Source organism: Silvimonas sp. (assembly GCF_031291215.1).
Taxonomy (GTDB): Bacteria; Pseudomonadota; Gammaproteobacteria; order Burkholderiales; family Chitinibacteraceae; genus Silvimonas; species Silvimonas soli.
The window spans coordinates 169,802-222,500 of record NZ_JARLJK010000059.1; the positions used below are offsets into that span (position 1 = coordinate 169,802).

Sequence of the window (52,699 nt, forward strand, 5' to 3'; positions counted from 1 at the left end):
AGGGCGCCAAGATTGGCCCGAACGCAGTGGTGATCAAAGCGGTTCCGGCTGGCGCGACCATGGTGGCCAATCTGGCGCGCATGGTCGACAAAGAACGCGACAAAGCCCGTGCTGAACAAGCGCAGAAGATGGGTTTTTCTGCTTACGGCATTAGCGATGACATGAATGACCCCACCGCCAAGGCCATTCACGGTTTGCTGGATCATTCCGTCATCACCGACAAGCGCCTGGAAATGATTCTGGCCCGACTGGAACAGTTGGGTGTGGATTGCACCCAGGAACGGGCCGAGCAGGATTCGTTTGATCCCAATTACCTGAACCGGATTGTGGATTGAGTGCGCTGCTGCTGCCATTAGACCGCGAAAACCCGACTGAACTACCAGGGCTTTTACTTGACTAAAACTGTAGGGTATTTTACGATTCACCCTATTCGACCACCCAGGACAAAGCGATGCGACTGACGACCAAAGGCCGGTTTGCCGTTACGGCAATGCTCGACCTGTCCCTGCGCCAAGCCAAAGGGCCGGTGACCTTGGCTGGTATCAGCGAGCGCCAGCAGATTTCGCTTTCCTACCTGGAACAACTGTTTGGCAAGCTGCGCCGCCGTGAACTGGTGGAAAGCGTGCGTGGACCGGGCGGTGGTTACTGTCTGGCGCGTAGTGCGGACCAGATCACCGTGGCGGAGATCATCAAGGCCGTGGATGAACCCATTGACGCTACCCAATGTGGCGGCAAGGAAAACTGCCTGGAAGACCATCGCTGCATGACTCACGATTTGTGGGCCAGCCTGAACAAAACGATCTACGACTATTTGTCGTCAGTGACGCTGGCGCAACTGGTCGAACAACAGCACGAAAAGCTGCGTCGCAAAGAACAATGCCAATCCGCAGTGTTGCTGGATCAGCGTCATACCAAGCCGGTGGAAGCCGCCAGTTTGCTGCCGGGCGCATAAGCCAGGAACAAAGATATTTAACAGGTGTGATGCCATGAATCGGCGTCAACCTGGCAGTAGAGTCAGACAAGCCAAGAAGTAGAACCAGCCAGAAACTCTTACAAGCACAGATTGAGTACGGAGTACCCGCAATGGACCGCAAGTTGCCGATTTACCTTGATTACTCTGCTACCACCCCGGTTGATCCGCGCGTGGCGCAGAAAATGATTCCGTACCTGACCGAACATTTCGGCAACCCGGCATCGCGTTCGCACGCGTATGGCTGGGAAACGGAATCGGCCGTGGAAGAAGCGCGTGAGCAAGTTGCCGCGTTGCTGAACTGCGATGCCAAGGAAATCGTGTTTACGTCCGGCGCGACGGAGTCAGACAACTTGGCCATTAAAGGTGCGGCGCACTTCTACCAATCCAAAGGCAAGCACCTGATCACCGTGAAGACCGAGCACAAAGCCGTGCTCGATACCATGCGTGAACTGGAACGTGAAGGTTTCGAAGTTACCTATCTGGATGTGAAAGACGACGGTCTGCTGGATATGGACGTGCTTAAAGCCGCCATCCGCCCGGACACCATCCTGATCTCGGTAATGTACGTGAACAACGAAATCGGCGTGATTCAAGACGTCGATACCATTGGCGATCTGTGCCGCGAGAAAGGCATTATTTTCCATGTCGACGCTGCACAAGCCACCGGCAAAGTAGCGATCGATCTGCAAAAGAGCAAAATCGATCTGCTGGCCCTGTCGGCGCACAAGACTTACGGACCGAAAGGCATCGGCGCGCTGTTTATCCGCCGCAAGCCACGCGTTCGCCTGGAAGCACAAATGCACGGTGGCGGCCACGAACGTGGTTTCCGTTCCGGCACCCTGGCGACTCACCAGATCGTGGGCATGGGCGAAGCGTATCGTCTGGCACGCGAAGAAATGGGCACCGAACTGGAACGCACCCGCATGCTGCGTGATCGGCTGTGGGCGGGTTTGTCCGATATTGAAGAAACCCACTTGAACGGTGATCTGGAACAACGCGTTCCGCATAACCTGAACGTGAGCTTCAATTTTGTTGAAGGCGAGTCGCTGATCATGGCGCTGAAAGAACTGGCCGTGTCGTCCGGTTCTGCCTGCACCTCGGCCAGTCTGGAGCCTTCTTATGTGCTGCGCGCACTCGGTCGTTCCGATGAGCTGGCGCATTCGTCGATCCGCTTCACTATCGGCCGTTTTACTACGGTTGAAGATATCGACTTCGCCATCAAATTGATTCATGAAAAGATCGGCAAGCTGCGTGAACTCTCCCCGCTGTGGGAAATGTTCAAAGACGGCATCGATATCAGCCAGGTGCAGTGGGCTGCGCACTAATTGTGTTTGCGCAGTAAGGCGCGAAGATTGATAGCGCCAAACCTGCACTTCGACTTGAACGGTTAAACAGCAGAATATTTTATGGCGATGAGCGAACGGGTTTGAGGTTTACGCCTCACCTTTGCGGCTCATCCCTCTCAGGAGAATCTCATGGCATATAGCGAAAAACTGATCGACCATTACGAAAACCCGCGCAACGTTGGCTCGTTTGAAAAGGGCGACGAAACCGTAGGCACCGGCATGGTCGGCGCACCGGCCTGTGGTGACGTGATGAAGCTGCAGATCAAGGTGGGCGCGGACGGCGTAATTGAAGACGCCAAGTTCAAAACCTACGGCTGTGGTTCGGCGATTGCCTCGTCCTCGCTCGTGACCGAGTGGGTCAAGGGCAAAACCCTGGACGAAGCACTGTCGATCAAGAACACCCATATTGCTGAAGAACTGGCACTGCCGCCGGTGAAAATCCACTGCTCCATCCTGGCGGAAGACGCCATCAAGGCTGCAGTGCTCGACTACAAGCAAAAGCACGACGCGTAAATTGCGAGTGAGCGGTAGGGTTTGCACGCTTTTGCGTGCGAACGCGGTCAAGCTGACGGTGCGCATGAATGCGCACCCTCTACGGAGTTCGGTGAATGTCTTTGACTTTGAGTGAACGCGCGGCAACGCATATTGCCGGTTACCTCGCCCGCCGTGGCAAGGGTGTGGGCGTGCGCCTGGCAGTGAAAACATCCGGCTGTTCGGGCATGGCCTACAAGCTGGAATTCGTCGATGCGCAAAGCGAAACCGACGTGGTCTACGAAAGCTTTGGCGTGAAGATTTTCACGGATGCCAAAAGCCTGCCATATATCGATGGCACAGAACTGGACTACGCCAAAGAAGGCCTGAACGAAGGCTTCAAGTTCAATAATCCGAACGTGAAGAACGAGTGCGGCTGCGGCGAAAGCTTCCACGTTTGAGCGACGCGACCAGAGCCTGATGCCGGCAGTGCCGCATCGGCGCGCTGGAATAGTTCCGGTAGATAACTGCAACAAGAAACACGGTGTTGGGTTGTTTTCTTGTTAATCTTGGTACTTTCATAGCTTGCGGCCCGCGTCGTCCATGACTTTCGATTTCAATCAGACTCATTTCCAGCTATTCCAGTTGCCCGCGACCTTTGCTCTTGATGGCAAAGCGCTGGAGACGCAATATCGCGCCTTGCAAGCTACGTATCATCCTGACCGCTTTGCCAGTGCTGACGATGCGCAACGGCGTTTGTCGCTGCAGATCGCCACGCAAGTGAACGAAGCCTGGCAAACACTCAAGTCTCCCGTCGCCCGTGCCCGCTATTTGCTGCAATTGAATGGCGTAGATACCGAAGAAGAAACCAACACCGCCATGCCGATGGATTTTCTGATGAATCAGATGATCTGGCGTGAACATATTGCCGAAGGCAAAGCCTCGCAAAATGTGGAGCGGCTGGAAGAGCTGAACGGTGAATTGCGTCAGGAAATTCACGCGCTGGAAGATGAACTCGGCCGCCTGATCGATGACGAAGGTCGTTATGCGGATGCGGCGATGGCAGTGCGCAAACTGCGCTTTATGGAAAAGCTGGATCAGGAAATCGGTAACGCGATTGAGTCCGTGCTGTATTGATTTGGTCTGACTGGTTTTGGCCACGCCGCAGTGAATGATTAGCCAGCGAGACCATTTTTCTTTTCGGCCTGGAATTCGGGTGGATTGACCCGGCAGGCCCGAAACAAAAATGCACTCATTACCGGGTTTGTCGGCAACGATAACCCAACCGTTTACAGGCGCGCGAATCGCAAACGCGCGCCTTTTTGACTTTAGAGGACAGGACCAATGGCCCTGCTGCAAATCGCCGAACCTGGCATGTCTGCCGCCCCGCACCAGCATCGTCTGGCGGTCGGTATTGATCTGGGTACCACCAATTCGCTCGTCGCGACAGTTCGCAGCGGTAGTGCAGTCTGTTTGCCGGATGCTGAGGGCCGTGCCTTGCTGCCATCGGTGGTGAACTACGGCGCCGAAGGTGTCATCACGGTGGGTCATGCTGCGCAAGCGCGCCAGAACAAAGACCCATCCAACACCGTGGTTTCGGTCAAACGCTTTATGGGCCGCGGCTTGAAAGACATAGCCGATCTGGCTACGCCGTACCGTTTTGTCGACGAACCCGGCATGCTCAAGCTACAGACGATGGCTGGGGTGAAAAGCCCGGTTGAGGTCTCTGCGGACATCCTGCGTGCCTTGAAAAATCGTGCCGAAGAAAGTCTCGGTGGCGAACTGGTTGGCGCGGTAATCACCGTTCCGGCGTATTTTGACGACGCCCAACGCCAGGCGACCAAAGACGCGGCGCGACTGGCCGGTTTGAACGTGCTGCGTTTGCTGAACGAACCTACCGCTGCCGCGATCGCCTATGGTCTGGATAACGGCGCAGAAGGCACTTACGTGGTGTACGACCTGGGCGGTGGCACTTTTGATGTCTCCATCCTTGAGCTCACCCGTGGCGTGTTTGAAGTCAAAGCCACTTCGGGCGATTCGCAACTGGGTGGCGACGATTTTGACCATCGCATTCACTGCTGGGCCATGGAGCAAGCCGGTATCTCGCGCTTGAACGCACAGGACTCGCGCCTGCTGTTGACCCGTGCCCGCGAAGCCAAAGAGGCGTTGACTGACCATGACAGCACGCATCTCACCGCGTTGTTGTCTGATGGCGAAATGATCGACGTCGAGCTCACTGTGGCTCAACTGCATGAGATCACCGCGCATCTGGTGCAAAAGACACTTACGCCAGTCAAAAAAGCGTTGCGCGATGCCAAGCTCACCATTGCCGATATCAAAGGCGTAGTGCTGGTTGGAGGAGCCACCCGCATGCCGCAGGTACGCCGTGCCGTGGCCGATTTGTTTGGCAAAGCGCCGCTGACCAATCTGGACCCGGATAAAGTCGTGGCCTTGGGCGCAGCGATGCAGGCCGATGTGCTCGCTGGCAACAAGGGCGACGATGAATGGCTGCTGCTGGATGTGATTCCACTGTCGCTGGGTCTGGAAACCATGGGTGGTCTGACCGAGAAAGTCATTCCGCGTAACTCCACTATCCCGACTGCTCGCGCCCAGGAGTTCACCACGTTCAAAGACGGCCAGACCGCCATGGCGATCCATGTCTTGCAAGGCGAGCGTGAGTTGGTTGCGGATTGCCGCTCGCTGGCGCGCTTTGAACTGCGCGGCATTCCGCCGATGGTCGCTGGCGCAGCCCGCATTCGCGTGACCTTCCAGGTCGATGCAGACGGCTTGTTGTCCGTGTCGGCGCGTGAGTTGTCTACCGGGCTGGAGTCCAGCATTGCGGTGAAACCATCGTATGGCTTGAGTGACGATGAAATCGGCAAGATGCTGCTGGATTCGATGAAATTTGCAGCCGATGACATGACCGCCCGCAAACTGGCCGAAGCCAAGGTCGAAGCCACCAGCCTGCTGCAAGCTACCGAAGCCGCGCTGGCATCCGATGGCCATTTGCTCAATGCGCAAGAGCGCGTGGAAATCGACACCGTACTGGCTCGCCTGGTGCAGCAACTGCAAGGCGACAATGCCGATACCATTCGCACCACCGCTGAAGAGCTCAACCAGGTGACGGGTGAGTTCGCTGGCCGCCGTATGGATGCAGCGGTCAAGCGCGGCCTGGCGGGTCAAAAAATTGGCGAACTCTGAGATTTAAAAGGACTGCACTGTGACTCAAATCGTCGTACTGCCTCATCCCTCGCTGTGCCCGGATGGTGCGGTCATTGAAGCCGAACCGGGTGTGTCGATCTGTGATGCCCTGCTGCAAAATGATATTGAAATCGAACATGCTTGCGAGAAATCGTGTGCATGCACGACCTGTCACGTGATCGTGCGCGAAGGCTTCAATAGCCTGGAACCCAGTGATGAACTGGAAGACGACTTGCTGGACAAAGCCTGGGGCCTGACTGCGCAATCGCGTTTGTCTTGCCAGGCGCTGGTTGAAGACACCGATCTGGTAGTGGAAATTCCGAAATACACCATCAACCACGCGCGGGAAAATCACTGATGACTGACGCGATCTCTGCCAGCCAGCAACGGGTCGCCGATGTTCTCGCCCGGCATGATATTGCCGCGCGGATTGTGACCTTTGATGCATCAACCCGCACTGCTGCCGATGCTGCTCAGGCTATTGGCTGCGATGTCGCGCAAATTGCCAAATCCATCATTCTGAAAGCCAAACCCAGCCAGCGGCTGGTGTTGGTGGTCACCAGTGGCCGTAATCGCGTGTGCGAAAAAACCGTGGCGGAACTGGTGGGTGAAAAGGTTGGCCGCGCAGATGCCGATTTTGTGCGTGTGAAAACCGGTTTTGCCATTGGCGGTGTTGCGCCGGTAGCGCATATCGAAGAACCGATTACTTTGATCGACGAAGACCTGCTGACTTATGCAGAATTGTGGGCCGCCGCCGGTACGCCCAACAGCGTTTTCCGGCTCACCCCGACTGAACTTGTGGCACTCACCACCGGACGCGTTGCTCGCGTCAAAGAGGAGAACCCGGCATGAAATGGACAGATTCCCGCGATATCGCCATCGAACTGGCTGACCGCTTTCCCGAAATCGACCCGAAAACCATCCGCTTTACCGATCTGATGGAATGGGTGATGGCGCTCGACGACTTCAATGATGATCCCAAGCATTGTGGCGAGAAAATTCTTGAAGCCATTCAACTGGCCTGGATCGACGAAGTCTGACTCTGACTTGCTGGCGCGGATCGCTCCGGTTATGACCGGGCCACGCAGCCGACACATAAGCTAGAATCAGAGGCCACTTCGGCCCACTTACGGACCCATTCCCGACCATGCCTGCCGCGTCATCGATCCACGATACCAATTCCTCCCCAGCCAGCAGCGCGAGTTCGGTGGCCGGGTTGGTATTGCATGCGCGTTTTCAGTTGTTTGAAGCGCTGCAGGCCGAGCAACTGCAGGCGGACTTCTCGCAACGCATCGCGGATATCGCGCAATTGCTACAGCAAGCCTGTACGCAAAACGAGGATGTGGCGCTGGCCGTGATCCTGCATGCACAAGAGGGCGGTTATGGTATTCGTCATGCCGTAGACACGGCGCTGGTTGTGGAACTGGTGTGTCGGCGACTGGCCATGAACGTGCAGGATCGCCAGTCGGTGTTAAGCGCAACGCTGACCATGAATATTGGCATGATGGCGCTGCAGGAAACACTGTCCCGCCAGGCCGGACCGTTGACTCCGGAACAACGCACCTCAATGCATCAACATCCGCAGATAGGTCGCGATTTACTGCGCCGCTATGGTGTATCGGACCAACTGTGGCTCGACTGCGTGTTGCAGCATCACGAACTGCCCGATGGCAGTGGTTACCCGGTGCATTTACAGGGCGAGCAGATTTGCTTTGAAGCTCGCTTGATCGGGCTGGCCGATCGCTATTGCGCCATGTTGACGCAGGCAGCGTGGCGTAGCGGTAGCGTGGTAGACAGCGCGTTATTCCGCACCTTGCGCGGTCATGGTGGGGCCGATGCCAAGCTGGGCAGGTTGTTTGGCGACACGCTTGGTTTGTATCCGCCCGGTGCTGTTGTGCGTCTGGCCAATGGCGAGGTGGGCGTGGTGAAGCGTTCGTCTAACGAAGTGGCGCCCTTGATTGCGGCATTGTTTGACCCGGCGGATCAAGCCTTGCCCGAGCCCATTGAACGCGATAGTGGTGATGCGCAATATGCCGTCGCCGATATGCTCGAACCGGCCGTATTGATTGGCCGCACCCGCTTTGAACAGGTATGGGGTCCGGCCGCAGCGGGGCTTTGACGTCTTTTTTACTATTCAGGATCAATTCCAGAATCAACGATCAGGATTGGAAACATGCAATTTAGCGAAGTGCTGGCAACCTTGCCGAGCGTAGATCATTTGGGTGCATTGGAGTTGCTGGAGGGTGAGGCCGTTGCGGCCCGCCTGGAAAACCGGCCGGGTCAGGCTGGCAGCGTGCGCGTTTACCATGCGCTGTATCAGGAGTTTGGCGCGATTGATACGGTTGCGGCAGATAAAGGCCTGCGCTTGTATGCCGAGCACACTGAAGATGCGCTCAAGCATCCGGGCAAGCATCCGAACATTGATCGGCTATTGATGTTGGCCGAGGGTGGTCAGCCGCTCTCGGTGCGGCTTGTTGCCGCCGTCTGAGTTAATACACGGATTAAGATATCCGGGTAGCCAATAAAAAAGGCCAGCATTGCTGGCCTTTTTTATTGGTGAGTAATGCAGGCCTGCGCGGGCCGCTTACTCTTCTTCTTCACCTTCCGGCTCATTCATCAGTAGCGAGCCTTGCACCATTTCGCGGGTGAGATGCGGTGAGAACAGTTCAATGAACTCAAACGCATAACCACGTAGATACGCATCGCGGCGCACGCCAATTCGCGTGGTCGATGGCTCGAACAAATGACCGGCATCGATGGCGACCAGGCCGCGATCCCGTTCTGGCTCAAACGCCATGGTGGCCAGAATGCCGACACCCAGACCGAGGCTGACGTAGGTTTTGATTACGTCAGAGTCGATGGCAGTCAGCACCACGTTGGGAGTCAAGCCCCGGCTTTCAAAGGCGCGGTTGATCAATGAGCGGCCAGTAAAGGCAAAGTCATACGTCACCAGCGGGTAGGCGGCGACGTCTTCAAGCCCAATTTTGCGATCCAGCGCGGCGAGTGGGTGGCCTTCGGGTACCACGATGGAGCGATTCCATTCGTAGCATGGCAACATGGCCAGCTCCGGATAGTGATCGATGCCTTCGGTAGCAATGGCCAGATCGGCTTCACCCTCAACCACCATTTCACTAATCTGGGTCGGGCTGCCCTGTTTGATGGACAGCCGGACTTTGGGGTAGCGCGACAGAAACGCCTTGATGGTTTTGGGTAGCGCGTAACGGGCTTGCGTGTGCGTGGTGGCGATGGTGAGACTGCCGCCTTCGACATTCACAAACTCTTCGCCGATGCGCTTGAGGTTCTGCGCCTGCATCAAAATGCGTTCAGCAATATGCAGAATCTCGCGGCCAGGCGCGGTGACGTCGACGACGCGTTTACCGTTACGGATAAATATCTGTACGCCCAGTTCGTCTTCCAGCAAGCGGATCTGCTTGGAAATCCCCGGTTGCGATGTATGCAGCTTTTCTGCCGCTTCGGAGACGTTCAGCCCTTGCTTGGAGACTTCGACCAGGTACCGCAATTGCTGTAATTTCATGGCTTTCCCAATAAATAACCACGCATTCTAAAATCTTAACATAACAGTCTATAGCATTATAAACCGAATGATATCATCGCCAGTTCTGAGGGAACGGCCAGCCCGTGCACCCCTCTCTGACGAGGTTGCGTAATGGGTGTTGGGTTTGTTGTTTCTGGCTTGATTGTGGGATTTATCGTGGGTGTCACCGGGGTCGGTGGCGGTTCTCTAATGACGCCCATCCTGTTGTTTTTTGGTATCAGCCCGGCCACCGCGGTCGGCACTGACTTGCTGTACGCCTCTATCACCAAGGCTGGCGGCGTCTGGGTGCACCACAAGCATCGCAATATTGACTGGAAGGTCACGGGCTTGCTGGCGGCGGGTAGTGTGCCGGCATCGATGCTGACTTTATGGGCGCTGCATAGCCTGAAAGCAGATACGGCGGCCATCAATGGTCTGATCAAACATACGCTGGGCGTTGCGCTGTTACTGACCGCAGCGGCGATTCTGGCCAAACCGCTGATCCAGAAGTTGTCTGCCAACCCGGCTGGTTTTCTGAAAGCGGATTCGGGCCAGCATTTGGCCGCTACGGTGACCACCGGCGTGGTGTTGGGTGTAATCGTTACGTTGTCATCGATTGGCGCCGGTGCTTTGGGCACTGTGGCGCTGTTTTTACTCTATCCGTTGATTCCCACTTCCCGACTGGTCGGGACCGAAATCGCCCACGCGGTGCCGCTGACCATGATCGCCGGACTGGGGCATGCCGGCTTGGGTAATCTGGATTGGTCGGTATTGAGCTTTTTGCTGATGGGGTCATTGCCGGGGATTTATATCGGCAGTCACCTTTCCGGCCGTCTGCCTGACCGTTTTTTGCGACCACTGCTGGCCTTGATGTTGGCGCTAGTCGGCAGCAAGTTAGTGTTTTGAGGCTGGCTTGAGCCCGCTGGCTAAATTGCCGTTGTTGAAATATTTCCGGAGTGTCTGATGGATCTCGAGAGCAAGATTGCCGATACGCTGGCCCTGCTTAACCGTATTGCAGCGGAGTTTTCTCCCGCCGTGTTTGCTAATTCATTTGGCGCCGAAGACATGGTGCTGACTGATTTGATTGCCCGCCATAACGTCGGCATTGCTTCGTTCAGTCTGGATACTGGTCGCCTGCCTGCAGAAACCTACGAGCTGATGCAAACCGTGCGCGAACGTTATCCGGATCATCCGGTGCAGGTGTTTTTCCCGGACGCGGTGGCGATTGAAGCATTTGTGAACGGCAATGGCATCAATGCCTTTTACGACTCGGTGGAGATGCGTAAAGGCTGCTGTCACATTCGCAAAATCGAACCGTTGCAACGCGCACTGACCGGTAAAAAGGCTTGGGTAACCGGTCTGCGTCGCGAACAATCGCCTACCCGTACCGACTTGGGTAATCAGGAATATGACGCTGGCAACGGCCTGGAAAAATTCAACCCGCTGATTGAATGGACCGAAAAAGACGTCTGGGCTTATATCAAAGCCAATAACGTGCCGTATAACGCTTTGCACGATAAGCATTATCCATCGATTGGCTGCGCGCCCTGTACGCGGGCCATCGCCGTGGGTGAAGACGTGCGTGCTGGCCGTTGGTGGTGGGAAAACCCGGAAAACAAGGAATGCGGTCTGCATGTAAAGGGCGGCGAAACCAGCGCGGTTTCGTTTGTCAGTAGCTTGCCTGGTGTTGCTAATCGTTGATTGAGAGCAACGCCTTACCAAGAGTCGTTGCCTAATTCTTACAATGCCGCCATCATCAGGGCGGCATTGTCGTTTTTGGCAGTGGCAAGTGAACACCACATGCCAGGCATGGGTGAAAATAAACGGCACCGCAACATGATTGCAGTGTCAGTACAGATGGAAAGGAATCGAATCATGGGTGGTCTTCAATACCTCATCGGCGTGGATGGTGGTGGCACTGGCACGCGTATCTGTATCTCGGGTCTGGACGGCGTAGAGCTGGTGCGGGCTGAAGCGGGGGCTTCTGCTCTGCAACAAGGCATCGATAAAGCATGGGCCAACATACTGCAGGCCGTCCGCGACGGCTTTTCTGCCATCGGCGTCAATAGTCCGGATTTCTCGCTATGCGCCGTAGGTCTGGGAATGTCAGGTGTGCATAACCGCACCTGGGCGGCCGAGTTTGAAGCCAGCAACCCCGGCTTTGCCAAGATCATCGTGGAAACTGACGGTTTCTCTACCTTGCTGGGTGCGCACAATGGCGCACATGGCGCTGTCATCGCAGTGGGCACAGGCTCCATTGGTGAAGGCTGGTTGCCTGACGGCCAGCGCGTGGAAGTGGGCGGGTGGGGCTTTCCGACATCCGACGAAGGTTCGGGTGCGTATCTGGGCCTGAAAGCCATCAACCATGTCCAGCGCCTGTTTGATGGTCGGCAGCCAATGACTGACTTCGGCCGAGCCTTGCTGGCTGTAGTTGGCGATACCAAAGAAAAGATTTTCGACTGGATGGGCAAGATGAAACAGGGCGAATGCGCCTCGTTGTCGCCCATCGTGGTTCAGTACGGCGAGAAAGATGCCGTCGCTCGCGGCTTTTTGCTGGATGCTGGCCGCGAAATCAAGATTATTGGCGCCGCATTGCGGACAACCGCACCAGACCTGCCGATCGCATTGTGCGGTGGTGGTTTGTCTGAAGCAATGCGTCCGTATATTCCAGCCGCCTTTCTCGCCACCACCTCGCGTCCACAGAAGGACTCGTGTGCCGGGGCGTTGATCCTGATCCACAAAGCGGTAAGCGCTTGAGTGTTTCTGCTGCAGCACATCCTTTATTCGGGTGTGCTGCCTGAACGACTTTTGCTGCATCGTTGGGAGACGATGCACCGCCAATAAGGGGAGTGCAGGATATGGATCAACAGCAAAAGCTGTTGTTTCTCAAGCCGGAAGCAGACAGCGCCACGCCGCTTTATCTGCAACTCAGCCACAAGCTGGCTGCCGCGATACACGCCGGGTTCTGGAAGGCTGAAGACCCGTTGCCGTCCGAGCGCACTTTTTGTGAGGTGCTGGGCTTGTCGCGGGTGACTGCGCGTAAAGCGCTGGATCTGTTGTACGAACAAGGCATGATCGTGCGCCGCCAGGGCGCTGGCACGTTTATCACTCCCAAGCTGGAACAACCGCTGTCGCGACTGACCAACTTGTCGGAAATGCTCAAGCAGCGTGGTTTTGTGCCGGGGAGTCGTTGGCTCAAGCGCGAAGTGGCTCCGGCTACCGCTGAAGAGTTGATGCGGCTTAACCTGGCGCCGAATGCGCGCGTCTCACGTTTGCTGCGGGTGCGTACTGCCAACGACGTGGTGATGGCGGTTGAAGAAACTGCGTTGCCGCATCATCTGGTGGCCGATCCGCTCAAGATTGGCGATTCGCTTTATGAATATATGCAGAACGCCAAGCTTAGTGTTGTAAGGGCGATACAGAATATCGCTGCGGTAAATGCCAATGCCCGGCTTGCTGGCCTGGCGGATATTCCGGAAGGGCAGGCGATGTTGCACCTGGTGCGGGTGGGTTATCTGGAAAACGGCCTGCCAGTTGAATTGACGCACTCCTGGTTTCGCAGCGATTACTACGACTTTGTGGTGGAATTGCATCGCTAAATCCAGTGTTTTTGCGCCTTTAGGCCACATTTTTAAAAATCGCATGTGTAGTCATTTTCTTTGTGTGCTTGTATCTGACTACATGCGAGAAACGGTTCGGCCAGCTTGCCACCCAGTTTGTCGGCAGCCGATCCCATCAGGTGAATTGTGGAAGTAATTCACCGTATTGATAAATTGTTGTAATCTGCCAAAGCCTCGAAGAAAGAGGTGGGCATGGTCTGGCAGCGAAGCCGGCCTGGAACCAGAAATAACCCGACAATGAGCGGGTGTGCATAGAGGATGGGGAAGTGCAGTGGTCAAGATAGTCCGCTCACTACCCGGGAAACGAACAGATACAAGGTATTTCGGTCGGTGCAACCACGTTGCGCCTGGTCTTGTGCAGCCGCAATTTGCGCTGTCGCAGGATTGCCGTCGTAATCCAGGTTTTCAGTTCAGATTCCTTTCGCTATTTCTGTGTTTCTGTAAGTGCTTCGCCGCATGATGGAGTCGCTGTAGCTGCGCCGTATTGCAGCAAGTGACGACACCGGTTTAACCGGCGTGCATGACACTTACTCGAATAGAAGATGGGGAATCACGATGAAGTTCAGGAAGGTCGTTCTGGCGCTTGCCGCCGCCTCTTGTGCTGTAGCTTCGCTGCATGCCACCGCCGCCGACAAAGTCAAAGTCGAATTCTGGTCCAATAGCCTGTCGCCCAAGTTCGACGCCGTCATGAAAGACCTGACCGCGAAATTCAACGCTGCCAATCCTGATATCGAAGCAGTTTGGTCCGATGTAGATTGGGATGCCTTTCAGCCGCGCTTTGTTGCTGCGCTTGCTGCAGGTAACGCACCTGATCTGGTGAACCTCCCAGTGCCTTGGGCGGCCGAATATGCCCAGAAAGGCCTGCTGTTGCCCCTGGATAGCAAAATCGCCGGTTTCAAAAAGGTTTACACCGACGCGGCCATCAAGGACGTGACCTACGGCGGCAAAATCTACGGCCTGCCTTGGTACAACTCGGTTTCCATCATTGCCTACAACAAGGCGTTGTTCGACAAAGCGGGCCTGAAAGCTGCGCCCAAGTCACTCGACGAATTGTTTGCCTACTCCAAACAGCTTAAAGACAAGACCGGCGTGTCTGGTTTTGCTCCCAAGCTGCAAGAATTCTCCAGCTGGTTCATGTACGAAGGTCTGCCGGTTATCCAGAACGGCAAAGCTGTTTTCAACAGCCCGGAACACGTGAAGTTTGTTGAGCGTTTTGCCCAGGCGTACAAAGACGGTTCGATTCCAAAAGACGTGTTCAAGATGGAATTCGAACAGGAAATCGCCGCTTATGATTCTGGCAAGATCGCCATGATGACCACTTCGCCGCAAGCGCTCAAACGCACCCAGACTGATGCCAAGCCGATCTACGCGCAGACCGTGACCACATCGTTCCCGCTCTCCAACGGTAAAACTCCGTTTGGTGGCTACCTGTTCTTCTGGTCGGTGCCCAAGGGTTCCAAGCACGCTGATGCGGCTATCAAACTGGGTCAATTCCTGACCAACGATGCCAATCAGCTGGCGTTCTCCAAGGCTACCGAGACCACCTTCCCGTCGACCCGCAATGCGGTGGGTGATGCGTACTTCCAGAGCGGTGCCAATTCGACCGATCCTATCGAACATGGCCGCGCAGTCGCTGCGCTGGCGATTCGCGATACCCGGACGCTGACCGTAACCGGTTTGCCGGATGAAGCATCGATGAACAAAAAGCTGCAGGATGAACTGCAAGAAGCCATCGCCGGGCGCAAGCCGGTGAAGCAGGCGCTGGACGAAACTGTTGCCTTCTGGAACAGCAAGCTGGGTGCCAAATAGGCAGCAATTGTTGTAGGTGTATTACGCAATTGACATATTGCGTGGTCGCAAAATTTGTCGCGGGGATATCTGATACACTCCCGCGGCGTGCAGAAATCCGCATGATCTGATGGGCACACGTCGGATCAAGTGTGGTGTACCGCAAGGAAAAAATTCCTGGCGTATTTGTCGATAACTCCAAGAGGAAGACAAGATGAAGCTCAAGAAGATGTTGGCCGTAGGCGCTGTAGTTTTCGGTTTTGCTGCTGTTTACGCACAAGCTGATACCGAACTCGAATTCTGGACCATGAACCTGGCTCCTAAATTCAATGACTACTTCAACAAGTCAGTTGCTGACTTCAACAAAGCCAACCCAGGCCTGACCGCCAAGTGGGTTGACATGAACTGGGACCAGATCCAGCCGAAGCTGATCGCTTCCATCGCTGCTGGCAACCCGCCAGCACTGGTGAACTTCAATGTGCCTTGGGTGCATGACTTTGCCGCACAAGGCAACATCCTGCCGCTGGACCAATACCTGGGCGCAGCCAAGAACACCTACTCCGTTGGCGCGATCAAAGACGTGACCGTAAACGGCAAAGTGTACGCATTCCCTTGGTACAACTCTGTTTCGATCATCGCCTACAACAAGGACATCCTGGCTAAGGCTGGTGTGAAAGCTGCTCCGAAAAACTTTGACGAATTCGTTAAAGACGGTCAGCAAATCACTGCCAAGACTGGCGTTCCTGCATACGCACCGAAGCTGGGCAACTTCGTAGGTTGGTTCTACTACGCGGGCCTGCCAGTTGTTGAAAACGGCAAGGCCGTGTTCAACAGCCCGAAGCACATCGCTTTCGTTCAGAAGTTTGCTGATCTGTACAAAGCCGGTGTAATGCCTAAGGACGTGTTCAAGGTTGAATTCGAGCAAGAAATCGCTGCGTACAACTCTGGCAAGATCGCCATGATGACTACCGCGCCTCAAGCTCTGAAGCGTACCGAAACTGATGCCAAGGCTGTTTACGCCAAGACTGGCGTTGCCAAGTTCCCGGTTGATGCCGGCAAGATGGCATTCGGCGCGTGGCTGATGGACTTCGTGATTCCGAAGGGCACCAAGGATCCTGCTGCAGCTGCCAAGCTGGGCGTGTTCCTGACCAACGACGAATCGCAAGTTGCATTCTCCAAGGCAACCGAAACCACCTTCCCATCGACCAAGAAGGGCAATCTGGATCCGTACTTCCAGGCTGGTGCCAAGAGCGCCGATGCAGTTGAACAAGGCCGTGCTGTTGCAGCTCAGTCCATGGACAACGCTCGCACTCTGACCATTCCGCCAGGCGTGCTGCCAGACGAAGCAGCTATGAACAAGAAGCTGCAAGACGAGATCCAGGACGCAGTGGAAGGCCGCAAGCCAGTTAAGGCTGCGCTGGACGAAGCTGTTGCTGCCTGGAACGAAAAGCTGAAGAAATAAGCTGTTGCAGTAGCTGAAGTTCCTGAGCGGATCCGCTGGCAACGGCGGTTCCGCTCAGTCCTTTACATAAAAAAATAAAGATACAGTCGAGTTGCGTCGTGAAGACTTCAAACAGTTACACCGCGATAGCCTATTTGTTCCTGGCGCCAGCCCTGATCCTGATGGGTCTGTTGACGTTCTGGCCAGTTGGCTATAACACCTACCTCGCATTCCAGGACTACAGCATTGCCGACGGCACCGCCACCTGGAATAATTTCGCAAACTTCAAATACATTGCCAACGAACCGCTGTTCTGGAACGCGCTGAAAAACTCGGCGTTGTACCTGCTGATCGTTCCGGTGATCCAGCTGGCCGCGCTGGTTGTCGCCAAAATGGTCAACAACAAGTTGCCTGGCATGACGCTGTTCCGCGCGCTGTTCTACATCCCGGTCATTACCTCGATCTCGATTGCCGGTGTGGTGTGGGCCAACGTCTACAAGTACGACGGTGTGCTGACCTGGTTGCTGCAGTCGCTGGGCCTGATTCATGATCAGGTGAACTGGCTGGGCGAACCTTCCATTGCCTTGTACATGCTGATGATCTTTACCTTCTGGAAAGGTATCGGTTACTACATGGTGTTGTATCTTGCCGGTCTGCAAGCGATCCCTTCGGAAGTTGAAGAAGCCGCTATTCTGGACGGCGCCAATGCCTTCCAGCGTTTCTGGAAGATCACTGTTCCCATGGTCAAGCCGACCATTCTGCTCTGTACGCTCCTCAGTACCATTGCCGCTATCAAGGTGTATCTGGAAGTGATCGTACTGACCAAGGGTCAGGCTGATACATACACCGCGTTGTATTACGTTTACGACCAGGCATTCCGGAACTACAACTTTGGCCGCGCAGCTGCTGCCGGTGTGGTTGTGACGTTCTTCTGCATGCTGCTCGCCGTGATTCAATTCCGCTTCTTCGGCGACAAGAAATAAGGCATAGGGAGATTACAAATGGCGCTTGGCAAAACGTCGCGGACGGTGATTGGTCGTGGTATGCATTACTTCGGCTTGCTCCTGTTCGCCATCTTTACCGCATTCCCCTTTATCTGGGCCCTCTCTGCGGGCCTGTCTGAAGATTCTTCCAATATCTGGTTGTTCCCACGCGCCTTCTGGCCGACGGACCCGGGCTTTGGCTGGTTCATCCGCGTGTTTCACGACATGCCCTTCATGACCTATCTGGGCAACTCTGCCATCATGACCTTCTGGGCCGTGGTTGGTGTGACCGTTGTTTCGGTGATGGCGGGTTATCCGTTGGCACGGCTGAAGTTTGCCGGTCGCAATCTGATTTTTGTGGCAATTATCGCCACAATGATGCTGCCGTCTGAAGTCGCGCTGGTGCCTAACTTCATTACCATGAAGAATCTGGGTCTGCTCAATACCTGGACCGGAGCGGTGCTGCCCAACATTGCGGGTGCTTTCGGTATTTTCCTGATGCGCCAGGCATTTGAAGCTGTGCCACAGGATCTGATCGACGCTGCGCGGGTTGACGGTGCTACAGAGCTGCAGATCATGTGGCGAATCATGGTGCCGGTATGCGCACCGTCCATTGCTGCCCTGGCCATCTTTACTTTGGTCAACGAATGGAACGATTATCTGTGGCCATCGATCGTACTGAACTCGCGTGAAAAGCTGCCACTGGCGGTGGGTGTGTTTAACGACCTGACCGGGCCGTTCGCAACCTCTACCAGCCTGGTGATGGCGGCTATCGTAATGACGATCATCCCGGTACTGATTTTCTTCGCCTTCACTCAGCGATATTTCGTCAGTGGTCTGGACGGCGCAGTGAAGTAAGCGGCCGAACATTTCGGTTTTGCAGCACATACAGAATGACAAGTTTTCAAGGAATCGAATAAATGGCTTCGGTTACGCTCAAGGGCATCAAAAAAACATACGGTAAGGACGTCGCAGTTATCAAGGGCGTCGACCTCGAAATCAAGAATGGCGAGTTTGTGGTGTTCGTTGGCCCATCGGGCTGCGGCAAATCCACACTGTTGCGCATGATTGCCGGTCTGGAAGATATCAGCGAAGGCGACTTGCTCATTGGCGAGACGATGGCCAACGATATCCACGCTTCCAAGCGCGGTATTGCGATGGTGTTCCAGTCTTACGCCCTGTACCCGCACATGAGCGTGTATGACAACATGGCGTTCTCGCTCAAGCTGGCTGGCAATCCCAAGGAAGACGTGGATCGTCGCGTGCAACGCGCCGCCAATATTCTGCAGATCACCCATTTGCTGGAGCGCAAGCCTAAAGCTCTGTCGGGCGGTCAGCGTCAGCGTGTAGCTATCGGTCGCGCCATCGTGCGTGAGCCAGAAGTGTTCTTGTTCGACGAACCACTGTCGAACCTGGACGCCGCCTTGCGTTTGAATATGCGCGTTGAGTTGTCCAAGCTGCACAACGATCTGAAGACCACCATGATCTACGTGACGCACGATCAGGTGGAAGCCATGACTCTGGCTGACCGTATCGTCGTGCTGAACGCCGGTATCATCCAGCAAGTCGGCAGCCCGCTGGACCTATACGAAAACCCGTCCAACCTGTTCGTGGCCGGCTTCTTGGGTTCGCCCAAGATGAACCTGCTCGAAGCGCAACTGGTGGGTGTCGAAAGCGGCGCTGCAGTACTGCGCCTGCCCAAGGGCATTACCGTGCGTGCAGCAGTTGACGCAGGTTCCTCCAAGATCGGCGAAAAAATGACTCTGGGCGTTCGTCCGGAGCACGTGCAACTGGTGCTGGAAGGCGAAGAAGGCGTACCAGCCCGCATCGATCTGGTCGAACACCTGGGCGATACCGTGCTGACCTATGTTGAAGTACCAGGCGTGAATGAAATCCTGTGCGTGAAGTTGCCAGGCAATCATCCGGAACTCAAGCGCGGTGAATCTGTACGTCTCGTGTTCCCGGAAAAAGAAACACTGGTATTTGATGCACAAGGCCTGGCGCTCAAGCGTACGGTTTGATTGCGAAATTGCAGTAAATAAAAAAACGCCGCTGCTTGCGGCGTTTTTTTATTTGTTCTGTGTTACCTGCATTCCATACTGATTTAGCTTTCTGTTGGGTCGGGTTATTTCTTTGTGCATAAAATTACCACACTCTGACATATTTTGATGCCAGATCAATTGCCAACCAGAAACCTGATGGCATAATTTGCACGCTTTGTGTTTGCCCGGGGAGTGCAAAGGGCCATCTATTGTTTGACCTTCCCAATTGTAATGATCAATAAATTACACAATTATCGTCAGGTGGAGCTATGTCCCGTTTGTTCAAGATTGGATTTGTTGCGCTTTTTGCCATGTTGGCAACCGGCTGTTCTATTGTCGCGCCCAAGTATTCGCCGTCAATCCCGAATGTAGGTCAGCTTAAATCGGCTGGTGATTTTAATGCCAAAGTGGGCAAGTTTACATCTGTCGATGGCAGCCCCGGTAATGCCAACCCTATTTCCATTCGCGGTTCGGGGATGCACTCGCCCTATAACAATTCATATGCCGAATATCTGGCCGCTGCAATTGCGCAAGAACTGGAGCTTGCTGGCAGACTGAACCCAGGTTCTCAGCTTGAGATTTCGGGTTTGTTGCAAAAGAACGATCTGGACGGCTCTGGCATGAATACTGGCACTGGTGACATTCAGGCTCGGTTTGTTGTCAAGAAAGCGGGCGCAATTGTTTATGACCAAGTCAAGGTTGCTCATATTGAATGGGAATCTTCTTTCGCGGGTGCTATTGCAATCCCGAAAGCGCAGCAATCCTATCCGGATCTGGTCAGCAAATTGCTGGAAACGCTTTATGCAGATAATAATTTTATTAACGCGCTCAAATAAAAAGGACTCAAAATGCGTTTGACGATGATTGGCTTGGTGGCTGCATTTTTGCTGGGCGGTTGTGCCCACCCAATTAATATCGCACCGGATGCGAGCAAGCTGCAGGCTAGTGCGCCGGCGGTGCATGTTGATAAGGTAGTTGCTTACTATATCAGTCCGGAGCAACGTGATGCGGCGGTAACTACGCCGGGCGGCGGTGGGGACAAAGTAACCTATCGGCCTTATAAAGAAATTGAAGGCGGCTTTTATAAAATGCTGAGCAACGTGTTCAAGGATGTTGTTGTTCTGCAATCACCCGACGATGCTAAAACCATTTCGGCCAAATCAGTGGTGTACGTTATCAAGCCTGTGATCAAAACAGATTCTAGTTCTCCGAGTGCGCTGACCTGGCCGCCGACTCACTTTAGTGCAGAACTAACTTGCACCGTGAGCGACCCGACAGGCAAGGTCGTGCTCACGCAGACTGTTTCTGGTCAAGGCGCAGCTGAATGGGACGAATTCAAACACGACTTCTCTCTGAGCGGTAAACGGGCCACCCAGGATGCCTTGCTGAAAATGCAGGAAGTATTGGCCAAGGCGCCAGAACTGAAGTAGTAAATGTAGCGTGTCTGAAAAACAAAAAGCCGGCGAACAGCCGGCTTTTTGTTTTGGTGTTGCCAAGTGGCAATCAACCCACGCGAGCAGCCACGTAATCCTTCAGCGCCTGCACATCCGCATCCATTACATCGAAGCGCTGGGGCAGTTTTTCCAGGTTAGCCACTTCTGCGGGCATGACTGGCTTGGTGCCAAGCGCTTCTTCCATGGTCGCTTCAAATTTGGCGGGCAGGGCGGTTTCCATGATCACCAGCTTTACGCCTGCTTCGCGGTGCGCTTTGGCGGCGTGATAGCCGTCGGCGGTGTGTGGATCAACCTGTACGCCATATTTGTCGAAGACTTCGCGGATATTGGCGATACGGTCGGCATGAGAGCTTTTCTCGGAACGGAAACCATATTCATCGCGCAGGCGGGCAAAGTCGGCGGGCGAGAGGTCAAAGCCGTGTTCTTTTTCTACGGTGTGCCACAGCGCAGACAACTTGGCGCCATCACGGCCGATCAGATCGAACACAAAGCGTTCCAGGTTGGAAGCCTTGGTGATATCCATCGACGGGCTGGATGTCTCGTAAGTCTTGTCCAGACCGCGCGGGTGATAACCGCCGGTTTTGAAGAACTCGTCCAGCACGTCATTCTCGTTGGTAGCGACGACCAGATGGCGAATTGGCAGGCCCATCTGGCGCGCAATATGTGCGGCGCAGATGTTGCCGAAGTTACCAGAAGGCACACAGAAATCGACCGGCTCGCCAACTTCGCCAGCCACGGCAAAGTAGCCCTTGAAGTAGTACACCGCTTGCGAAACCACGCGGCCCCAGTTGATCGAGTTCACGGCACCGATCTTGTGTTTGGCCTTGAACGCGGCGTCGTTGTTCACGGCTTTGACCATGTCCTGGCAAGCGTCGAACATTGATTTGACCGAGATATTGAAGATGTTTTCGTCTTGCAGCGAGAACATCTGCGCGCGCTGGAACGGGCTCATCTTGCCGAATGGCGACAACATGAACACCCGCACGCCTTTCTTGCCGCGCATGGCGTATTCGGCGGCGCTACCGGTGTCGCCGCTGGTGGCGCCAACAATGTTGATTTCTTCGCCGGCGCGGGTCAGTACGTATTCAAACAGATTGCCCAGCAACTGCATCGCCATGTCTTTGAAGGCGAGCGTTGGGCCGTTGGACAACTGCTGGATGAAGAGGTCGTCTTCCAGGCGGGTTACGGGGGTGATCTCATCTGTACCAAAAGCCTCTTTGGTATAGGTCTTGGCGATCAACGCTTTCAGGTCAGCTGCCGGAATGTCATCGACAAAGCGGCTGATGATGGCAAAGGCCAGATCCGGATAGCTCAGGGTCGACAGCGCTTTGAGGTCGTCAATGGACAACTGCGGATATTGATCCGGTACAACCAGCCCGCCGTCCGGCGCCAGGCCGCCCAGCAGGATTTCAGAAAAGTGTTTGGGCGACATGCCGCCGCGGGTGGAGATGTATTGCATGATCAGGACCTGTCTCAGGGAGCTATCAGCTCGTAATGTTCCACCGTCGGGAACGGGTCGTAGAAGTGGTGCAACAGCGCTTTCCACTGTTGGTATTGGGGCGAGCCGCGAAAGCCTTCGGTATGGGCTTGCAGCGTGTCCCAGCGCACCAGCAAGGCGTAATGGTTGGGGCGTTCAAGGCAGCGTTGCAGTTCGTGGCTGATATAGCCGGGCATGCTGGCGATGATGCTCTGGGCTTGCTTGAACGCCGCTTCAAAAGCGCCGGTTTCACCGGCTTTGACGTTCAGATTGGCTATTTCCAGGATCATCGCAGGGGCCGCCCGTTTATTGCGCAGGTTGGTCGATCAAGGTATCGATCATCTCACCCATGCAGCTAAACCCGGCAGCTGCCGCTTTGCCCTTGAGTACGCGATCCAGATCAGCGTCACTCAGGGCGGGTTCTTTACCGGCAATCAGACCATTGATGCGGGTGTCACGCATCAGCCGCTTACCAACGCAGCCGCAAAACGCGTCTTTATCCAGTTGAACGTTCAGCTTGGCCAAAGTATCAGCAGCGGATTGCGGCAAGTCGTGCCGTTTGCACTGGCTGACTACCGCGCCGCGCATAACCGAGATATTGGTGGCGCGCACGCTGGCGTTGTCGGCCAGCGTGCCGGCACTGGCACCCAGCACCAGCAACGCGGCCAGCCACATTGTGTTTGCCCGATGCCGGCGCCGATCAGCCATTCAAATGTTCCAGTCGCAGTTTCACCACTTTGCCGGTGGTGCTACCCAAGGCTTCGATCTTGACCAGCGCAGCGTCGATATTTTTTTCCACCGCTTGATGCGTCAGGATGATGATATCGGCGCGGCCATCGGCTTGATCGGCCGCGGGCTTTTGCAGCATTGAATCCACCGAGATATTGGCATCAGCCAGAATCCGGGTCACGTCGGCCAGCACGCCTGGGCGATCTTCCGCATCCATGCGCAGGTAGTAGCAAGTTTCCACTTCGCCAATCGGCAGAATCTGCAGGTTGGCGATTTCGCTCGGCTGGAAGGCCAGATGCGGTACGCGGTTTTCCGGGTCAGCAGTGGCCAGGCGGGTGACGTCGACCAGATCGGCTATGACGGCGGAGGCGGTTGGCTCGGCGCCAGCGCCTGGGCCGTAATACATGGTGGCGCCGACGGCGTCACCCTTCACCAGCACGGCGTTCATCACGCCATCGACATTGGCGATCAGGCGTTTGGCCGGAATCAGCGTTGGTGCGACGCGCAGTTCAATGCCGTTTTCACGGCGACGGGTTACACCCAGCAGCTTGATGCGATAACCCAGTTCACCGGCGTATTTGATATCCAGCGCGTCCAGTTTGCTGATGCCTTCCAGGTACGCTTTGTCGAACTGCACCGGAATACCAAACGCAATCGCGCTCATGATCGTCAGTTTGTGCGCGGCGTCGTGGCCTTCGATATCGAAGGTCGGATCAGCTTCGGCGTAGCCCAGCTTTTGTGCATCAGCCAGTGCGGCGGCAAAGCTCACTCCTTTGTCGCGCATTTCGGTCAGGATGAAGTTGCTGGTGCCGTTGATGATGCCGGCAATCCATTCGATACGATTGGCGGTCAGGCCTTCGCGCAGGGCTTTGATGACTGGAATGCCACCGGCCACGGCGGCTTCAAATGCCACCATCACGCCTTGTTCCTGGGCGCGCTCGAAAATCTCGTTGCCGTATTCGGCGATCAGTTTTTTATTGGCAGTCACCACGTGCTTGCCATTGGCAATGGCCTTGAGCACCAGCTCTTTAGCCACAGTAGTGCCACCAATCAGCTCGACCACAATGTCCACGTCCGGGTGATTCACCACGGTGAGCGCATCGCTGACGATCTCTACGTCGGGGCCACACACTTCGCGGGCACGTTCCAGATCGCGGTTAGCCGCAATAATGATCTTGATCGGGCGCCCGGCGCGGCGTGCGATCTCTTCTGCATTGCGTTTCAATACGGCAGCAGTGCCACCGCCCACGGTGCCAACACCGCATAAACCAACATGAATCGCTCTCATTTCAGCGCCTTTTTGAAGTTATACGAAGCGATATGCATCCCCTCGCGAAAATAGAATTTGTGCGCCAATGCGCGCTGAACGCCCGAATCCAGGGCCAGCACATCGCAATCGAGCGCGTGTGCTTTGGCTTGTAGCCAGTCCAGTAACATTTTGCCAACGCCGGTGGATCGCACATTCGCGTCGGTGACCAGATCGTCTACGTAAAGACGGCGGCCTTCATAGGTATTCTCGATCAGGCGCCATAGCGCGAGCCCGAGTACCCGGTCTTCTTTGGTGACGGCGATGAGTCTGCCGCCATTTTGCGCAATCACCAACAAGCGGCCCGCGTAATCCGCAGGCAGGTTGGGGCGCAACTGAACATGAACGGCTTCGGCCAGCGGTAACCACTGCGGGGCAGCCAGCTTGCCCGAATCATCAATCAGTTCAAGAACCTGCATTATGCCGTACCGTGCCGTTTGCGATAACCCGCCAGGAAGCGTTCAACGCGATTGAGTGCGTCGGTCAGATCATCCAGATTGGGCAAGAAGGTTATACGGAAGTGATCCGGCTGCGGCCAGTTGAAGCCCGTGCCTTGTACCAGCAGCACTTTTTCTTCCTGCAGCAGTTCCAGGATCAGTTGCTGGTCGTCTTGGACCGGGTAAACCTTCGGGTCCAGCCGCGGGAACATATACAGCGCCGCATGCGGCTTGTTACACGTTACACCCGGAATGGCGTTGAGCATCTCGTACGCCAGATCACGCTGTTTGGTCAGTCGCCCGCCCGGTTTCACCAGGTCGTTGATGCTTTGATAGCCGCCCAGCGCAGTCTGGATCGCATATTGCGCGGGCACGTTGGCGCACAAACGCATGGTGGCCAGAATGTTCAGGCCTTCAATGTAATCTTTGGCGATCTTCTTGTTGCCCGAAACCACCATCCAGCCAGCGCGGTAGCCGCAGGCACGGTAGTTTTTGGACAAACCGTTGAAGGTTACAAACAGCAGATCGTTAGCCAGCGAAGCGATGGAAGTGTGCGTGCGGCCATCGTACAAAACCTTGTCGTAGATTTCGTCGGCGTAAATGATCAGCTTGTTCTGTCGCGCAATCTCGACGATCTCTTTCAAGAGATCATCCGGATACAGCGCGCCAGTCGGGTTGTTGGGGTTGATCACCACAATGGCGCGGGTGCGCGGGGTGATCTTGGCGCGGATATCGTCCAGTGACGGGAACCAGCCATTGTTGCTGTCACACAGATAGTGGCGCGGCGTGCCACCGGCCAAGCTCACGGCGGCAGTCCACAGCGGGTAATCCGGCATGGGCACCAATACTTCGTCACCGTTATTCAACAGGCCCTGCATGGACATCACAATCAGCTCGGACGCGCCGTTGCCAATGTAGATATCGTCAACCGTGACATCGGCGATTTTCTTTTCCTGGGTGTAATGCATGATCGCTTTACGCGCCGGGAACAAACCTTTGGAATCCACATAACCGGCCGCGTTGGGCAGATTGCGGATTACGTCCTGCACGACTTCTTCGGGCGCTTCAAAGCCAAATGGCGCCAGATTGCCGATATTGAGCTTGATGATGCGATAGCCTTCTTCTTCCATCTGCCGCGCTTTTTCCGGCACCGGGCCGCGGATTTCGTAGCAAACGTTCAACAGCTTGTTCGACTTGAGAATGGCTTCCATCAAATACGCCTGAAAGAAAATCGGAGGGGAACCTGACATTCTAGCGAAGAAGGAACGAAAACGGGCACAAGTGCGTGTTTAATTTGGCTTGTTACCAGTGGTTACGGCCAAATCCGGTCGAGATAGCAAGTTATTCGGCGCCTGGTCTGTTTTTATCGGGCGGCAGTCTATGAACAGACTGACCAGGCGCGCTTGCGCTGGAGAGCCTGGATTGCCAAACAGTGTGATCGCAAGCGTTGGTCCCCGCGCGGAGTGATGCTGTTACGCCATCGCCAATCCTTATGCCGCGCAAATCAGGGCACATCCGGTAAAATAGCCGCTTCGCTCTGAGGAATGCGCGTCATGAAACTGCATCACACCAACGTCGACAACCTGAACCAGTTCACGTCTTATGGCGATGGCTTTGTCAGGGTGAATCAGCAGCAGTACGAGGGTAGTCTGATTGTGACGCCGAACGAGATTCGGGAGTGGCAACCGGCCTCATTCGAGGACATGACTGCGGAGCATTTCGAGCAATTGCTGGAGCTCAAGCCGGAAGTGGTGTTGCTGGGCACGGGTAAATCCATTCGTTTTCCGCATCCGCGGCTTTACGCGACGCTGGGCCAGGCTCATGTCGGGCTTGATGTGATGGACACCGGGGCGTTGTGCCGTACCTTCAATATTCTGACCGCTGAAGAGCGCCGGGTGATTGCGCTGGTGCTGGGCGCCTGAACGGTTAGCTGCTGCGGCGAGTACTGGCCCAGTCCAGCATTTCCTGCAGCAAATCCCTGATCACCGGGCGGACTTGCCCGGCCAGATTGTCATCAAAGGCATACGGTGGCTTTTCGGCCATATAGGTGGGCAAAGACAACTCCAGTTGAATGGCGTGGATGTCGTCCGCCGGGGCGCCGTAGGCTCGCGTGATATAGCCGCCTTTAAAGCGCCCGTTGAGCACTGCGCTGTAATCCGGATGACGTTGCGCGGCGGCCAGCAATTGTTCGCCCAGCCCAGCCGCACATGAACTGCCATTAGCGCTGCCCAGATTGAAGTCCGGCAAGCGTCCGTCAAAAAAACGCGGCACTTCTGAGCGGATGGAATGCGCATCCCATAGCAGTGCAATGCCGTGCTCCGCCTTCAATCTTGCGAGTTCGGCTTGCAAGGCCTGGTGATACGGTTGCCAATACGTGGTGACGCGCTCGGCGATTTCTGCCGTATCCGGTGCCTGACCGGCGAGATAAAGCGGTGATTTGGCGAAGGTATCGATCGGGCACAGGCTGGTGGTGTCCTGACCAGGATAGAGGTTGGCGTTATCTGGCGGTCGATTCAGGTCAATCACATAACGCGAATGCTGCGCAATCAAGATCGATGCCCCTAACTCGCGGGCAAAGTCATACAACTGCGGCAAATGCCAGTCGGTATCATCCAGTTGCGTTGCAACGGGATTCATCCGTTGCAACAAGCTGGCCGGGATATGCGTGCCCACATGTGGCATGGAGATCAGTAGCGGTGCGGTGCCGCGATGCAAGGTGTAGATGGGGTGTGCCATCGGTTTCATTTATTCCGTCAAAATGGCGTGCTAGGTCACGCCAGCAATTGCTTGAGCGCCTTGCCATAATCCGCCAGCGCAGTGTCTTGTGCGGCATGTTGGCGATCGGCGATGATGCATTTGCCGCCAGCATAAACGTCACGAATCGGGGTCTCGCCGTGCTGACAGAACACCAGCCCGGCCAGTAGTTGGTCATCCTGGCGCTGTAGCAGATTTGGGTGTTGCGCATCCAGCACCAGAAAATCTGCTCGTTGCCCGAGCGCCAAACCAGCGATAGGACGAGCGCTGGCTTGCGCGCCGCCAGCCACCGCATCCAGATACAAGCGATCTGCTACGGCGGGCGTTGTGGCGCTGGCGAGCGCATTGCGGCGCTGGTCGCGCAGGCGTTGGCTGTATTCAAACAACCGCAATTCTTCGCGGGCGCACACGCTGATATGGCTGTCCGAGCCAATGCCCCAGCGCCCCCCGGCAGCCAGATAATTCACCCCATCAAAAATGCCATCGCCCAGATTGGCCTCGGTAGTCGGGCAGATACCGGCAATGGCGCCGCTGCGGGCCAGATCAAGCGTTTCACCAGCTTGCATATGCGTGGCATGGACCAGGCACCAACGTTCGTCCACCGGCTGGTTGTCCAGCAGCCAGCGCACCGGACGGGCTCCGGTCTGGGCCAGGCAATCGCTAACTTCTTGTTGTTGTTCCGCGATATGAATATGGATGGGCGCGCTTGGGTCTGCCGCGTGTAGTTGCTGGCGCACGATATCCAGCGTGGCTGGCGCAACCGCGCGCAGCGAATGCGGCGCCACACCAAAGCGCAGACCGGCGTGTTGCGGATGGTCTCGCCGTAAATGGGCCAGCAGGTTGAGCATCCAGTCCGTACTGCTGATAAACCTGGCTTGTTCCGGCAAGGGGGCGCGCCCGCCAAAACCGCTGTGCTGATACAACACCGGCAGCAAGGTCAGGCCAATGCCAGCGGTTTGCGCCGCTGCAATCAAACGCCCGGATAGCTCGGCCGGGTTGGCATAGTACTGACCCTGCGCGGCATGGTGGATATAGTGGAACTCGCACACTGAGGTGTAACCGGCTTTGGCCATCTCGATGTACAACTGCGTGGCGACCGCCTGCAAGGTTTCGGGCGTGAGTTGCGCGGCAAAGCGGTACATCAGCTCGCGCCAGCTCCAGAAACTATCTTGCGGGTTACCCAGATACTCGGTCAGCCCGGCCATGGCACGCTGGAAAGCGTGCGAGTGTAGATTGGGCATGCCGGGGATAACCGGACCGTCTGCGCGCGGCGTAACAGAACCGGGTTTTGAGTCCGGCGTGACGCCAGTTAACAGGCCTGAGGTGTCCCATTGCAGCAATACGTTGTGGCGCCAGCCCTGCGGCAACAGTGCGCGTTCAGCCAGCAAGCATTGGATGGTGTGGTTCATGAATGGCAAACCTTTGCGGCTTGAGTTTGTTGTGTGCCGGTCATTGCTGCGGATACTCCGGGCGGACGTAAACCGTCTCGCCACCGCGGATCACTCGCTGGCAAAGTGGACGACCAATCCAGTAGGCCAGTTCGGCCAGCGTATCGACCGACCACACTGCGAAATCGGCTTGCCTGCCCACTGCCAATGAACCGTGTACCTCTGCTTTACCCAGTGCTTGTGCAGCATTGCGAGTCACGCCCGCCAGCACTTCCGGGACAGTCATGCGGAACAGCGTACAAGCCATATTCATGGTCAACAGCAGGGAGCTGACTGGCGAAGTGCCAGGATTGTGATCAGTCGCCAGGGCAATCGGCACTTGATACTGGCGCAGCAAATCCAGCGGCGGCAGTTGGGTTTCGCGGATAAAGTAATACGCGCCGGGTAGCAGCACGGCCACCGTTCCCGCTGCCTTCATTGCAGCAACGCCCGCTTCATCCAGAAACTCCAGATGATCGGCCGACAGCGCTTGATAACGCGCCGCCAGCGTTGTGCCGCCAGCATTGGATAGTTGTTCAGCATGGATTTTTACCGGTAAACCGCGTCGGGTCGCCGCCTCAAAGACGCGTTCAGATTGGGACAAGGTAAAGCCGATGCGCTCGCAAAACACATCTACGGCATCAACCAGTCCTTCATCGGCCAGCGCGGGCAGCATGCGCTCACAGACGAGTGTGATGTAGTCGTCGGCGCGCCCGGCATATTCGGGCGGCAGAGCATGTGCGCCGAGAAAAGTGGTGTAAACCGATACCGGATAATGCTCGCCCAGTTTGCGCGCTACCCGCAGCAGCTTGCGTTCGCTGGCCAGGTCCAGCCCGTAGCCGGATTTGATCTCGACGGCTGTGACACCTTCGGCCAGCAGTGGCGTGAGGCGATCGGCGGCTTGGGCAAACAATGTGCATTCATCGGTAGCTCGAGTGGCGCGCACCGTGGAGACAATACCCCCGCCATTGCGGGCGATCTCTTCGTAACTGACACCTGCCAGGCGCTGGGCAAACTCGTCAGCACGCTGGCCGCCGTAGACCAGATGCGTGTGGCAATCCACCAGTCCGGGCGTTACCCACGCGCCATTCAGGTCATGCTTGAGCAAGCTGGCATATTCCGCCGGGAGCTCATCCAGCGCGCCCAGCCAGGCAATCTTGCCCGCACGTACCGCAATTGCGGCGTTGCGGGTTGTTTGCTCGGGATTGCCATGCGGGCACAGTTGCAGGTTATGCCAGAGCGCGTCAGTCATGGGTTTTCCTCAGTAGTGCAGGGGTGAACATCTCAAGCTCGACGGCCAGCAACGCGCCGCTACCGGTGATGTAACAGCCCAGACCGCTCGCGGCATCAATACGGATGGCGTCGTTGGCTCGCAGGATGAGCGGCGCGTGCTGGCTCAGGTGGACCAGCAGCGAGCCGCTAGCGCAAAACAAAACGGCAGTCTCGGTGGCAAAACGGTGTTCGTGCGCGTTGTGCCAGATGTTCAGTGCAGCGCGCGCCAGATCGCGCCTTACCATCAGATTGAAGTCTTGCGTGGCACCGCCGGGCAATGTGGCGGTGATGGCGGTTTCGCCAGCAAACTGGTGGTGGTCCAGCGGCTGCAACAGGGCGTGTTGCAGGCTGTTTTCTTCCTGCAAAACCATACCATCGCCTGCCAGCAAGACCAGCGTACGATCCACCCCGGCAAAGCGCGAGAACGGCCCGGCCTGGTTGACGTCGGCCACGCTGATACGCCAGATGAAATCATCCAGCCCGGCGCCCGGCGGATCGCAAGTGATTTCACGCGTGACACCACCGCCGTTTTTCCAGGGCGTGGCGGTGAGCGTGGCTGCGCGGATCAGCGTGACATTGGCCATTTCAGCGACCAAGCATGGGCAGTTTCAAACCGGCTGCACGCGCTGTTTCTTGCGCCAGTTCATAACCGGCATCGGCGTGACGCATGACGCCGGTAGCCGGGTCATTGAACAGCACGCGTTCCAGCCGTTTGGCGGCAGCATCGGTGCCATCAGCGACGATCACCACGCCAGCATGCTGACTGAAACCCATGCCAACACCACCGCCGTGATGCAACGAAACCCAGGTCGCGCCGCCCGCAGTGTTCAGCAGCGCGTTCAGCAATGGCCAGTCGGATACGGCATCCGAGCCATCTTTCATGCTTTCGGTTTCACGATTGGGGCTGGCCACCGAACCGGTATCCAGATGATCACGGCCAATCACCACCGGCGCTTTCAGTTCGCCGTTTTTGACCATTTCGTTGAACGCCATACCCAGGCGGTAGCGGTCTTGCACACCTACCCAGCAAATCCGCGCTGGCAAGCCCTGGAAGGCGATGCGTTCACGTGCCATATCCAGCCAGTTATGCAGATGCGCATCATCCGGGATCAACTCTTTGACCTTGGCATCGGTTTTGTAGATATCTTCCGGATCACCCGACAACGCCACCCAGCGGAACGGACCTTTACCTTCACAGAACAAGGGGCGGATATACGCGGGCACGAAGCCGGGGAAGTCGAAGGCGTTTTCGACGCCCATTTCCAGCGCCATCTGGCGGATATTGTTGCCGTAATCCAGTGTGGCTGCGCCGCGTTCTTGCAGCGTCAGCATGGCTTGCACTTGCTTGGCCATCGATTGTTTGGCGGGCAGGGTGATGCTTTCAGGCGCGACCTGGCGAGCATCGCGCCATTGCTGCAACGTCCAGCCTTGCGGCAGATAGCCGTTGATGGGGTCGTGGGCGCTGGTTTGATCGGTCACCACGTCCGGCGTGATATTGCGGCGGACCAGTTCGGCAAACACATCGACCGCGTTGCCCAGCAGGCCAATCGAGGTGGGTTTGCCGGATGCTTTGGCCGCTGCAATCATCGTCAGTGCTTCATCCAGCGTTTGGGCTTTCTGGTCGACGTAACGGGTTTTCAGGCGGAAATCTATACGGCTTTCGTCGCACTCCACCGCAATCATCGAGAACCCGGCCATGGTCGCGGCCAGTGGTTGCGCGCCACCCATGCCACCGAGCCCGCCGGTAAGAATCCAGCGCCCCGCCGCGTTGCCACCAAAGTGCAGATTGGCGATCGAGAAAAAAGTCTCGTAAGTGCCCTGAACGATGCCCTGCGTGCCGATGTAAATCCAGCTGCCGGCGGTCATCTGGCCGTACATCATCAGGCCTTTGCGATCCAGCTCATGAAAGTGTTCCCATGTGGCCCAGTGCGGCACCAGATTGGAATTGGCGATCAATACGCGCGGCGCGTCGGCGTGGGTACGAAATACCCCGACCGGTTTGCCCGATTGCACCAACAGCGTTTCGTCGTCATTCAAGTCTTTGAGCGATGCCAGAATCTGGTCGAAACACTCCCAGTTACGCGCGGCGCGGCCAATGCCGCCATACACCACCAACGCATGCGGATGCTCGGCTACTTCGGCATCCAGATTGTTCTGGATCATGCGATAGGCCGCTTCGGTCAACCAGCTCTTGCAGGCTTTTTCGCTACCACGTGGCGCGCGAATGACGCGGCTGGTATCGAGGCGTGGATCGGCGTTTTGTGGTTTGTTCATAACATCACTCCAGAGCTTGAGCACGCGGCATACGACCGCGAAGGGCTGATTGGCAGAGCTGGCAATTCAGTGATGTTTGCCAACTTGTCTATACAAGATGGCTGCAGTTTAGATTGGGCTATTTGTATATACAAGTAGGTGTTTGTGGCAACGGGATGAACGTAAGGGTGGCGATGGAAAAAGGAGCGACGGGAGGCGGGGAGTAGTGGCGCGGTAATGCCGAAAGCCGTTCGTAGTTCGTGGCCCGGATGAAGGCTGTTTCCCGGCATAAACGTTAGCGAGAATCCGCGTGGCACTTGCAATATCAAATGCCGGTTGCCTATTCCTGCATTGCCACCCCGGATTCTCGCTAACGCTTCATCCGGGCTACATGCTGCTCTTCAAAAAGCGCCGGAAAACTGGAAGCGTGATCCTGGATGCCACAAGGTAACGTCGGTCGCCACTTGGTCGTGCGCCCAGGTGCGACGGTGCAAGACCAGGCATGGATCGCCACTTTCCATGCGCAAACGCTGGCGCGTTGACGCATCGGGCATATGCGCGGTGATGACATATTCCGCCCGCTGCAGCGGCGCTTCGCGAGTCATGTATTCATTGGGGGTGATGGCGTTGAAATCCTGCCCCAGATAGGCCGGGTACAAGTGCGGATTCACAAACCTGTCTTCCAGCTGGATGGGAACGGTATTCTCGAAATGCACAATGCGCGAATGAAACGCGTAGCTGTCGGCAGGTAGTTCCAGTGCGGTGAGCGCTTTGGGATCGGTGGTGCGTTCCAGAACCAGAATCTCACTGGTATGCACATCGCCGCGGCTTTCAATTTCGTGCGCAATGCTTTTGATCTGGATAAGCGTGGATTGGTACTTCTTGCCGTTCACGAAGGTACCCGCGCCTTGCACCCGGGTCAGTAGCTGGTCCCCCGTCAACTCACGCAGGGCGCGGTGCACGGTCATGCGCGAAACGCTGAATTGTTTGACCAGATCATGTTCCGAAGGAATCATGCTGCCCGCTGCCCATGCGCCGCTTTCAATCTGTTTGCGCACGTACTCCTTGATTTGCACGTAGGCGGGAACAGGTTTTTGCGCGATGGTTACCATGGTCAACTCATGCCGGGATATGCGCCGCAATATAGCATGAGCCAATTTGTATAGACATGTCGGGATGTTAATCCCGCTTAACTGGCGTATTCAGGCGGCGCTGTGGGCGCGGTGCGTTCAGACAGGATGATCCGGTTGCGCCCTTTGGCTTTGGCTTCATACAAGGCCGTATCGGCGCGCAAGGTGAGTTCTTGCAGACTTTCGTTGGGGTTCCAGTGAGCCAGTCCGCCGCTCATGGTGTACGAGGCCTGACCATTGCCGATGCGAATGGTATTGGCCTCGACCAGCGCGCGCAGGCGTTCCGAGATCGTACGCGCTTCGGCCGGGCTGGCGCCGTACAGCAGCAAGCCAAATTCTTCACCACCCAGTCGTCCGAGGCTATCTACCGAGCGCAAGGCGTTTTGCATGATGAGGGCGAAGTCTCGCAGCACCTCATCGCCGACCGCATGACCGTAACGGTCATTGATTGATTTGAAATGGTCGATATCCAGAAGCAGTAAAGACAATGGCCGCCCGTTGCGACTGGCCAGCGCCATTTGGCGTGTGGCGGTTTCAATAAAGGCGCGGCGCGACAAGGTGTTGGTCAGGTAATCGCGGCTGGCGGTTTCCTCCACGGCGGTGAGCATGGCATCGTGCACCATGACCACCGCGCCCATGCTGAAGGCAGGAACGACAATGGCGCCGAGGGTTAGAAACGTCAGATTCAGCAATGAATAATCGGCCAGCCAGTTGTGGATCTCGGGGTGTTGCAGGTACAGGGCGCACCGCACAAAATGGCCAAAGGCCAGCAAGAATGACAGCCCGGCGGTGTAGTAATGGCCGTAGGTTGAGTGGGTTTGTGGCCGGTTGCGCACGATGGTTGCGCCAATCAGCAAATCCAGAATGGCGTGAAACAACGACGTTGCCAGCACGCGCGCGGTGAAGTTATCAACATAAAACCGCAGCAGGCTCAAGACGATGGCCAGCACCACCAGGCTGCCCAGCAGCGTGCGTACTGGCACTGATAACTGAAAGAAGCGACGACAACCGCTATAGATCAGACACAGCGCCGCTGCCAGCAAGGTATTGCCCAGCACAATCGGCACTACTGCAGGCAACAGGCCGGTGGTTAGATAGCACAACAATGCCACCAGTTCGAGGCCGTTGGCCCAGATCCAGTCACGTACGCCAGGCAGGCCGCTGCGGCGCAACGAGGCCAGCACCAACATCATCATGAAGGTGAGCAGGGCCGTAACAACCAACAAATTGGCGGGGCTTAACATGCTCCAACTCACTCGGGCGGCTCGTACTGGTTGGCCAAAGGCGAACTGCTTATTATCGGCAATTGCTTATGCAATTGTCATTGCGGTAACGGCGCATTGACTGACTGATCAATCTGGTCTTTAGCCTGGAAAATCAGCTTTTGCTCAACAAACACACTGTTTATCAAAAACAAAACGGGCCGCAGCGGGCCCGTTCTGGTTGCACGATAATTTTGCCGCTTACTTGGGCACGCTGCCCACCACGCCATCTACATAGAAATTCATCTGTTTCAGATCGGCATCGGCGTAGGTCTGACCTGCCGCCACAAACACTTTGCCGGTTTGATCTTTGAGCGGGCCCGCATACGGATGCAGCTTGCCGGACTTGATGGCATCGCGCCGATCTTCGGCCAGCTTCTTCACGTCTGCTGGTACCGACGGGCCAAAGTCAGCAATATTGATCGCGCCTTCTTTCACGCCCCACCAGATGTTTCCGCTCTTCCAGGCGTTGGTTTTCACTTCTTCCTGCGTCTTGGTGTAAATCACGCCCCAGTTCAGTTCAGATGCCGCCAGATGTGCCTTGCCGCCGAACTTGGTCATGTCCGAATCCCAACCAAACGCGAACACGCCTTTTTCCTGCGCGGCTTGCACAACTGCCGGGGAATCCGTGTTCTGCATCAGCACGTCGGCCCCTTGGTCGATCAACGCCAGCGCGGCTTCGCGTTCCTTGCCCGGATCAAACCAGCCATTCACCCAGATCACGCGGGTGGTGGCATTGGGGTTCACACTGCGCGCGCCAATGGTAAAGGCGTTGATGTTGCGGATGACCTCGGGGATTGGAATCGAACCGACCACGCCCAGCTTGCCGGTCTTGCTCATCTTGCCCGCCACCACGCCCAGCATGTAGGCACCCTCATAAGTGCGGATGTCATACACGCCCATGTTCTTGGCGGTTTTGTAACCGGTCGCATGCATGAAAATGGTATTCGGGAACGATTTGGCCACTTTGGCCATCTGGTTCATGTAGCCAAACGAAGTGCCGTAAATGACCTTATAGCCTTGCTGCGCCAGATCACGGAACACACGCTCCGAGTCTGCCGTTTCGGGCACGTTTTCCACAAACGTGGTTTTGACGTCCGCGCCATACTTGGCTTCCAGCGCCTTGCGGCCTTGATCATGCGAATACGTCCAGCCGTGATCGCCCGTAGGGCCGATATACACAAACCCGACTTTTACCGGATCAGCCGCAAAGGCGGTGACCGATAAACCGAACGCCAGCGCGGTACAGCTTGCCAGCAATTGAAGGCGCGAAAACATGGATAACTCTCCCCGATTTGGTTGATGGACATGGCGCGCAAACGGCCAGCCGGAATTCTGATGATTACGACAAGCAATGTAGCAATCCGCAGCCTTGCAACCTATGTCTGCAACGTTATGAGTGGTATGCCGTTCTGCATGCATTCGGCATGGACATCGGTGGGGATAATGGCGTCATCCATTTTCCGGAGTTGCCGTGATGCCATCGTCTTACCCAGCGCAAGGGCTGGAACCCACGCCTGAACAAATCCTGCGGCACCTGCGCCGCTCCAATGCGGTGGCTGAACGGGCCATGGCGCTGGGACATCACCCGTTTGGCGCAATCCTGGTCGGGCCGGATCAAGAAACGGTGTTGATCGAACAATGCAACGTGGACACCGTGAACCATGCCGAATCCACTTTGGCGCGTATCGCCGCGCAGAACTTTACGCCGGAGTATTTGTGGAGCTGCACTTTGTATACGGCGGTTGAACCGTGTTGCATGTGTGCGGGTACTGCGTACTGGGCCAATATCGGGCGAGTGGTTTATGGCATGCCGGAGAGTGCTTTGTTGGGGGTAACCGGGAATCATGACGAGAATCCGACGATGAGTGTGTCGTCGCGGTATGTGTTTGATCACTGCCAGAAGCCGGTGAGGTTGATTGGGCCGGTAGAGGGGATTGTTGAGGAGACGTTGGCGATGCAGAGGGGGTTTTGGGCGGGTAGATAGAGTTTGTTAGTGCCTGCGGCACGGATTTTAAAGGCGTTTGATACCCGGGGGTGCCCGGGAGCACCTTACTTCTCTTTGCGTCGCCAAAGAGAAGTAAGCAAGAGAAAGGCGACCCGGGCGCGAGCGCCGACGGGGCCCAAGGTCAAAAGCCGAAGCAAATCGTCTGTATGCGAGGGTTCTTTGCGCGCATCCTGCGTTCGCTCGGTCGGCCGGAGCCTAAGGTCTCCGGCTCTCGGTCGGCGTGATCAACAGCTCTATCAGCCAGGTTCAAGACCTAAATCAAACCAATGGCCTTTGGGCTCCTGTCCTTCGAAGCCCCTGGCGTTCAAATTACACCGAACCGCCCAGGGAGAGCCGGAGACCCAGGCTCCGGCCGATCGCAGGGTACGGCGGAGCCGCGAAGGCCGTCCTGGCTAACAGACGGTTCGTTTCGGTTTTTGACCTTGGGCCCCGTTTGCGCTTGCGCTGTCGGGTCGCCTTTTCTTTGGTTTCTTTCTTTTGGCGACGCAAAAGAAAGAAACGTGTTCCCGGGCACCCCCGGGTATCAAACGCTTTTCACCACCCGTGCCAAAGGCACTCAACTAAACACGCTTTTAAAGCCCAAGCCCAAGCCCAAGCCCAAGCCCAAGCCCAAGCCCAAGCCCAAGCCCAAGCCCCAGGGCGGATTGCACCCCCCTACAAAACCCGCTCACACCACAAACAACACTCCCCCCACATTCCCATAACCGAATAACGGTTATAAGAACCCCCAGGCAGGCCATCCCCCCGCAAAGTGGTAGATTGAAATCATCGACCATCACACCAGACCGGCGGGTATTTCCGGCTATGACTACACGATCCATCCAGTTCTGGTACCGCGGGCAAATCCACAAGGTGGATGGGCTGGCGACGACGCGCAGCGTGCTGCAGCACCTGCGTGAAGACCTGCAATGCACCGGCACCAAAGAAGGCTGCGCCGAGGGCGATTGCGGCGCATGTACGGTTGTTGTGGGTGAACAAGTCGATGGCGAACTGCGCTTGCGGGCGGTGAATTCCTGTATCCAGTTCTTGCCCACGCTCGATGGCAAGGCGCTGTTTACGGTGGAAGACGTGGGCACGCCGGCGCATCCGCATCCAGTTCAGCAAGCCATGGTGGATTGCCACGGCTCGCAGTGTGGTTTTTGCACACCAGGTTTTGTCATGTCGCTGTGGGGCATGTACCAGAACGCGTCCACCTGTCCGGGGCGGGAAGAAGTGGCCGATGCCATCTCCGGTAACTTGTGCCGCTGCACCGGATATCGTCCGATTCTGGATGCCGCCAAAGCCGCCTATGCCGCGCCGCGCAAAGTGCTGGATGCGGTGCCGGTATTGGCTGCGTTGAGCAAACTGGCGCTGCTGCCGCCGCTGCGCTATCAATCGCACGGCCACCATTTCTTTGCGCCACGCCGTTTGAGCGAGCTGGTGGCAATCCGCAGTGAATATCCCGATGCCCGTTTGCTGGCCGGTTCCACCGACGTGGGTTTGTGGGTGACCAAGCAATTGCGCGAATTGGGCGACATTATTTATCTGGGCCAGATCGCCGAACTCAAAAAAATTGAGCACACCGAGCATGGACTGGAGATTGGCGCGGGCGTGGCGCTGAGTGACGCATTTTCCGCGCTGACGCAGCAAGAACCACAATGGCTGGAACTGGCCCGCCGCTTTGCTTCCGTCCCCGTGCGTAACGCCGGTACGCTGGGTGGCAATATCGCCAATGGCTCGCCGATTGGCGACAGCATGCCGGCGCTGATTGCGTTGGGCGCCACGCTGGTGTTGTGGCGCGGCGATCTGCGCCGCGAAATGCCACTGGAAGCGTTTTATCTGGGCTACCAGAAGAACGCGCTGGAGCCAGACGAGATTGTCGAAAAAATCTGCCTGCCCGATGCGCCTAACCAGGGTCATTTGTTCCGCACCTGGAAAATCTCCAAGCGCTTCGAGCAGGATATCTCCGCCGTGTGCGGCGCTTTCATGTTGCAACTGGATCGTCACGGCATCATCACCCAGGCCCGCGTGGCGTTTGGCGGCATGGCCGCAACGCCTAAACGGGCTGAACAAACCGAACACGCTTTGCTGGGGCAGCCGTGGAATCGCCCAACCGCTGAACAAGCCGCCTTGGCGCTGGCAGAAGACTATCAACCATTGTCGGACCTGCGTGCCAGTGCCCAATACCGGCTGGAAGTCGCCGCGAATCTACTGCAACGATTCTGGCTGGAAACCGGCGCCGGTGCGCCAGTGACCCGGTTGGGGCAAATTCATGAGGTGAGCGCATGAATATCCAGCGCGATCCTGGCCCGCATCTCGCCGCTACCACCAGTCAGGTGGGCAAGCCGCTACCACACGAAAGTGCGCTGCTGCATGTAACCGGCACGGCGACCTATACCGACGATTTACCCGAACTGGCCGGCACCCTGCACGCTGCTCTGGGGCTGGCGACCGTGGCGCATGGCCGCGTGGTCAAAATGGATCTGGATGCCGTACGCGCCGTGCCCGGCGTGATTGCGGTGATCACGGCCAGCGACATTCCCGGCGCCAACAACTGTGGCGTGGTAGTGCACGATGATCCGATTCTGGTCGATGCGGATATCCAGTTTTATGGCCAGCCGCTGTTCGCAGTGGCGGCGCGGAGCCACGATATTGCCCGCCGTGCCGCCCGGCTGGCGAAGGTCGAGTACGAAACACTGCCCGCGATTCTCACGATGGAGGAAGCCATCGGCGCGCAGTCCTGGGTTTTGCCGCCAGCGGACATGAACCGTGGCGATGCTGCCGCAGCGCTGGACAACGCGCCGCACCGGCTCACCGGTTTTGCCAGCGTGGGTGGCCAGGAGCATTTTTATCTGGAAGGGCAGGTGTCTTATGCGCAGTTGCGCCCAGACGACACCATGCATGTGTATTGCTCCACTCAGCACCCGAGCGAAATGCAGCATCTGGTGGCGCACGCCTTGGGTTGGCGCTCGCATCAAGTCAGTGTGGAATGTCGACGCATGGGCGGCGGCTTTGGCGGCAAGGAATCGCAATCCGGGCAATGGGCTTGCCTGGCGGCGCTGCTGGCCTGGCAAACCGGCAAGCCGGTCAAGCTGCGGCTAGATCGTGACGACGACATGGTACTTACCGGCAAACGCCATCCGTTTCAGGCGCGCTGGGAAGCCGGGTTTGATGCTGACGGATTGATTCGGGGACTGAAGCTGGAGCTGGCCTCCAACTGCGGTTACTCGGCGGATTTGTCTGGCCCGGTGAATGATCGGGCGCTGTGCCATCTGGATAACGGATATTACCTGGACGCCGTGGCCATCCGCAGTCTGCGCTGCAAAACCAACACGGTATCCAATACCGCGTTTCGTGGTTTTGGTGGGCCGCAGGGCATGTTCATGATCGAGAGCATCGTCGATGACATTGCCCGCCATCTCAAGCTGGACTCGCTGGCCGTGCGCCAGCGTAATCTCTATGGCGAGAGCGACGGTGATACTCGCAACACCACGCATTACGGCATGAAGGTGGAAGACAACATTCTGCCGCAAATGCTCAGCGAACTGGCGCAATCCAGCCAGTATGCCGAGCGCCGGGCGGCGATTGCGTTATTCAACAACAACAGCCCGATCATCAAGCGCGGCATTGCGCTGACGCCGGTGAAATTTGGTATCTCGTTTAACGCCACGCTGTTTAACCAGGCCGGCGCGCTGGTGCATGTTTATGCGGACGGCACCGTGCTGGTGTCGCATGGCGGCACCGAGATGGGCCAGGGCTTGTACACCAAGATTCGCCAGATTGTGGCCGAGGTGTTCGGGCTACCGCCTGCCGATATCCGCTTTACCGCGACTGACACTTCACGCATTCCCAATACCTCCGCTACCGCCGCTTCGAGTGGCACCGATCTGAACGGCTATGCCTCGCATAACGCCGCACTGGCGATTCGTGAACGGCTGGCGTCGCTAGTGGCGCAAATCGCTGACTGCCAGCCGCAAGAAGTGCTGTTCCTCGATGGTCGCGTGCTGGCGCCGGGTTTTCTGGAGAGCTTTGCCGATGTCGCCCGGCGCGCTTATGCCGCCCGCGTGCAGTTGTGGAGCGATGGTTTTTATCGCACGCCCAAAATTCATTGGGATGCGACGACCCGTACCGGTCGGCCGTTTTTCTACTTTTCTTATGGCGCGGCGGTGAGCGAAGTGGCGATTGATACGCTCACCGGCGAGATGAAAGTGCTACGCGCAGACATCCTGCATGACGTGGGTCGCTCGATTAACCCGGCGGTGGATATCGGCCAGATTGAAGGTGGTTATATCCAGGGCATGGGCTGGCTGACTTCAGAAGAACTGTGTTGGCAGCGCGAAGGTGCGCAGCGGGGCCGTTTTAACTCGCACGCACCATCCACCTACAAAATCCCGACTGCGTATGACGTGCCGGAGATACTCAACGTCAAATTGTTTGATGGTGCCAATTTCGAGGAAACCATCCACCGTTCCAAAGCGGTCGGCGAACCACCGCTGATGCTGGCGTTGTCCGTCTTCTTTGCCGTGCGCGATGCCGTGGCCTCAGCCGTAGGGCCGGGCAGTCGGCCGCCACTGACTGCCCCCGCCACGCCTGAAGCCATCCTGCGGGCCATCCGCCAGGGCAAGGAGCAAGCCATATGAGCGCCTGGTTGCAAACTCTCGCCCAGCGCTTGCAGGCCGGAGACGACCAGGTGCTGGTGACCGTGGCGCGCGCAGAGGGCTCCACGCCGCGTGACGCCGGCACGGTGATGCTGGTCAGCGCCACCGACACGCTCGATACCATCGGCGGTGGGCACCTGGAATGGGAAGCCATCGCCATGGCTCGCATATTACTGGCGGGCGGGCCGCAACAAGCTTTGCTGCGCTTCAGTCTGGGCGCGCGATTGGGCCAATGTTGTGGCGGAGTGGTCTGGCTGGTGCTGGAACGTATCGCGGCCAGTGACGCATCCGCGTGGCAACAGCGCGCCGATGCTTTGCGCCATGGCAAAGCCTTGCAACGCAGCGTGGCCAGCACCGGCAATGGTTCGGACTGGACGCTGGTTGCGGCAGACGAGCTGGTGGCCAAAGCCGAGCTGGCGGGTGATGTCAAAACCTGGTCTTTGCAGCAAACGCTGGTGCCGTATCCATTCACCGTAATGTTGTTCGGCGCCGGGCATGTCGGCGCAGCGTTGGTGCAGGTGCTGGCGCCGCTGGGCATCCGGCTGATCTGGATAGACGAGCGGGACGATATTTTTACCGCCATGCCCGATACGTGGCCGGACAACGTTGAATGCATCGCCACCGACACGCCTGAAGCCGACATCGCCGCCGCCGCGCCGGGCACGTGTTTCTTGCTGATGACCCACAACCACGCGCTGGATTTTCAACTGTGCCAGGCCGTGCTGCGGCGAGATGATTTTGACTACTTTGGCATGATCGGTTCGCACAGCAAACGCGCCAGTTTTGAGCATCGTTTGCGCGATCGCGGTGTGGCGCCGGAGCGTTTCAAAGAGCTGATCTGCCCGATCGGCGTGGCCGGGATCACCGCCAAAGAACCCGCCGCGATTGCCATTTCTGTAGCCGCGCAGCTATTACAGGTGCGCGAACGCCGCGCGTTGCTGGGCCGGCTGGCTTATTCGCAAGACGACCAACATTTTTCTGACCAACCTGCCACCCAATCCTCGGAGCACGTTTGATGAGCGAAACGCCCCGCTTGCAACTGGCGCATGTCACCAAGCGCTACCCCGGCGTGGTCGCCAATGATGGTGTTGATCTGAGCGTGCAGCCCGGCGAAATCCATGCCGTGCTGGGCGAGAACGGCGCGGGCAAAAGCACGCTGATGAAGATCATCTACGGCGCGGTGCAACCTGATGACGGCCAGATGCTGTGGAACGGCAAGCAGGTCAAAGTCGCCAGCCCGCACGAAGCGCGGCGCTTGGGCATTGGCATGGTGTTTCAGCACTTTTCGCTGTTTGAGACGCTCACCGTCGCCGAGAACATTGCGCTGGTGCTGGATGAAAAATTCGACCTGGCCGCGCTCTCCGCCCGCGTGACTGAGGTCTCGGAGCGTTACGGTTTGCCGATTGATCCGCAGCGGCTGGTGCATGGTTTGTCGGTGGGCGAGCGCCAGCGAGTGGAGATCGTGCGCTGTTTGCTGCAAAACCCGCAGTTGCTGATTCTGGATGAACCCACATCCGTGCTGACGCCGCAGGCGGTGCAAAAGCTGTTCGAGACCTTGCGACGGCTGGCCAGCGAGGGTGTGTCCATTCTCTACATCAGCCACAAGCTGCATGAAATCCAGTCGCTGTGCGATGGCGCAACGGTAATGCGCGGCGGCAAAGTCACTGGCACCGCCATTCCGCGAGATGAAACGCCATCGAGCCTGGCGCGCATGATGATCGGCCGTGATTTGCCGGTGTGCGTGTCTCCGCCATTTACCGGCGACGCCAGATTGGTATTTAGCGTCGATAAACTGAGTGCCACCACCGATGACCCATTCGGCACGCAATTACACGATATCGATCTGCAACTGCATGCGGGCGAGATCGTCGGCATTGCCGGGATATCCGGTAACGGCCAGGCCGAACTGCTGGCGGCGCTGTCCGGCGAACTGCCGGTGCAGGCCGAAATGATCAAGCTGGAAGGCAAAGCCATTGGCCATTTGCGCGCCGGGAAGCGACGTGATGCGGGTCTGTGTTTTGTGCCGGAAGAACGCCTGGGGCGCGGTGCAGTCCCGGCAATGTCGCTGACGGAAAACACCATCCTGACCGCGCATCGTAAAGGGCTCAAGCAGCACGGTTTGCTCAAACTGAACGCGGCGCGTGAGTTCGCACTGCGCTGTATCGAGCGCTTTGACGTGCGTTGCTCCGGGCCCGCTGCGGCGGCACGGTCGCTCTCCGGTGGCAATCTGCAGAAATTCATTGTCGGGCGCGAAATCATGCAGGCGCCAAAAGTGATGATCGTCGCGCAGCCAACCTGGGGCGTGGATGTGGGTGCAGCGGCGTTCTTGCGGCAAACGCTCATCGACTTGTCGCGCCAGGGCGTGGCGATTCTGGTGGTGTCAGAAGAACTGGATGAATTGTTCGAGATTTGCGATCGCATCGCCGTGCTGGCGCAAGGGCGCTTGTCGGCCGCGCTGATCAAGGCGCATACCAATGCTGAATCCATAGGCCTGCAGATGTCCGGTTTGGCGGCCACACAACAAAAACAAGAGGAACCCGCCGATGCACTTGCTTGAACCCCGCGCCCAGCCCTCGCGCAAGATGCGCTGGCTGGCGCCTGTGTATGCCATTTTGCTGACGCTGATCACCGGCGCTTTACTGTTCACCGCGCTGCATAAAAATCCGTTTCACGCGCTTTATATGTTTTTTATTGCGCCGCTGACCACGTCATACGGCTGGAGCGAACTGCTGGTCAAAGCCTCGCCACAAATCCTGATCGCGCAAGGGCTGGCGGTGGGCTTTCGGGCGCGGGTGTACAACATTGGCGCGGAAGGCCAGTTGATCATGGGGGCGATCTTTGGCGGCGGGGTGGCGATCATGACTGACGGCAGCACCTCGCACTGGATTCTGCCCATGATGGTCATCGCCGGTGCGGTCGGCGGTGCGTTGTGGGGCGCGCTGGCAGCGTGGCTCAAGACTCAGTTCAACGCCGAAGAAACCCTGACTACGCTGATGCTGACCTACATCGCCACACTGCTGATGGCCTATATGGTCAACGGCCCATGGCGTGATCCATCTGGGCAGAATTTTCCGCAATCGATCATGTTCAGCGATACGGCGACTTTTCCGATTCTGCTGGAAGGCAGCCGGGTGAATGTGTCGGTGTTCATTACGCTGGCGGTGGTGGTGGTCTTCTGGGTGTTCATCAGCAAGAGTTTTCTGGCCTACCAGATTGAGGTGAGCGGCCAGGCTCCCGCTGCCGCGCGTTATGCCGGGTTTTCGCAAAAGAAATCAATCTGGCTGGGTTTGTGTTTGTCCGGCCTGACGGCGGGTCTGGCCGGAGTAGGCGAGGTGGCCGGGCCAGTGGGGCAGCTTAATCTGAATATTTCTCCGGGCTACGGCTTCTCGGCCATCATTGTGGCCTGGCTGGGCCGTTTGCATCCGGTGGGCATGGTGCTGGCGGGTTTTCTGATGGCGCTGATCTATCTGGGCGGCGAAGCGGCGCAAGTGTCGCTGCAACTGCCATCGGCCATGACCGGTTTGTTCCAGGGCATGTTGCTGATCTTTCTGCTCGCCGCCGATGCTTTTATCAATAACCGTTTCCGTCGTCGCAAACGCGTTGCGAGGTTCGCATGAGTATTGCTCAAATATTGCCGGTACTTGCAGCCTCGATGGGTGCCGCAACACCCTTGTTGCTGGCTGGCCTGGGTGAGTTGGTGGCCGAGCGCTCCGGCGTGATCAACCTGGGCGTGGAAGGCATGATGCTGATCGGCGCCATTGCCGGGTTTGCCTGCGCAGTGGATAGCGGCCTTGGCGCATGGGCCGGTTTGGGTGCAGGCGCGGTGGCCGGGGCGCTCGCGTCCTTGTTTTTCGCTATCCCGGCCTTGTCGCTCTCCGCCAACCAATCCGCTTGCGGGCTGGCGCTGACCATCTTTGGCGTGGGTTTGTCGGCCTTCATCGGGCAGAACTATGTCAGTTACAGTCTTCCTGGCATGCAACCGTGGCCGGTGCCGGGGCTGGCATCTATTCCGTGGATCGGGCCGGTGTTATTCAATCAGGCGCCAGTGGTGTACGTGGCGCTGGCGCTGTTTGCCGTGACATGGTGGATTCTGGCCCGCACGCGCGTTGGCCTGGTGTTGCGCGCGGTGGGCGAGTCCCCCGACAGCGCGCACGCTATTGGTTACCCGGTGCTACTGATCCGCTACGGCGCGGTGATGTTCGGCGGGGCGATGGCGGGCCTTGGTGGAGCGTATCTTTCCACCGTGTACACGCCGCTGTGGGTGCAAAACATGACCGCCGGACGCGGCTGGATTGCCATCGCGCTGGTGGTGTTTGCCAGTTGGAAACCGGGGCGTTTGCTGATTGGGGCGTTTTTGTTTGGTGGCGTCACCATCTTGCAGTTTCACGCGCAAACGCTGGGGATTACGGTGCCGATTCAGTTGCTGGCGGCGTTGCCCTATCTGGCAACAGTGGTGGTGCTGGTGGTGATCTCGCGGGATAAACGCTTGGTGCAGTTGAATCTGCCAGCGTCGTTGGGGAAGCCATTTTTGCCGAATTGAGGCCGGTTATCCAGATAATGCAGTCGGCATAATCCAGCGTAAATAGGCCTAAAATAGACCGCATGAATACCCAAACCTCCCAAACGCACTTGATCGTCCGCGGCAGCATCCTGCACTTTCTGCAAGATCCTGGTTTGTACCCGGACGCCGAGTCGTATCGCTATCTGGACGACGGCTATTTATGGCTGGCGGATGGCTACGTGCGTGCCACCGGTGCGTGGGATGCGCTGGGTGACGTCCCCGCGCCCGTGCGCAACGTGGCTGAATGGGCCGACCATTCTGGTCAGCTGATTTTGCCGGGCTTGGTCGATACCCATATGCACTACGTGCAAGCGGGCATGATTGCCTCGTTTGGCTGCCGCCTGCTGGATTGGCTGAACGATTACACCTTTCCCGCTGAAGCCGCGTTTACCCATCCGGAAGTCGCCGCCGAAACGGCGCGGTTTGTGGTGGAGCGCTTGCTGGCCCACGGTACTACCACTGCGTCGGTGTTTGGCAGCGTGCACCCGCAATCGGTCGATGCTTTCATGGCCGAAGCCCAGCGTCGCGGTTTGCGCATGTTGTGTGGCAAAGCGATGATGGATCGACATTGCCCGCCGGAAGTGCGTGACACCGCCGAGCGTTCCGGCCGCGATAGCCAGGATCTGATCGACCGCTGGCATGGTAAAGATCGCCTGCGCTACACCATTACGCCACGTTTCGCCCCCACTTCCACGCCCGAACAATTGGCCATCGCCGGGCAGTTGTATCAATCACGGCCGGATTTGCACGTGCAATCGCATCTAGCTGAAAACGATAAAGAAGTAGCATGGGTCGCCGAGTTATTCCCGGATCAACGCGATTATCTGGATGTTTACGAACATTACGGCCTGACCGGCCCGCGCACCATCTACGGCCATTGCATTCATCTGACCGAGCGTGAGCAACTGGCAATGAGCCAGTCTGGTACGGCGGCGGCGTTTTGCCCGACCTCCAATCTGTTTCTGGGCAGCGGCCTGTTCGATTACCACGGCATGGCGAAATCTGGTGTGCGCGTGGGTTTGGCGACGGATGTCGGCGGCGGCACGTCTTTCAGCATGATTCGCACGCTAGCCGAAGCGTACAAAGTCTCGCAGGCGCGCCATCATGCCTTGTCGCCTTTACGTGGCTGGTATCTGGCGACACTGGGCGGGGCGCGGGCACTGTACCTTGATGGGTTTATCGGCAACTTTGAACCGGGCCGCGAAGGCGACTTTATCGTCCTCAAGCTTGATGCCACGCCAGAACTGGCTTTTCGCATGGACCGCACCCGCACGCTGGCGGAGCGCTTGTTTGCCCTGACGATATTGGGCGATGAGCGCTGCGTGGCCGCAACTTACGTGATGGGCCAACGTATCCACTGAGGCGTTCAGCGAGAATAATGCACCGGCATTATTCTCTTCGTTACCCAATTCATTTATTTAGTCTCAGATGCCGGCGATACGCCGCCAACTCTCTCGTGAAACTCGGCAATGGATTCTTCCGAATAACGCTGGAAGCGTTGATCCTGCGCTTTGAAATCCACCTCCACCCAGTCCGGCTTGAATTCCAGCATCATGTGCGTGGTTTCGGGCGTTTGGGGGAGCGGGGTGTCGATGGCGGAGGCAAACGGGTGAATCAGCTCTGGCCATTCCGCGTCATAGACCCACAACGCCGTGCCGCATTCACCGCAGAAATGCCGTTCGCCGCTACTGATATGAACCTTGGCATCTTCCGGGTTTTTGACACGGGCGTGATACATGCGGATGTGCTTGCGGCCATTGACCTTGAGCGTATCGGCCAACGCACCCAAGTTGATGGCATAGCCACCGCCACCCTGGGCTTTGCGGCAGATGCTGCAATAACAGCGCTGGTAGGGGAGCGGATGCGGCGCTTCAACACTGAATGTCACCGCGCCACACTGGCACGAACCTTCTAGCAACATTGCGTTCTCCTCTGGCAGGGTGCGGTAGTAGCCGCTCTGATGCAGTATGGACGCCCATGTCCTGTTTGCATCCCGGTCAACGGCGCATCGCCTCACCGGATTTCTCTGACGACGTTTTTTGGGGAACACGCTTTCATGACCACAGAGTTGCAGTACCTGGCCTGGAGTATCGTGTTGGGTCTGGTGTATTTGATGGCCTATGCCACGGCCATTCGGCGGCAGAACGGAGTGGAGTGGGCGACCGGCGCGCGCGATGCAGACAAACCACCGCAAGGATTGGCCGGGCGGCTGGCCCGCGCCCAGCGCAATTTCATGGAAACCTGGCCATTTTTTGCAGTGGCCGTGTTGCTGGTGCATTTGCTGGCGAAAGAATCGGCCCGCAGCGCGTGGGGTTGTGAAATCTATTTATGGGCACGCGTGGCCTATCTGCCGCTTTACGCCCTTGGCGTGCCCTGGCTGCGCTCGCTGGTGTGGGTTGTATCGATGATCGGGCTAATCATGGTGTTATCAGCCATGTTCTGAACTGGCCCGATATGCACGCTTACTTTGCGCCACCTTCAAACCAGCGACCGATTTGCGCCCGTTCAGCGTCGGTTATCCCTGTCAGATTACCCAGCGGCATGGCTTTGAGTTGCACCACCTGCTGATAGATTTTGGGGGCGTTGGCGCGCACCACGGCATCGGTATCAAACTTCAGGCCGTTTGGCGCCGTGGGCATTTTGGTTGGTTTTTCTGAGTGGCACTCAATACAGCGACTATCAATAATCGGCCGGATGTCTGCCAGCGTGGTGGCGGCAGGTTTGGCAGGCTCGGCGCTCGCCTGCGCGGCCGGGAGCGCTTTGGGCGCATGCCACACCAGCACCACCGCCAGCAAAGCCAGCCCGGCCAACGGGTATTGCCACTTATATATACCTTTGTGGCGCAGGTTGAAAAAATGCCGGGTCAGCGCGGCGGCAAGCAGGATGATCGCCAGTGTCAGCCACGGCAATTCGCCCGAATAGGTAAAACCGTAGTGATTACTGAGCATGCAGAAAATCACCGGCAGCGACAGATAGTTGTTATGCACGCTGCGTTGTTTGCCGCGTTTGCCGTGGATGGGGTCTGGCGTTTGCCCTGCGCGCATGGCGGCGACCATTTTTTTCTGGCCAGGGATAATCCAGAAGAACACGTTGGCGCTCATGGTGGTGGCGATCATCGCTCCCACATGCAAAAACGCGGCGCGGCCAGATAACAGATGGCACAGCACAAAGCCGACTAGAACCACAAAGGCGTAATAGATCACGCCAAACAGCAGCTGGCTGCGCGTAAACAGTAAACGACACAATATGTCGTACGCCACCCAGCCGATCACCAATGTGGCGATGCCGACCAGCACTGCGGCGCCGGGTGTCCGGATGGCGCTGTTGGCGTCGATCATGTACACGCCGGCTTGCGAGTAATACAGCGTGCTCATCAGGAAAAAGCCGGACAGCCAGGTGGAATAGCTTTCCCACTTGAACCAGTGCAGTTCATCCGGCAGTTTCTTTGGCGCGAGCAGATACTTTTGCGGGTTGTAAAAGCCGCCGCCGTGCACTGCCCACAATTCGCCGCCCACCCCTTTGGCTATCAACTCCGGATCAACGGGCGGCTTGAGGCTGTTATCCAGCCAGATGAAATAAAACGAAGAACCTATCCACGCGATGGCAAAGATCACATGCATCCAGCGCAGCAACAGTGACGCGCACTCAATCAGATATCCGGAATCCATCGGGTTCCTTAGCTGCCGCGATAAGTAGAGTAACTCCACGGCGACACCAGCAGCGGCACGTGGTAGTTGGCAGAGGTATCGGCTACGCCAAAGCGCAGCGTGACTTGATCCAGAAAAGGCGGATCGGGCAGGGCGACCTGGCGGGCCCGGAAATACGGAGCCACTTCAAACTGCAATTCATAGACGCCAGCGGTAAACGTATCACCCGCCAGCAATGGCTGGTCGACACGGCCATCGGCGTTGGTGTGCCCTTCAAACAGGGTTTGCGGACCGGTGCTGCTCATGCGCAATAAACGCAGTCGCATCCCCGCCGCTGGCAGGCCGTGCGCAGTATCCAGAACGTGTACCGAGAGCTTTCCCATTTCCCCGCCAGAGCGCAAATCAGACGCTGTCGATTATAGAAGGAGCCCCGTCGGGCGCGGTGGCATAACGAGTATGCGTGGTGGCGCATATGAGCGTTTGCGACACGGTTGTTTCAAGGTCATATGCCAATGCGCAAGATATCTATAACTGCGCTTGCCTTGTTGCAGGGGTACGCGTCTTTTAGAGTGCATCCAGACACCCAGTGCACCACAGAGGACCGGCATGACCGCGACGTATTCCCTTCAAGCGTTATCCAGTATGGATGAGCCGGCCTTTGTGGCCGCGCTGGGCGATCTGTATGAACACTCGCCCTGGGTTGCCGCTGCTGCTTGGCAGTCACGCCCGTTTAATGATCGCTCTGCATTGCAGGCGGCGTTAAGCCAGGCCATGCAGAACGCTGATCCGGCAAAACAACTGGCGCTGATCCGCGCTCACCCGGAACTGGCTGGTAAAGCGGCGGTGCGCGGCGAACTGACCGCAGAGTCGCAAACCGAACAAGTGGGCGCCGGGCTGGATCAGTGTTCGCCGCAAGAGTTTGAGGAAATCCAGATGCTCAATCACGCCTGGCAAGACAAGTTTGGCTTTCCGTTCGTGATTGCCGTGCGTGGACTGACTCGCGCCGACATCATCGCCGCCATGCGCAAACGTCTCGCCCACGACAAGCTGACCGAGTTCGGCGAGGCGTTGCACCAGATCGACCGTATCGCCGAGTTGCGATTGGTGCAACGACTGAGCGCCTGAGATACGGTCGAGTCCGACTGGCTATACATAGATATATATCTACGCAGCTAGCTGCTTGTTGCGCGCCTCGTGCATCGTCACCCCGTAACTGCGCGCCACCCCCGCAACTTGCTCGCGGAACCAGCGGCATTCATCACCATGATGACTGCGGTCATGCCACAACATATAGAACTGCATGCGCGGGAATTCGATTGGCGCATGCGAGATCGCCAGCGGCATGTGATCACAGAAGTATTCGGCGAACATGCGTGGGCCAGAGAAGATCATCTCGGTTTGCAGTAATAGATAAGGCACCAGATTAAAGTACGGCACGTATGCCACCACATTACGCTTGAGCCGTTCCCGCGCCAGATGCAGATCAATCACCCCGCGCTGACCCACCGAATACGGATTGGGCACCAGATGCTCGGCCTGCACATATTCATCTATAGATAGCTTGCGCCCGGCCAGTGGATGGCCTTCACGCATCAGACAGACCACCTCATCCTCAAACAACGGCAGCATGCGCAGATGCTCGGGCGGCTGTGGCCAATTGCCAATCACCGCATCCAGATCACCGTTCTCCAGCGCCCGCACGTAATCGTAGTCCTGCCCCAGCGAATGAAACGCCACTTGCGATTGCGGCGCCAGCTTGCGCAGGCGGGCAACAATCTCGCCAATCAGTGCAGCGTTGAGGTAGTCCGGTGTGGCGATATTAAAGATGCGGCGAGATTGGGCGGGGTCAAAGCGCACTTGCTGCATGGCGATCTGCTCGATCTGCTGTAGCGCAATCTTCACTGGCTCCAGCAAGGCCATGCCACGCTCAGTGGGCGTCATGCCGTTGCGGCTGCGTACCAGTAGCTGATCTCCCAGCATGTCACGCAGGCGGCGCAACGCGGTGCTCACCGCAGGCTGCGACTGGTTCAACCGGCGGGCGGCGTTGGACACGCTGCATTCGGTTAACAGCGCATGCAATACGCGCAACAGGTGAACGTCAATCGATTCCCAGGAATAGGGTCCGGCCATGTCTGGCTCCTTGCTGGATGATCACATCAATGAAGCAATCGCCGTTCCAGCAGCCAGTACTCCCATGGGACGGCATATAGAGAACATACAGATAGATATATAGCGCACAAACCTGCCCTGGCCGCCCCAATACGGTGCCTGCCGGGTTTGTTTGGTGCTCAAAGGGCTAAAACAGTGTGGTAAACGGCGGGTTTGTTTGCGGCTGTAATCTTTTTTTCATAAAGATTGCTTGCCGATCAGTCACTTGGCGGGAAAATTGCAGAAATTGCGGGGGAAGGTGTTGACGGGGTCTGGTCTGGTCCGTATAGTTCGGTTTCTCCGCTGCAGACACAACAGCGAAACGGCGAAAACGAAGAGTTTAGCAGGGTTTCCGGGTCTGGTGGCAAACGATCTTTAACAAATTACAGCCGATGAGTGTGAGTGCTTGGGAAGGACAAAACAAGTACTCGCACTTAGATGAGAATATTTGCAAAGTTTTACTTTGTAATTTCGAGTTTTAAGCGAGTGCGAAATTTAAGTAACAGAGATTGAACTCAAGAGTTTGATCCTGGCTCAGATTGAACGCTGGCGGCATGCTTTACACATGCAAGTCGAACGGACTTGTGGGGCTTGCTCCACAAGTTAGTGGCGAACGGGTGAGTAATGCATCGGAACGTACCGTGTGATGGGGGATAACTAACCGAAAGGTTGGCTAATACCGCATACGCCCTGAGGGGGAAAGAGGGGGATCGCAAGACCTCTTGTCATACGAGCGGCCGATGTCGGATTAGCTAGTTGGTGAGGTAAAGGCTCACCAAGGCAACGATCCGTAGCGG

The 52,699-nt window shown here is 57.0% G+C and carries 53 protein-coding genes and 1 rRNA gene (2 of these 54 cut by a window edge); 35 read left to right on the forward strand and 19 right to left on the reverse strand.

The genetic code is table 11. The features are described 5' to 3' along the window. From cysE to P4L78_RS05395, 12 genes are all read left to right on the forward strand, one after another. Positions 1-335 carry the 3' portion of a serine O-acetyltransferase gene (gene cysE / locus P4L78_RS05340; protein WP_309327175.1) on the forward strand. Its footprint begins 418 nt before the window's first position, so only the last 335 of its 753 coding nucleotides appear in the window; its start codon lies beyond the left edge, outside the window; the stop codon is at positions 333-335. Positions 336-451: 116 nt separating this feature from the next. Then, complete coding sequence (gene iscR, locus P4L78_RS05345) at positions 452-952, forward strand: Fe-S cluster assembly transcriptional regulator IscR (RefSeq protein WP_283148353.1); 501 nt, start codon at positions 452-454, stop codon at positions 950-952. A gap of 131 nt (positions 953-1,083) precedes the next feature. Then, positions 1,084-2,298 carry an IscS subfamily cysteine desulfurase gene (locus P4L78_RS05350; RefSeq protein ID WP_283148354.1) on the forward strand — a complete coding sequence of 405 codons (1,215 nt, stop codon included), beginning with the start codon at positions 1,084-1,086 and terminating at the stop codon, positions 2,296-2,298. A gap of 150 nt (positions 2,299-2,448) precedes the next feature. Then, on the forward strand, positions 2,449-2,832 hold the full coding sequence (gene iscU / locus P4L78_RS05355) for a Fe-S cluster assembly scaffold IscU (RefSeq protein ID WP_283148355.1): 384 nt from the start codon (positions 2,449-2,451) through the stop codon (positions 2,830-2,832). Positions 2,833-2,927: 95 nt separating this feature from the next. Then, positions 2,928-3,251: an iron-sulfur cluster assembly protein IscA gene (gene iscA, locus P4L78_RS05360; protein ID WP_283148356.1), complete on the forward strand. Its 324-nt coding sequence runs from the start codon at positions 2,928-2,930 to the stop codon at positions 3,249-3,251. Between the two features lie 142 nt (positions 3,252-3,393). Further along, a complete protein-coding gene (gene hscB / locus P4L78_RS05365; RefSeq protein WP_283148357.1) occupies positions 3,394-3,927 on the forward strand; it encodes a Fe-S protein assembly co-chaperone HscB in 534 nt (177 codons plus the stop codon). A gap of 207 nt (positions 3,928-4,134) precedes the next feature. Further along, positions 4,135-5,991 (forward strand): Fe-S protein assembly chaperone HscA, encoded by a 1,857-nt coding sequence (hscA, locus tag P4L78_RS05370; protein WP_309327178.1) that lies wholly within the window; start codon positions 4,135-4,137, stop codon positions 5,989-5,991. A gap of 19 nt (positions 5,992-6,010) precedes the next feature. Continuing rightward, positions 6,011-6,349 carry an ISC system 2Fe-2S type ferredoxin gene (fdx, locus tag P4L78_RS05375; RefSeq protein ID WP_283148359.1) on the forward strand — a complete coding sequence of 113 codons (339 nt, stop codon included), beginning with the start codon at positions 6,011-6,013 and terminating at the stop codon, positions 6,347-6,349. Then, positions 6,349-6,843: a YbaK/EbsC family protein gene (locus P4L78_RS05380; protein WP_309327180.1), complete on the forward strand. Its 495-nt coding sequence runs from the start codon at positions 6,349-6,351 to the stop codon at positions 6,841-6,843. The genes fdx and P4L78_RS05380 overlap by 1 nt, the downstream gene beginning before the upstream one ends. Beyond that, complete coding sequence (gene iscX / locus P4L78_RS05385; RefSeq protein WP_283148361.1) at positions 6,840-7,031, forward strand: Fe-S cluster assembly protein IscX; 192 nt, start codon at positions 6,840-6,842, stop codon at positions 7,029-7,031. The genes P4L78_RS05380 and iscX overlap by 4 nt, the downstream gene beginning before the upstream one ends. A 107-nt stretch (positions 7,032-7,138) precedes the next feature. After that, a complete protein-coding gene (locus tag P4L78_RS05390; RefSeq protein WP_309327181.1) occupies positions 7,139-8,110 on the forward strand; it encodes an HD domain-containing phosphohydrolase in 972 nt (323 codons plus the stop codon). Positions 8,111-8,164: 54 nt separating this feature from the next. Further along, positions 8,165-8,479, forward strand: a complete 315-nt coding sequence (locus tag P4L78_RS05395; RefSeq protein WP_283148363.1) for a DUF2322 family protein — start codon at positions 8,165-8,167, stop codon at positions 8,477-8,479. 96 nt (positions 8,480-8,575) lie between these two features. Here P4L78_RS05395 and cysB read toward each other — a convergent pair whose 3' ends face one another. Continuing rightward, complete coding sequence (gene cysB / locus P4L78_RS05400; RefSeq protein WP_283148364.1) at positions 8,576-9,526, reverse strand: HTH-type transcriptional regulator CysB; 951 nt, start codon at positions 9,524-9,526, stop codon at positions 8,576-8,578. Positions 9,527-9,658: 132 nt separating this feature from the next. Here cysB and P4L78_RS05405 point away from each other — a divergent pair, with 132 nt between their 5' ends. The 11 genes from P4L78_RS05405 (at position 9,659) to P4L78_RS05455 (ending at position 20,830) form a co-directional block, all read left to right on the forward strand. Further along, positions 9,659-10,432: a sulfite exporter TauE/SafE family protein gene (locus tag P4L78_RS05405; RefSeq protein ID WP_309327182.1), complete on the forward strand. Its 774-nt coding sequence runs from the start codon at positions 9,659-9,661 to the stop codon at positions 10,430-10,432. Positions 10,433-10,489: 57 nt separating this feature from the next. Continuing rightward, positions 10,490-11,227 carry a phosphoadenylyl-sulfate reductase gene (locus P4L78_RS05410; RefSeq protein WP_283148366.1) on the forward strand — a complete coding sequence of 246 codons (738 nt, stop codon included), beginning with the start codon at positions 10,490-10,492 and terminating at the stop codon, positions 11,225-11,227. A gap of 174 nt (positions 11,228-11,401) precedes the next feature. Further along, a complete protein-coding gene (locus P4L78_RS05415) occupies positions 11,402-12,283 on the forward strand; it encodes a BadF/BadG/BcrA/BcrD ATPase family protein (RefSeq protein ID WP_309327183.1) in 882 nt (293 codons plus the stop codon). A gap of 101 nt (positions 12,284-12,384) precedes the next feature. Beyond that, positions 12,385-13,125 (forward strand): GntR family transcriptional regulator, encoded by a 741-nt coding sequence (locus P4L78_RS05420; protein WP_283148368.1) that lies wholly within the window; start codon positions 12,385-12,387, stop codon positions 13,123-13,125. Between the two features lie 576 nt (positions 13,126-13,701). Beyond that, a complete protein-coding gene (locus P4L78_RS05425; RefSeq protein ID WP_309327184.1) occupies positions 13,702-14,955 on the forward strand; it encodes a sugar ABC transporter substrate-binding protein in 1,254 nt (417 codons plus the stop codon). Positions 14,956-15,148: 193 nt separating this feature from the next. Beyond that, on the forward strand, positions 15,149-16,396 hold the full coding sequence (locus P4L78_RS05430) for an ABC transporter substrate-binding protein (RefSeq protein ID WP_283148370.1): 1,248 nt from the start codon (positions 15,149-15,151) through the stop codon (positions 16,394-16,396). 98 nt (positions 16,397-16,494) lie between these two features. Further along, positions 16,495-17,358 carry a carbohydrate ABC transporter permease gene (locus P4L78_RS05435; protein ID WP_283148371.1) on the forward strand — a complete coding sequence of 288 codons (864 nt, stop codon included), beginning with the start codon at positions 16,495-16,497 and terminating at the stop codon, positions 17,356-17,358. A gap of 18 nt (positions 17,359-17,376) precedes the next feature. Further along, positions 17,377-18,216, forward strand: a complete 840-nt coding sequence (locus P4L78_RS05440) for a carbohydrate ABC transporter permease (protein ID WP_283148372.1) — start codon at positions 17,377-17,379, stop codon at positions 18,214-18,216. A gap of 62 nt (positions 18,217-18,278) precedes the next feature. Beyond that, on the forward strand, positions 18,279-19,379 hold the full coding sequence (locus P4L78_RS05445; RefSeq protein ID WP_283148373.1) for an ABC transporter ATP-binding protein: 1,101 nt from the start codon (positions 18,279-18,281) through the stop codon (positions 19,377-19,379). A gap of 290 nt (positions 19,380-19,669) precedes the next feature. Further along, entirely contained in the window at positions 19,670-20,236 is a 567-nt protein-coding gene (locus P4L78_RS05450; RefSeq protein WP_309327186.1) for a hypothetical protein, read from the forward strand. Positions 20,237-20,248: 12 nt separating this feature from the next. Further along, positions 20,249-20,830, forward strand: a complete 582-nt coding sequence (locus P4L78_RS05455) for a hypothetical protein (RefSeq protein WP_309327188.1) — start codon at positions 20,249-20,251, stop codon at positions 20,828-20,830. 73 nt (positions 20,831-20,903) lie between these two features. Here P4L78_RS05455 and thrC read toward each other — a convergent pair whose 3' ends face one another. The 6 genes from thrC to P4L78_RS05485 are packed head-to-tail and all read right to left on the reverse strand — an operon-like array spanning position 20,904 to position 26,014. Then, positions 20,904-22,313, reverse strand: coding sequence for a threonine synthase (gene thrC / locus P4L78_RS05460; RefSeq protein WP_309327189.1), 1,410 nt, complete (start codon positions 22,311-22,313; stop codon positions 20,904-20,906). A 14-nt stretch (positions 22,314-22,327) separates the two neighbouring features. Beyond that, positions 22,328-22,621, reverse strand: coding sequence for an antibiotic biosynthesis monooxygenase (locus P4L78_RS05465; RefSeq protein ID WP_309327190.1), 294 nt, complete (start codon positions 22,619-22,621; stop codon positions 22,328-22,330). 16 nt (positions 22,622-22,637) lie between these two features. Then, positions 22,638-23,039, reverse strand: coding sequence for a hypothetical protein (locus P4L78_RS05470; protein ID WP_309327191.1), 402 nt, complete (start codon positions 23,037-23,039; stop codon positions 22,638-22,640). After that, a complete protein-coding gene (locus tag P4L78_RS05475) occupies positions 23,032-24,348 on the reverse strand; it encodes a homoserine dehydrogenase (RefSeq protein ID WP_283148377.1) in 1,317 nt (438 codons plus the stop codon). Before P4L78_RS05475 ends, P4L78_RS05470 begins: the two co-directional genes overlap by 8 nt. Continuing rightward, positions 24,345-24,785: a GNAT family N-acetyltransferase gene (locus P4L78_RS05480; RefSeq protein WP_283148378.1), complete on the reverse strand. Its 441-nt coding sequence runs from the start codon at positions 24,783-24,785 to the stop codon at positions 24,345-24,347. The genes P4L78_RS05475 and P4L78_RS05480 overlap by 4 nt, the downstream gene beginning before the upstream one ends. Then, positions 24,785-26,014, reverse strand: a complete 1,230-nt coding sequence (locus tag P4L78_RS05485) for a pyridoxal phosphate-dependent aminotransferase (protein WP_283148379.1) — start codon at positions 26,012-26,014, stop codon at positions 24,785-24,787. The genes P4L78_RS05480 and P4L78_RS05485 overlap by 1 nt, the downstream gene beginning before the upstream one ends. A gap of 342 nt (positions 26,015-26,356) precedes the next feature. On the opposite strand from P4L78_RS05485, the gene P4L78_RS05490 reads away from it, so the two are divergent. Beyond that, entirely contained in the window at positions 26,357-26,725 is a 369-nt protein-coding gene (locus tag P4L78_RS05490; protein ID WP_283148380.1) for an Mth938-like domain-containing protein, read from the forward strand. A gap of 4 nt (positions 26,726-26,729) precedes the next feature. Here the strand turns inward: P4L78_RS05490 and hutG are convergent, their stop codons facing one another. From hutG to P4L78_RS05530, 8 genes are all read right to left on the reverse strand, one after another. Further along, on the reverse strand, positions 26,730-27,548 hold the full coding sequence (gene hutG, locus P4L78_RS05495; protein ID WP_309327192.1) for an N-formylglutamate deformylase: 819 nt from the start codon (positions 27,546-27,548) through the stop codon (positions 26,730-26,732). A 26-nt stretch (positions 27,549-27,574) separates the two neighbouring features. Continuing rightward, positions 27,575-28,966 (reverse strand): formimidoylglutamate deiminase, encoded by a 1,392-nt coding sequence (locus tag P4L78_RS05500; RefSeq protein ID WP_309327193.1) that lies wholly within the window; start codon positions 28,964-28,966, stop codon positions 27,575-27,577. Between the two features lie 40 nt (positions 28,967-29,006). Further along, positions 29,007-30,236 (reverse strand): imidazolonepropionase, encoded by a 1,230-nt coding sequence (hutI, locus tag P4L78_RS05505; protein ID WP_309327194.1) that lies wholly within the window; start codon positions 30,234-30,236, stop codon positions 29,007-29,009. After that, complete coding sequence (locus P4L78_RS05510) at positions 30,229-30,840, reverse strand: HutD family protein (RefSeq protein WP_309327195.1); 612 nt, start codon at positions 30,838-30,840, stop codon at positions 30,229-30,231. Before P4L78_RS05510 ends, hutI begins: the two co-directional genes overlap by 8 nt. Before the next feature lies 1 nt (position 30,841). Next, the gene (gene hutU / locus P4L78_RS05515; protein WP_309327196.1) at positions 30,842-32,530 is read right to left on the reverse strand and encodes a urocanate hydratase; all 1,689 of its coding nucleotides are present in this window, start codon (positions 32,528-32,530) and stop codon (positions 30,842-30,844) included. 380 nt (positions 32,531-32,910) lie between these two features. Then, positions 32,911-33,621 carry a histidine utilization repressor gene (gene hutC / locus P4L78_RS05520; protein ID WP_309327197.1) on the reverse strand — a complete coding sequence of 237 codons (711 nt, stop codon included), beginning with the start codon at positions 33,619-33,621 and terminating at the stop codon, positions 32,911-32,913. Between the two features lie 77 nt (positions 33,622-33,698). Further along, positions 33,699-34,883, reverse strand: coding sequence for a diguanylate cyclase (locus P4L78_RS05525; protein WP_283148387.1), 1,185 nt, complete (start codon positions 34,881-34,883; stop codon positions 33,699-33,701). 219 nt (positions 34,884-35,102) lie between these two features. Then, a complete protein-coding gene (locus P4L78_RS05530; protein ID WP_283148388.1) occupies positions 35,103-36,179 on the reverse strand; it encodes a BMP family ABC transporter substrate-binding protein in 1,077 nt (358 codons plus the stop codon). A gap of 199 nt (positions 36,180-36,378) precedes the next feature. Here P4L78_RS05530 and P4L78_RS05535 point away from each other — a divergent pair, with 199 nt between their 5' ends. From P4L78_RS05535 to guaD, 8 genes are all read left to right on the forward strand, one after another. Continuing rightward, positions 36,379-36,888: a nucleoside deaminase gene (locus P4L78_RS05535; RefSeq protein ID WP_283148389.1), complete on the forward strand. Its 510-nt coding sequence runs from the start codon at positions 36,379-36,381 to the stop codon at positions 36,886-36,888. Between the two features lie 825 nt (positions 36,889-37,713). Next, positions 37,714-39,177, forward strand: a complete 1,464-nt coding sequence (xdhA, locus tag P4L78_RS05540) for a xanthine dehydrogenase small subunit (protein WP_309327198.1) — start codon at positions 37,714-37,716, stop codon at positions 39,175-39,177. After that, positions 39,174-41,528: a xanthine dehydrogenase molybdopterin binding subunit gene (gene xdhB, locus P4L78_RS05545; protein WP_309327199.1), complete on the forward strand. Its 2,355-nt coding sequence runs from the start codon at positions 39,174-39,176 to the stop codon at positions 41,526-41,528. The genes xdhA and xdhB overlap by 4 nt, the downstream gene beginning before the upstream one ends. Then, positions 41,525-42,562 carry a xanthine dehydrogenase accessory protein XdhC gene (gene xdhC, locus P4L78_RS05550; RefSeq protein WP_309327200.1) on the forward strand — a complete coding sequence of 346 codons (1,038 nt, stop codon included), beginning with the start codon at positions 41,525-41,527 and terminating at the stop codon, positions 42,560-42,562. The genes xdhB and xdhC overlap by 4 nt, the downstream gene beginning before the upstream one ends. Beyond that, positions 42,562-44,103, forward strand: coding sequence for an ABC transporter ATP-binding protein (locus tag P4L78_RS05555; protein WP_309327201.1), 1,542 nt, complete (start codon positions 42,562-42,564; stop codon positions 44,101-44,103). Before xdhC ends, P4L78_RS05555 begins: the two co-directional genes overlap by 1 nt. Further along, positions 44,090-45,163: an ABC transporter permease gene (locus P4L78_RS05560; protein WP_309327202.1), complete on the forward strand. Its 1,074-nt coding sequence runs from the start codon at positions 44,090-44,092 to the stop codon at positions 45,161-45,163. Before P4L78_RS05555 ends, P4L78_RS05560 begins: the two co-directional genes overlap by 14 nt. After that, on the forward strand, positions 45,160-46,086 hold the full coding sequence (locus P4L78_RS05565) for an ABC transporter permease (RefSeq protein ID WP_309327203.1): 927 nt from the start codon (positions 45,160-45,162) through the stop codon (positions 46,084-46,086). The genes P4L78_RS05560 and P4L78_RS05565 overlap by 4 nt, the downstream gene beginning before the upstream one ends. Positions 46,087-46,148: 62 nt before the next feature. Further along, entirely contained in the window at positions 46,149-47,468 is a 1,320-nt protein-coding gene (gene guaD / locus P4L78_RS05570; protein WP_309327204.1) for a guanine deaminase, read from the forward strand. A gap of 53 nt (positions 47,469-47,521) precedes the next feature. Here guaD and P4L78_RS05575 read toward each other — a convergent pair whose 3' ends face one another. Beyond that, positions 47,522-48,028 (reverse strand): GFA family protein, encoded by a 507-nt coding sequence (locus P4L78_RS05575; RefSeq protein ID WP_309327205.1) that lies wholly within the window; start codon positions 48,026-48,028, stop codon positions 47,522-47,524. Between the two features lie 135 nt (positions 48,029-48,163). Between P4L78_RS05575 and P4L78_RS05580 the strand changes: the two genes are divergently transcribed. Further along, positions 48,164-48,550, forward strand: coding sequence for an MAPEG family protein (locus tag P4L78_RS05580; protein WP_309327206.1), 387 nt, complete (start codon positions 48,164-48,166; stop codon positions 48,548-48,550). Positions 48,551-48,569: 19 nt separating this feature from the next. On the opposite strand, the gene P4L78_RS05585 is transcribed toward P4L78_RS05580, so the two are convergent. Together P4L78_RS05585 and uraH are read right to left on the reverse strand one after the other, a co-directional pair. Beyond that, positions 48,570-49,775 carry a urate hydroxylase PuuD gene (locus tag P4L78_RS05585; protein WP_309327207.1) on the reverse strand — a complete coding sequence of 402 codons (1,206 nt, stop codon included), beginning with the start codon at positions 49,773-49,775 and terminating at the stop codon, positions 48,570-48,572. Between the two features lie 8 nt (positions 49,776-49,783). Beyond that, positions 49,784-50,137 carry a hydroxyisourate hydrolase gene (gene uraH / locus P4L78_RS05590; RefSeq protein ID WP_283148400.1) on the reverse strand — a complete coding sequence of 118 codons (354 nt, stop codon included), beginning with the start codon at positions 50,135-50,137 and terminating at the stop codon, positions 49,784-49,786. Positions 50,138-50,360: 223 nt separating this feature from the next. Between uraH and uraD the strand changes: the two genes are divergently transcribed. After that, on the forward strand, positions 50,361-50,879 hold the full coding sequence (gene uraD, locus P4L78_RS05595) for a 2-oxo-4-hydroxy-4-carboxy-5-ureidoimidazoline decarboxylase (RefSeq protein ID WP_309327208.1): 519 nt from the start codon (positions 50,361-50,363) through the stop codon (positions 50,877-50,879). Between the two features lie 39 nt (positions 50,880-50,918). Here uraD and P4L78_RS05600 read toward each other — a convergent pair whose 3' ends face one another. Beyond that, on the reverse strand, positions 50,919-51,884 hold the full coding sequence (locus P4L78_RS05600; protein WP_283148402.1) for a LysR substrate-binding domain-containing protein: 966 nt from the start codon (positions 51,882-51,884) through the stop codon (positions 50,919-50,921). 529 nt (positions 51,885-52,413) lie between these two features. On the opposite strand from P4L78_RS05600, the gene P4L78_RS05605 reads away from it, so the two are divergent. Continuing rightward, positions 52,414-52,699: ribosomal RNA gene (locus tag P4L78_RS05605) — 16S ribosomal RNA — on the forward strand (it continues 1,248 nt past the right edge of the window).

Excerpts from the sequence above, each read along its gene's own strand:
- iscR (WP_283148353.1), top strand. The coding sequence starts at position 452 with ATGCGACTGACGACCAAAGGCCGGTTTGCCGTTACGGCAATGCTCGAC.
- P4L78_RS05350 (WP_283148354.1), top strand. The coding sequence starts at position 1,084 with ATGGACCGCAAGTTGCCGATTTACCTTGATTACTCTGCTACCACCCCG.
- iscU (WP_283148355.1), top strand. The coding sequence starts at position 2,449 with ATGGCATATAGCGAAAAACTGATCGACCATTACGAAAACCCGCGCAAC.
- iscA (WP_283148356.1), top strand. The coding sequence starts at position 2,928 with ATGTCTTTGACTTTGAGTGAACGCGCGGCAACGCATATTGCCGGTTAC.
- hscB (WP_283148357.1), top strand. The coding sequence starts at position 3,394 with ATGACTTTCGATTTCAATCAGACTCATTTCCAGCTATTCCAGTTGCCC.
- hscA (WP_309327178.1), top strand. The coding sequence starts at position 4,135 with ATGGCCCTGCTGCAAATCGCCGAACCTGGCATGTCTGCCGCCCCGCAC.
- P4L78_RS05380 (WP_309327180.1), top strand. The coding sequence starts at position 6,349 with ATGACTGACGCGATCTCTGCCAGCCAGCAACGGGTCGCCGATGTTCTC.
- iscX (WP_283148361.1), top strand. The coding sequence starts at position 6,840 with ATGAAATGGACAGATTCCCGCGATATCGCCATCGAACTGGCTGACCGC.
- P4L78_RS05390 (WP_309327181.1), top strand. The coding sequence starts at position 7,139 with ATGCCTGCCGCGTCATCGATCCACGATACCAATTCCTCCCCAGCCAGC.
- P4L78_RS05395 (WP_283148363.1), top strand. The coding sequence starts at position 8,165 with ATGCAATTTAGCGAAGTGCTGGCAACCTTGCCGAGCGTAGATCATTTG.
- cysB (WP_283148364.1), bottom strand. The coding sequence starts at position 9,526 with ATGAAATTACAGCAATTGCGGTACCTGGTCGAAGTCTCCAAGCAAGGG.
- P4L78_RS05405 (WP_309327182.1), top strand. The coding sequence starts at position 9,659 with ATGGGTGTTGGGTTTGTTGTTTCTGGCTTGATTGTGGGATTTATCGTG.
- P4L78_RS05410 (WP_283148366.1), top strand. The coding sequence starts at position 10,490 with ATGGATCTCGAGAGCAAGATTGCCGATACGCTGGCCCTGCTTAACCGT.
- P4L78_RS05415 (WP_309327183.1), top strand. The coding sequence starts at position 11,402 with ATGGGTGGTCTTCAATACCTCATCGGCGTGGATGGTGGTGGCACTGGC.
- P4L78_RS05420 (WP_283148368.1), top strand. The coding sequence starts at position 12,385 with ATGGATCAACAGCAAAAGCTGTTGTTTCTCAAGCCGGAAGCAGACAGC.
- P4L78_RS05425 (WP_309327184.1), top strand. The coding sequence starts at position 13,702 with ATGAAGTTCAGGAAGGTCGTTCTGGCGCTTGCCGCCGCCTCTTGTGCT.
- P4L78_RS05430 (WP_283148370.1), top strand. The coding sequence starts at position 15,149 with ATGAAGCTCAAGAAGATGTTGGCCGTAGGCGCTGTAGTTTTCGGTTTT.
- P4L78_RS05440 (WP_283148372.1), top strand. The coding sequence starts at position 17,377 with ATGGCGCTTGGCAAAACGTCGCGGACGGTGATTGGTCGTGGTATGCAT.
- P4L78_RS05445 (WP_283148373.1), top strand. The coding sequence starts at position 18,279 with ATGGCTTCGGTTACGCTCAAGGGCATCAAAAAAACATACGGTAAGGAC.
- P4L78_RS05450 (WP_309327186.1), top strand. The coding sequence starts at position 19,670 with ATGTCCCGTTTGTTCAAGATTGGATTTGTTGCGCTTTTTGCCATGTTG.
- P4L78_RS05455 (WP_309327188.1), top strand. The coding sequence starts at position 20,249 with ATGCGTTTGACGATGATTGGCTTGGTGGCTGCATTTTTGCTGGGCGGT.
- thrC (WP_309327189.1), bottom strand. The coding sequence starts at position 22,313 with ATGCAATACATCTCCACCCGCGGCGGCATGTCGCCCAAACACTTTTCT.
- P4L78_RS05465 (WP_309327190.1), bottom strand. The coding sequence starts at position 22,621 with ATGATCCTGGAAATAGCCAATCTGAACGTCAAAGCCGGTGAAACCGGC.
- P4L78_RS05470 (WP_309327191.1), bottom strand. The coding sequence starts at position 23,039 with ATGGCTGATCGGCGCCGGCATCGGGCAAACACAATGTGGCTGGCCGCG.
- P4L78_RS05475 (WP_283148377.1), bottom strand. The coding sequence starts at position 24,348 with ATGAGAGCGATTCATGTTGGTTTATGCGGTGTTGGCACCGTGGGCGGT.
- P4L78_RS05480 (WP_283148378.1), bottom strand. The coding sequence starts at position 24,785 with ATGCAGGTTCTTGAACTGATTGATGATTCGGGCAAGCTGGCTGCCCCG.
- P4L78_RS05485 (WP_283148379.1), bottom strand. The coding sequence starts at position 26,014 with ATGGAAGCCATTCTCAAGTCGAACAAGCTGTTGAACGTTTGCTACGAA.
- P4L78_RS05490 (WP_283148380.1), top strand. The coding sequence starts at position 26,357 with ATGAAACTGCATCACACCAACGTCGACAACCTGAACCAGTTCACGTCT.
- hutG (WP_309327192.1), bottom strand. The coding sequence starts at position 27,548 with ATGAAACCGATGGCACACCCCATCTACACCTTGCATCGCGGCACCGCA.
- P4L78_RS05500 (WP_309327193.1), bottom strand. The coding sequence starts at position 28,966 with ATGAACCACACCATCCAATGCTTGCTGGCTGAACGCGCACTGTTGCCG.
- hutI (WP_309327194.1), bottom strand. The coding sequence starts at position 30,236 with ATGACTGACGCGCTCTGGCATAACCTGCAACTGTGCCCGCATGGCAAT.
- P4L78_RS05510 (WP_309327195.1), bottom strand. The coding sequence starts at position 30,840 with ATGGCCAATGTCACGCTGATCCGCGCAGCCACGCTCACCGCCACGCCC.
- hutU (WP_309327196.1), bottom strand. The coding sequence starts at position 32,530 with ATGAACAAACCACAAAACGCCGATCCACGCCTCGATACCAGCCGCGTC.
- hutC (WP_309327197.1), bottom strand. The coding sequence starts at position 33,621 with ATGGTAACCATCGCGCAAAAACCTGTTCCCGCCTACGTGCAAATCAAG.
- P4L78_RS05525 (WP_283148387.1), bottom strand. The coding sequence starts at position 34,883 with ATGTTAAGCCCCGCCAATTTGTTGGTTGTTACGGCCCTGCTCACCTTC.
- P4L78_RS05530 (WP_283148388.1), bottom strand. The coding sequence starts at position 36,179 with ATGTTTTCGCGCCTTCAATTGCTGGCAAGCTGTACCGCGCTGGCGTTC.
- P4L78_RS05535 (WP_283148389.1), top strand. The coding sequence starts at position 36,379 with ATGCCATCGTCTTACCCAGCGCAAGGGCTGGAACCCACGCCTGAACAA.
- xdhA (WP_309327198.1), top strand. The coding sequence starts at position 37,714 with ATGACTACACGATCCATCCAGTTCTGGTACCGCGGGCAAATCCACAAG.
- xdhB (WP_309327199.1), top strand. The coding sequence starts at position 39,174 with ATGAATATCCAGCGCGATCCTGGCCCGCATCTCGCCGCTACCACCAGT.
- xdhC (WP_309327200.1), top strand. The coding sequence starts at position 41,525 with ATGAGCGCCTGGTTGCAAACTCTCGCCCAGCGCTTGCAGGCCGGAGAC.
- P4L78_RS05555 (WP_309327201.1), top strand. The coding sequence starts at position 42,562 with ATGAGCGAAACGCCCCGCTTGCAACTGGCGCATGTCACCAAGCGCTAC.
- P4L78_RS05560 (WP_309327202.1), top strand. The coding sequence starts at position 44,090 with ATGCACTTGCTTGAACCCCGCGCCCAGCCCTCGCGCAAGATGCGCTGG.
- P4L78_RS05565 (WP_309327203.1), top strand. The coding sequence starts at position 45,160 with ATGAGTATTGCTCAAATATTGCCGGTACTTGCAGCCTCGATGGGTGCC.
- guaD (WP_309327204.1), top strand. The coding sequence starts at position 46,149 with ATGAATACCCAAACCTCCCAAACGCACTTGATCGTCCGCGGCAGCATC.
- P4L78_RS05575 (WP_309327205.1), bottom strand. The coding sequence starts at position 48,028 with ATGTTGCTAGAAGGTTCGTGCCAGTGTGGCGCGGTGACATTCAGTGTT.
- P4L78_RS05580 (WP_309327206.1), top strand. The coding sequence starts at position 48,164 with ATGACCACAGAGTTGCAGTACCTGGCCTGGAGTATCGTGTTGGGTCTG.
- P4L78_RS05585 (WP_309327207.1), bottom strand. The coding sequence starts at position 49,775 with ATGGATTCCGGATATCTGATTGAGTGCGCGTCACTGTTGCTGCGCTGG.
- uraH (WP_283148400.1), bottom strand. The coding sequence starts at position 50,137 with ATGGGAAAGCTCTCGGTACACGTTCTGGATACTGCGCACGGCCTGCCA.
- uraD (WP_309327208.1), top strand. The coding sequence starts at position 50,361 with ATGACCGCGACGTATTCCCTTCAAGCGTTATCCAGTATGGATGAGCCG.
- P4L78_RS05600 (WP_283148402.1), bottom strand. The coding sequence starts at position 51,884 with ATGGCCGGACCCTATTCCTGGGAATCGATTGACGTTCACCTGTTGCGC.